Here is a 55,847-nt window from a genome sequence, read left to right as displayed (position 1 = left end):
GTCGAAGGCAGCGAGCTGCTGGCCCACCGCCTGCCAGCCGACCATGATCCGCGACCCTCGCAGTAACCGGCGAGTGTCGGCGAACGTATTGATGCCAGCGAACCGGTCCGCTTCGGGCACCCGGACGTTGTCCAACAACACGTCAGCGTTCTGGACGGTTCGCAGGGCAATCTTGTTCTCAATCCGCGTTCGGGTGACGCCAGGCAGCGTCGCGTCGAGGATAAAGCCCCTGACGCTGCCATCGGTGGTGTCCCTCGCCCACAGCAGCATGTAGTCGCAGAAGGTGCCGTTGCCGATCCAGCGTTTGGCGCCGTTCAGGACCCAGGAGTCGCCGTCGCGCGTTGCGGTCGTCGCGAGCCCCCCTGCCACATCAGAGCCGTGCAGCGGCTCGGTGAGGGCGAATGCCCCGGTGATCCGGAGGTCCATGGCGTCCTGCAACAGCCGGGCCTTCTGGTCTTCGGAACCGAATTCATGCAGCGCCTCCACGAAGAGGTCGTGGTGCACCATGAAGAACGTGGCGAGGGATGTGTCGGCGCGCGTCATCTCGGCGATCACCATGCCGCTGAACAGGTAACTGTATCCCTGCTGGACCGGGGTGCTCAGGTTTAGTGCAGCAAGCTTGGGGAGCACCTCGATGGGGAATTCCGCGCGGTTCCACCATTCCTCGGCCGACGGCGCCACCTCCTTATCGAGGAAGTCGCGGACGTCGTCGAGCTTCGCGCGTTCGGCGGCGTTGAGCAGGGATTCGAAGCCCATAAAATCGGCGGAAGGGAGAGGGCTCTCCATTGAGCTGTTCCTTTCTGGAGCTGCGGTGGCAGCTATTTCGGTGCCATGCGGATGGCACCGTCGAGGCGGATCGTTTCGCCGTTGAGCATCTGGTTCTGCACAATGTGGGCGACCAGGGCCGCGTACTCGGCGGGTTTGCCGAGCCGCGACGGGTGGGGAACCTGCGCGCCCAGGGAATCCTGCGCTTCCTGCGGCAGTCCCGCCATCATCGGGGTTTCGAAGATTCCGGGCGCGATGGTGACCACCCGGATCAGCGAGCGGGCGAGCTCCCGCGCGATGGGAAGTGTCATCGCGGCGACAGCACCCTTGGAGGCGGCGTACGCTGGCTGGCCGATCTGCCCGTCGAACGCTGCCACCGAGGCGGTGTTCACGATCACTCCTCGTTCGGGTGAACCGTTCGGCGGGGAGACCGGTTCAGTGGCGGCCATCGCTTCGGCGGTCAGCCGGATCACGTTGAACGTGCCGATCAGATTGATGTTGATGACCCTGGCGAACTGCTCCAGTGGGAGCACCCCGTCGCGTCCGAGGACCTTCCCGGGCGTGGCGATCCCCGCGCAGTTGACCACGGTGCGCAGCGGGCCCAGCCCCACGGCGGTGTCGACGGCGGCTTGCACCTGGGCAGGGTCGGTGACATCGGCGGGGGCGAATACGGCTCGGACGCCGAGTTCGGCGGCGAACCTGGCGCCGGCAGATTGCGGCAGGTCGACGAGGACCACCGTGGCGCCGTCGTCATGCAGTTTCCTCGCGGTAGCCTGGCCCAGGCCTGAGGCACCTCCGGTGATCAATGCCACAGTATTGGTGATGTCCATGGAGTCTCCTGGGGCGTCGGTGCCGTTGGGCGATCTGTCGGTGATGCGGGCGCAGGCGTAACCTGATGCCCAACAAACACTACTGTGACGCAGCCCATACTGCATCCGGCTGGCGTCAGGTATGGCAGATTGCTCAGTACGAGCCACGAGCTATCCGGTTAGGGTGGATTTATGCTCACTCCGGCGGAAGAACCCCAGCTCCGTGCGACGGGATTGCGGGCTGAGGCCGCCGCGGCGTCCGTCCGATCCCGCTTCGGCCACCACCTCTTCGGGCTACCGGGAACCCATCTGGGTGCCGTGTGGAGTCCCCGTGGGCGCCCGAGCTATGCCTGGCACTACTGGTGGCAAGCCCACTACCTCGATGCCCTGGTGGACGCGGCACTGCGGGAAGCGGCACAGTGGAAGGGCGAACGGCAGCCGGCCTCAGCGCCAACGGCCCGAGGTCTGCTGTGGGGAATTTTCCTGCGCAACGGCCTGCGCTGGACCAATTCCTACTATGACGACATGGCGTGGCTTGCTCTGGCGGTGGACCGACTGCGCCTCCTGGGGTGGGATGGTAGCCGGGCGCTTCCGGCCCTGGAACGCGCACTCCGGTCAGCGCACACGCCGGACGTGGGCGGCGGGCTGTACTGGAACACCGACCGCAACTTCAAGAACACCCCCGCCACCGGTCCGGCGGCCCTGCTCTTCGCCCGACGGGGCGATCCGGGCCGGGCGCAGGAGCTGGTGGACTGGTTGGCACACCGGCTCCGGGATCAGCAGACGGGCCTGTACCAGGATGGGATCCGATTGACGACCGGCGGCGAACTGCTGGTCCCTGCCGTCTACACCTACAACCAGGGTCCGGTCCTTGGCGCCCTCCTCGAGCTGGGTGGGCCCGCCAATCTGGCTGCCGCCGCTGACCTGATCACCGCCGTCGGGACACACCTGGCACCAAACGGGGTGCTGCTCACGCATGGGGGCGGCGACGGCGGCCTGTTCACCGGAATCCTGGTCCGCTACCTCGGCCTCGCAGCGCTGGATCCCTCGCTGCCGGTGATGGTTCGGCGGACCGCCGCAACCCTGGTGACGACGACGGCGGACTCGTTGTGGTCGGCGCGCACCGGGGTGCCCGCCCCGGTGGTTCGTGGCCGGCGTCGGGACCCCGGGGATGCGGTGCTGGCGTTCCCGGCGGGAACCGGGAACGACGCACTCACCGGTGGTATCGAACTGTCCACGCAGCTGCAGGCGTGGATGACCCTGGAGGCGGCTTACCGTGTGACGGCCGGCACGACGGGCGAGGCCGAGGTGCCGGGGTAGGCGAGCGCCCGGTGCCTGATGCCCAGCGATACCCGGTCGCCGCGGTTCGGCAGGTCGGGCGCGGCCATCCTGGCGCGGACCGTCACGCCGGTGGGCAGTTCAACGCTGACCAGGGCGTCGTGGCCGGCGTAGGACACTGAGGTGACTGTCGCTTCGGTTCCACCGCCCTGGACGTGAAGCCATTCCGGCCGGAGCATCAGGCACACCGGTGAGCCGTCCGTCGGTTCGCTGCCGTCGGCCATCTCGGCTTCCACCAGCCCCAGGCCGCACTGCACCAGACCGCCGGACCAGTAGCCGTCCACTTCCACTGTGTCACCGACGAACGCTGCAACCCACCGGCTGACCGGCCGCTCATAGACTTCGCGGGGGGTGCCCCACTGCAGGATCTGGCCCTCCCGCATGACCGCGACGTAGTCGGCCAGGGACAGCGCCTCCTCCTGGTCGTGGGTGACCAGGAGGCTGGTATTGCTTTGCCCACGCAGCAGGTCGGCGACCTCGCGGCGCAGCGTGGACCGTAGCTGAGGGTCGAGCGCGGCGAACGGCTCGTCGAGGAGCACCAGATCAGGCCGGGGCGCCAGGGAGCGGGCCAGCGCCACACGCTGGGCCTGCCCGCCGGACAACTGGGATGGAGCGCGATCCACCAGCTCTCCGAGGCCAACGAGTGCGGCGAGGTCGGCGATCCGTCGGGCCCGGTCCGGGGTGCGCTTCAGCCCAAACCCAATGTTGTCCCCTACTGATAAGTGGGGGAAAAGCGAGGCATCCTGGGGCACCCAACCAACCCCACGCTTTTCCGGGGCTAGCTGGACGGTGGGCGAGGACAGGAGATTTTCGCCGACGCTGATGGTGCCGCCGGTCGCGGGGAGGAGACCGGCGATGGCACGCAACAGGGTGGTTTTGCCGCAGCCGCTCGGGCCGAGCACCGCGGTGAGGGCGCCCCGGGGTATCTCCAGGTGGACGCCGTCGAGCACAGTCGTGTCGCCGTAGGCAACGCGCAGCCCCTCAATGACTACCCAGCTCACAGCTCCTCCTTCGCAACGCCCCGGAACCCGGAGAGCACCACCGCCGGGACGGCGGCGAGCAGCACCAGGGTTGCCGCGTAGGGTGCGGCAGCCCCAAACTCGAACACTGTGGTCCGTGACCATAACTCAGTGGCGAGGGTGGATGTGCCGGTGGGGCGCAGCAGCAGCGTCGCAGGTAATTCTTTCATGACGGAGATGGCAACCAGCAATGCGCTCACCCCGATACCGGGGAGCGCCAGCCGGGCGGTCACCCGCCACCACGACTGCAACGGAGACAACCCCAGCATCCGCGACACGTCGACCAGATCCCCCGGCACCGCCGCAATGCCACTGCGCATCGTACCGATAGCCTTCGGCATGAACAGGACTGCGTAGCCGAAAATGAGCACCACAACTGTCTGGTAGAGCGCCGGGACCGCGGCCAGCGCGAAGAACACCAGCGCCAGGCCCACCACAATGCCGGGCAGGGCATGACCCAGGAATCCTACTGCCTCGACAGCGGCGACCAGCCGACCCCGGTACCGCGCCGCCAGGACGGCGATGGGGAGAGCCAGCACCACGGCGGCGAACGCGCCGGCGACGGCTAGACCCAGGGTGGTTCCGATGGCTTCACCGAGGCGCGCGACGTCGATCTCCCGCAGCGTCTGGGCTTCCAGCAGTCGGCTGGTCAGCCCGCCGACTGGGACGACGACGCCCACCACCGGAGCGCTGAGCACCAAGGCGAGAACCACGGTGACCCACCGGCCGGCGGGGATCAGTGGCACCCGGCCGCGGCTGGCGCCCTGGCCGACCTGCCCACGGAACCGTTTCTCCCCGGCGACCACGGTCAGCGCCAGGGCCACCAGCATCAGGGCCAGCAGGGCGGCCTGGTTGCGGTCGAAGCTGGCACCATAGGCCGAGTTGATGCCCCAGGTCAGGGTTTCAAACCGCAACATCGCCACCAGCCCAAAGTCGGACAGCGTGTACAAGGCAACGAGGAGTGCGCCAGCCACCGCCGCCGGCCTGACTCGCGGCCACGTGGCGGCACGAAAGGCCCCCCACGGCCCGCGGCCCAGGGTACGGGCGACCGCTTCCAGGTCGCCCGACGCACCGCGGAGGGCCGCAACGACAGGCAGGGTCACGTAAGGGGTGCAGACCGCCGTCATGATCAGCCAGCTCGCAAAGAACCCATCCAGGGTCGGCAGCCAAACCAGCCAGCCATAGGCCGCCAGGTAGGACGGGACAGCGAGAGGCAGCGCCGCCATCAACAGCATCGCCCGGGGTGCGGGGATACGGACCCGGGTCAGCACCCATGCCGATGCGGTACCCAACACCAGGCAGGAACCGGTGACTGCCGCTGCCAGCAGCACCGAGTTCAGTGCCAACTGGAGGACCCTCGCCCGCAGGAGGGTATCGGCGAGTTCGGCGAACCCGGCGTCAGTGGTGCGGGCAACGAGGTAGACCAGCGGGATGGCCGCGGTCGAGGCGCACAGGATGGCCAGCACCACCAGCCATCCCGGGGCTTTGGCCCGGGGCGCACGCGTGGGACGCACCGGCGAGGTGCCGGCACGTCCCACGCGGACCATGCTCATCTGGGGTGTCACCTGCTCCGTAAGGTCAGATCAAGCCATGTTTGCTGAGCAGTTCCTGGGTCGCGTCCAGTGACTCGAGGTCGGACAGGTCCAGGTCCGGGTTGATCAGCGAATCCAGAGCCGGCAGGTCTTCGGGAGCGTCAATGCCTTCGGCGAGCGGGTACTCGAACGTCTCGTCGACGAAATACTGCTGCGCGTCGGCCGAGACAAGGAACTCGACGAACTCGAGGGCGTCGGCGTCCTGGGCGGCGCCGGACAGGATCCCTGCTCCGGTGACGTTGACGATAGACCCCGGATCTCCGGCCTCAGGGTAGGACAGCTGGGCGCGCATGTTCTCTTCGCCGATTTCGGCTGCCTGACCGAACCAGTAGTAGTGGTTGATCAGTCCGGTGTCGACGACTCCCTCATTCACAGCGGTCAGCACCGCCCCGTTGTTCTCGAAGATCTGCGGATCATTGGCTGCCAGCGCTGCCACCCACTCGTCGGCCGCTTCTTCACCCTTGAGCACGCGGTACGCGGTAATGAACGCCTGGAAGCTTGCATTCGAGGGGGCAACGCCCACCCGGCCAGCCCACTCGGAGGTGATCAACTCGTCCACCGTGACGGGCACTTCATCGGCGGCGAGTTCTTCGCCGTCGTACACAATGACGCGGGCGCGGCCGGTGACCCCAACCCAGCTGTCATCGGTGGAGGTAAATCCGGCGGGGACGCTCGCTGTGAGGTCTTCGGGGAGGGTGGTGAACAGGCCGGCACTGCTGAGGGCGCCGAGCGCTCCAGCGTCCTGGGACAGGAAGACCTGGGCGGGGGTCTGCTCGCCTTCTTCCAGCAACAGGGCACCTAGTTCAGCGGTGTTGCCGTAGCGGACGTCTACCGAGATACCGCTGGATTCCTCGAACATGTCGATGAGCGGCTGGATCAGCTCTTCATCCCGGCCGGAATAGAGGGTGAACGCGTCGTCGCTTTCGAGCTCGGCGGCGGGCGCTGAGCTTCCCTGCTGCGTGGGCTCCGTGGGCTCGGCTGTCGCACCGCAGCCCACGAGGGCGAGGAGGGCGGCGCCGGCAGTGAGGGCGGCAAATTTGTTGGTCATGGGTGGTGTCTCCGAGGGTGATCCGGTAATGCGGGTAAGGATTACCTTACACGGGGTTAAACCGAATTAGTCACACAAATATGACCTAATAGGGCCCGAGGCGGATCAGGGACGCCTGCGCTGGGGGTAGAACGTCTCCTGCCGGGCCAGCATCGCCACGAATTTTGTGATATTCCGCTCACGGGCGGCGTCGGTTTTGAGCTGGCCCAACCGGAAGATCAATGCATACCTGTTCTGGGAGGAGAGGACCTCGAACATGGCGTGCGCCGCTGGGTCCGCGGCCACCGCTGCAGCCAGGTCGGGGGGAACCTCGGCCGTCGCCGGTCCGGCGTAGGCCCGCTCCCACCGGCCGTCCGCTCTCGCGGCGGCGACGGCGTCGTGCCCTGCCTGCGTCATCCGGCCCTCGGCGGTCAACCGGTCAATGTAGCCAATGTTGCGCAGGGACCACATGCTGCGCGGCCCCCGCCGAGTGAACCGCTGGAAGGAGCTTCCGTCGTCCCGCCGTCGGGCCTGACCATCGATCCACCCCACGCACAGCGCCTCGTCCAACGCCGCCGGGTAGGTCAGCTCCGTGACCAACCCGCCCTTCTTGTGCAGGATCAGCCAGACCCCCGGGGAGGTGGAGTGGTTAGCGTCGAGCCAGTCCTTCCACGCCGGAGCATCGGGAACCAACAGTTCGGGCAGTTCGGCCTTCATGGGGCTACTGTAAACCCCTATGCTTCGCTGAGCTCCCCGACCCAGGAATCTGGAGGAAACCTCATGCTGCGGGTCCGCCCTACGGTGATCACCACCGACACCGAGCGAATGGCTTCCCTCCTCTGTGTCCTCGGTCTGCTGCAGGCCGAAGGGAATGCCGAGGAAACACTTTTCGACGCCGGCGGGGGCCGGCTCGCTGTCCACGGCGCTGGGGACGGGCTGGGACACATCGGATTCGAAGCGGGCGACCTGGCCGAATTTGCCCGCCGTACCCGGGAGAGCGGGACGGCAGCCGAACTGGTCCAGTCCGACGGCGGCACGGCTGGTTTCATCGCGACTGTCCTCGTCACAACTCCCGGGATCGCTTTTGCTGTCCACCAGGGTGAGCGGGCCGCGCGCGCCGGCGTCGACCCGGATCTCACTGTGGTGTGCGTGTGGCACACGCCGGATTCCGTGTCGGCGGCGAAGGTGCTGGGCGACATCGGCGCACGGCCGCGACCTGCTGCCCCTGACGGTCGGCTGGAATTCGAGGCCAAGAATGGCGGCCTGGTGTCGGTTCGCACCGGGGAACACCAAAGCGTCGAGGTGGGGTTCGAGTACACGGGTGACCTTCCCGGACTCCGCGACAGGGTGCTGAGGGCCGGATTCCCCGCAGTGTTAGGCGGAGCGGGCCGTTTCCTGAGCGTTTCGCTTCCGTCGGGTCAGCCGTTGACCGTTACTGGGCCTTCGGACGGGCCGAGTTGACTGTCCGGCACACCCGCAACGGCGCCCGCCTGGCACCCGTACGACGGTGAGCCCGGATTCAGCCAAGGGCCGAAGCGCAGCGCGCCGCCCGCCATCGGGGCCCCGTCTGCGATAGAACAAAGTATGAACGTTCGCACCCCTGACCCCAATCCCGGGTGGCTTTCGGAGGATGACCTCTATGAAGCCCGCCGCCGCCTCCCGATGGTCTACGTGGAGGCCATCCCGGTGCGCTGCGATTCGCTGGGGTATGTCACCGAGGTGGGCTTGTTGTTGCAGGCCAACGATCAGGGCGAGATGGTCAGGACATTCGTCTCCGGGCGCGTGATGTACCGCGAAACCATCCGCGCCGCGCTGGTCCGTCATCTGGAAAAGGACCTGGGTCCGTTTGCTCTCCCCCAATTGCCGCCCTGCCCGGTGCCGTTCACGGTCGCCGAGTACTTTCCCTCGCCGTCGGAAACCGGGATGACCGATGACCGGCAGCACGCGGTCGCCCTCGCCTACCTCATCCCCGTGACCGGCGAATGCCAGCCCCGCCAGGACGCCCTGGAGCTGTCCTGGATGACCCCTGACGAAGCGCTCAGCCCTGGCGTTCAGTCCGAATTCTCGGGTGGACGCGGTGGATTGCTCCGCCAGGCGCTGGCCTATGCTGGCTGGGGGCGCTAACCAGTGACCGAGAACCGGAAACCGTCACGGGTACGCAGGCTCAGCGCCGAAGCTGTCACCGCCGGTCACCACATCATCGGTCCGGCCGGCGCAGAGCCCACCGAGGTGGTGGAGATCGATATCGAAAATGACGATTTCGGTACCCCCGCTGTCGTCGTCGCCACCCTCGACTCCGGTGATGTTCTTCGGATCGCGACTGGTTCGCAGGTCCAGATTGCTGTCGACGACGACGAGGCGGCGGCTGGATCGATCCCCGCCCAGGATGGCACCCCTGAGGCTGTCATTGCCCACGCTGTGTCCCTGCACCCGGAAAGCATTCGGCTACAGGGAATTGCTGAACGGCTCTCGAACGGCGTGAACGTCAAATCGGGGAGCAATCTGCAGGACGTCCACGATCTTGCGTTGAGCCTGCTGGTTGACTTCGCCGACGCGGCCAACGCGCAACGGGTCTGCGACCTGCTCACCCCGCTGCCGTTTGACGGCAACTTTGGACGCTGGAAGTGGATCGAGGGGGTGCTGGCCCTGGCCTCCTACCTGGCTTACGACGACGGCGACGCCGCTCGCGCAGCTGCCTACTCGGCGTCGCTCCGCTCCGCGGACGACGCGGAAACCGATCCCCTGAAAGCCAAGCTCGCGGCAGCGGTCAGGCAGCGCCAGCTCAATGCCCCCAACCTCTACGACCCGGAGATCGGCCGGGCCGTAACTGCTGGCGACGCGGCGGCCGAGAAGGACTGGCGGGTGGTGCGGCTGACAGCGTTGCTCTACCTGCGCGCGCACGGCGGCTCCGAAACGCTGACTACTGAAGAATTGACCCGGCGGATCCACAACGAGCTCGTCGCGATCCGCGCCCGGTAGGGCTCGGGTAGGGCTCTGGAGTAGGAGCTGCTGCGGGAGTAGAGTGTCGCCATGGATCACTCGCCCGGCATCACCGGCTCGGCCGCAGCTGGTGCTCTGAACCCGCTGAGCGTTCACATCAATGCTGACGCGCGTCAGGTCTGGGTGATGCTCCGCGAACCGGCCAAGGTCGCACAGTGGCACGGGTGGGATTATGACGGTCTGGCTGAAGAGATCCGCCTGATCTATTTCTCCGTCGGCGTCGCAGAGGCGCCTAACCACCTTTCGCTGACGCTGGAGGACGGCGATACGTTCCTGGCGGTGCCCGGCCCGGATGGGACTGTCGTCACCGTTGAGCGCGGGCAGCCGGAACCGGGGTCCGAGCTGGCGGACTGGGACGAAGATATCACCGAGGGGTGGATCTCGTTCCTCCAGCAGCTGCGCTTCGCGCTTGAACGGCACCCCAACACCGACCGTCACACGGCATTCTTCGCTGGCACCCCCACCGATGGGCGGTCCATCGTGGACCGGCTGGGCGCCCAGGTGGTCGGTCAGCCCGGCGATTTCTACACGCTGACCATGCCGGGTGGCGAGGAACTGACGGGCAGGGTGTGGTTCCGCACCGAACGGCAACTTGGGCTGACCGTGGCCCAGTACGCCGAGCACGGCGACGGGCTGCTGATCCTGGCCGAGCAGCCCCTTACCGAAGGCGTGCGCGCTGAGCTGTCGTCGTTGGTCATTGCCTCGACCTACGCGTTGGGAGCCAGGGATCTGCACGCCGTCTGGGACAGCTGGGAGGGTGTGCGACGAGATTCCTATCCCGACGCCGACCCGCTGGTCACCTCAGCCCTGGACCGTGCGGGCAAACCGTCCTCCTAATTGCTGGCAAAATAGGCTGGTGCCAACTGATACGCAGCAATCTTCTTTCTCGTTCACCGTCGATCAGCGGCTGAGCGACCCCGCGGGCGGACCATCGCATGGGCGCACCGGCACCATCACCACACCACACGGTGAGATCCGCACACCGGCGTTCATCGCCGTCGGGACCAAAGCATCGGTGAAGGCGGTGCTCCCCGAGTCCATGAAGGACCTTGGTGCACAGGCACTCCTTGCCAACGCCTACCACCTGTATTTGCAGCCAGGACCCGAGATCCTCGACGAAGCCGGCGGGTTGGGCCGCTTCATGAACTGGGCTGGGCCCACGTTCACGGATTCGGGTGGTTTTCAGGTGATGAGTCTGGGTTCCGGGTTCAAGAAGGTCATCACCATGACCGTCGCCGACGCGGAGGGCGGGGGATCCGACCACCGGGTGGCCGCCGGCAAGGACCGGCTCGCCCACATTGACGACGATGGCGTCTGGTTCAAGTCCCACCTCAACGGGGACCGGCACCGGTTCACCCCTGAGATTTCGATGCAGGTACAGCATCAGCTGGGCGCTGACATCATGTTCGCGTTCGACGAGCTGACCACGCTGATGAACTCCCGCGGCTACCAGGAGGAGTCGCTGGAGCGCACCCGACTGTGGGCCGAGCGCTGCCTTGCCGAGCACGACCGGCTGACCGACGAACGGGTGGGGAAGCCGTACCAGGCGCTGTTCGGCGTCGTCCAGGGCGCCCAGTATGAGGACCTGCGACGGAAGGCTTCCCGAGACCTCGGCAACATGAATTTCGACGGTTTCGGGGTCGGCGGCGCGCTCGAGAAGGAAAACCTCGGGACCATTCTGGGCTGGTGCGCGGACGAGCTGCCCGAGAACAAACCGCGTCACCTTTTGGGTATCTCGGAGCCAGATGACCTCTTTACGGGCATCGAAAACGGCGCGGACACCTTTGACTGCGTCTCCCCCACCAGGGTCGCCCGCAACTCAGCGTTTTACACCCCGGACGGTCGGTGGAACTTGTCGAACGCCCGGTTTCGGAAGGACTTCACTCCCCTGGTGGACGGCTGCGACTGTTACACCTGCACCAACTACACCCGCGCCTACATCCACCACCTGTATAAGGCGAAGGAAATGGTCTCGGCCACGCTCATCTCGATCCACAATGAGCGCTTCATCGTGAAACTGGTCGACGACGCCCGCAACGCGATCGGCGACGGCGCCTTCTTCGACTTCAAGGCCGAAATCCTGGGCCGCTACTACGCCGCCAAGCCCTGACCCGCACCGCCGCCCGGCCATCCGCACCGCCACACCCAGAAGTGCCCGACCAGAAGTGCCGCCCGCAAAAAAGTGGCCGGCCCGCACGTTAGTGGTTGCGCAACAGCGACCCTGCACGTGGGCCACTTTTCCGGGCTAGGCGGGAGTCACGTGGGCCGGGTCGGATCCACGCAACCGGTCCATGTCGGCTCTCGACTCCTCCTCTACAGCCGCGAGGGTAGTCGAGTTGTCCACATAACGGTTTCGGCCCACCCCCTCGGGCTTGGATCAGCGCATGCTGGCTGCATGAATACCCAGTGCCCGTCCTGGCTGAACCTCTCGAAGACTCCCTGGACCACCGAGGAACTCGCCGACCGGAACGTCAACGATCGGCAGGTTGCCCGGCTCGTCCAGACGGGAGACCTCGTCCGGTTACGTCGCGGATGTTACGGGTCAGGCCAACTCTGGGAACAACAGTCACCCAAAACACGCGCGCTGCAGCGCATTTACGCACACCGCCACTCACTTCTACGGGCCAGTCAGTCAGGGCCGGTGTACAGCCATACATCGGCTGCCCGGGTCCACGGGCTGCACCTGTGGAACGTGGATGACTCGATCCACGTCACTCAAAGTTTTCCCACCTCACCCCACGGACATGGTCCAGACGTTCGAGCCTATTGCTCACCGTTGGTGCCCGAGGCCGTGTCCGTCAAGAAAGGGCTGCGCGTCACATCGCTGGAACGCACCGTGGTGGACTGCGCACGAATACTCCCCTACCGGCAGTCGCTGATCATCGCGGATAATGCCCTGTATCAAGGCGGAGACCGCCCCCTCATGCGGGACATAGCCCTGCAACTCACCGGCCACAAAGGCATCGCCAACGCGAGAAAGGTCCTCGCTCATGCCAGCGCCCTGGCCGAATCCCCCGGCGAAACCCTGACCCGGCACATCATCCGACGTCTACGGCTACCGATACCTGAGGAGCAGGTCGCCGTCCGGACCAGATATGGTGCCCACCGACTCGATTTTGCGTGGCGGGAGCTGCTGCTGGCCCTCGAATTTGACGGCAAGATCAAGTACTTTGCTTACGCGCCCACCGACGAGGTGCTCTTTCAGGAGCGTCGCCGGGAAAAGGCGCTAATGGAGGACGGCTGGCAGTTCGTCCGGCTCGAATGGTCGGATTTATTCAGAGAGTCAGAGTTGCGCGCCCGGCTCACCGCTGCTCTGCACCGGGCGGCCTTGCTCCACCGGAAAAGTGCCTGACCCGCAGACGAATGGCAGCCCCACCACTCGTCTGCGGCTCCGGCACTTTTCCGGCCCATAGGGCCACTTCCACGAAGGAATAGGCGGGCCATCTCCAGGAAGGAATAGGGGCAGGCGGCAGCTAGGAAGCCGCGTAACTCGGTTCGCGCTTCTTGATCGCTTTAATCACCAGTGCTGTGACCGGAACAAAGAACACCTCGATCAGGGTCTTGTAGAGAAATCCGAAGAGGAGGTAGTTCAGAAATCCACCGAATGTCGTAATACCAATAACAGACGCAGCGATGGCGCAGAAGATCAGGGTGTCGGCGAACTCGCCGACCACCGTTGATCCGAGCAGGCGTCCCACCAGACCTCGCTCACCCAGTCGGGCTTTCATCCGCACCAGCACCCACGCGTTGAGTGTCTGCCCCACGGCGAACGCCACAAGGGAAGCAAGCACGATCAACGGGACCGGGCCGAGAGCTCCCTCGAGGGCGGCCTGCTTTGACGTACCGAAATCGTCGTCGAACCCGGGGAGCGCGATGATAATCAGGTAACAGAGGGACGCGAACGCGGACAGCAGGAACGTCACAATGATCGCCAACCGGGCGGCTTTGAAGCCGTAGACCTCGCTGATCACATCGCCCAGAATGTAGGCGAGAGGGAAGAGGAAGAACCCGCCGTCGGTGATGATGCTGAAGTCCCCGGCAACCGGCCCGATCAGCACTCCCTTGGATGCTCCGATGTTCGACAGCAACACCACGACGGCGAGCGTCGCCAGCATGACGGCGAAGTAGGTGCTCCCGGAGGAGGCAAATTTGGCGCGGGTTCTTTCCTGCGGCTGAGTCAACGTCATCTCATTCATCGAAGTGGTTCGCGGACACTGTTCGGTCCGCTGTATTAGCACTGATGCCCGGCTGCCCCCGGGCAGCCTAATTCTCCCACGGCGGGAAGAGATGCCCTGAACTGGCCGCCCCGGAGGAAAGTGGGCAGACTATAGGAATGCCCCTACCTCATTCCGCCCCAGCCGTGACCCTGACCATCGCCGGATCCGAGGCAACCGGTGGCGCCGGCGCCCAGGCCGACCTCAGGACCTTCCAGGAGTTGGGTGTCTACGGCATCGCGACCCTGACCTGCATTGTGTCCTTCGATCCGAAGGACAACTGGAACCACCGCTTCGTGCCGGTTGACCCGCAGGTGATCGCCGATCAGTTGGAGGCTGCCCAGACGTGCTATCCGCTGGAGACAGTCAAGATTGGCATGCTCGGGACCCCCTCGACGATCAACACTGTGGCGGCAGCGTTGAAGAGTCAACGGTGGCGGAATGTCGTATTGGACCCGGTGTTGATCTGCAAGGGGCAGGAGCCGGGCGCCGCACTCGACACCGACCAGGCCCTGAAGGCCAGCATTCTTCCGCTGGCCACTGTGGTCACGCCCAACCACTTCGAAGCCGAATCGCTTTCCGGGATGACCATCAACACGATTGAGGATCTGCAGGAAGCCGCCCAGCGGATCCACGAGATCAGCGGGGCCGTCGTCGTCGCGAAGGGTGGTGTCCGAGTGGAAGGCGCGAACGCCGTTGACGTCTACTTCGATGGCACCACCCTTGAGCTGCTGTCCGCCCCGAAGGTCGGCGACGTGGCGGTCAGCGGGGCGGGGTGCACGCTCGCCGCCGCCATCGCGGCCGAACTGTCCAAAGGTGCCACGCCTCTGGAAGCCGCCCGAACTGCCAAGACATTCGTGACCGAGGGGATTCGACATAGGGTCTCGTCCCAGGCACCGTTCGACGCCGTCTGGCAGGGCGGCGCGGCCGGGATCCGAGCATGAGGATTGCGATTCTAGGCGACATCGGACAGCGGGTTTACCACGTCGGAGATGACGCGATGACCCATGCGGCCGTTGACGAACTCGCCGCCCGCGACATCAAGGACGTCGTCCTGCTCAGCCGGAATGTCACCGACACCGTCGGCCGGTTCGGGGTCGAAGCGGCGCCGACCATCGAATTCCCGTGGCCCTACGCCGCGTACCGGCACTACCTGAATGACATCCTTTCCTTCCTGGCCGGTAAGCCACACGGACTGGCCAATGATGATCAGGTACACCAGCTCATCGAGACCATCTCCGGCTGCGACGCCGTGCTGATCGCGGGCGGCGGCAACATGAACTCGGTGTATGGCTGGCTGCTGTACGAGCGTGCAGCGGTCGTCGAGATCGCCCGGCACCTCGGGAAGACGGTTGTCATCGCCGGCCAAACCGTCGGTCCGCTGCTGTACGAAGCGGACCGCGACGTCGCTGCACGGATGCTCTCGCTCGCCACCCTGGTGGGAGCGCGCGAGGCCAGCACGCTGAAGCTCGCGCGCGAGCTGACCGGAACCACCGTGGCGCCCAGCCTCGACGACGCATCGTTCCTCGCCACAAGCGCGACGCCCGGCGAGGGACAATCGCACCGAAACCCGCCAGCAGGCGCCTACCTTGTGGGAACCTTCGCCGGGGGGACGGGGGCCTGCCCGCGCAACGTCTTCGTCCGGGCGGTCGCCAAGGTGCTGGACGATGCGGCCGAACTCACCGGCCTGCCGGTGCTCCTCCTCCCCCACATGGCGGTGCAGGGGGAGGGCGGCGTCGATGAAACCATGCACGCCGAGATCGCGGCCGCGATGACCTCCGCCGTTGAGGCCAGGGAGATCGCGTCAGCGCGGGACACCGCGGTCTTGACCTCGAGAGCCGCAATGGTCGTCACGTCGCGCTACCACCCGGTGGTTTTCGCACTCGACGGCGCCGTGCCGACGGTGGCCCTGTCCCTCGATGAATATAGCGACGTGCGACTGCGTGGGGCACTCGCTCACTGGGGGCTGGCCGAGTTCGTCCTGGCGCTGCCGTCCCTGCTGGACGGCACCGTTCGGCTCGCCATCCACGAAGCCTGGCAACGACGCGCCGACATTATGCATCAGATGCAATCCCTCCGCCAGCAGAAACTGGCCGAATCAGCCGCCTGGTGGGACACTGTTGTGCGGGCCCTGCACGGTCACCCCGCCGACCTCCTCGTCCCACGCCTACACCAGGAGCTGGTACCCGAGGGCACGTGGGCTACCACCGCCGCTGCGGCGCGAGTGGTATTCCTGCCCATGTCGGCGGAAATCGCCCGCCTGCACAAGACCCGGGAACACCTTGACGGCGAAGCCACAGCAGCGCGCAACGAGCTGCAGGGCTGGTTCAACTCCTCCAGTTTCCGACTGGTCCGCATCCTCGCCTCACTCCGATCGCGGCTGCGACCGCGCAAAGCCGCCTAAGGACTCCTGTGACCACCGCTTCCCCCGCCTCAGTTGCCATCATCATGCGGTCCCGGAACCGCTCGCTCCTTTTGGACCGTGCCCTGCGGGATGTCCTCAACCAAACCGTGTCCGACTGGACTCTCGTCGTCGTCAACGACGGCGGCGACCGCGCCGAAGTGGACCCCGTCGTGGACCGGTACCGCGCGCAGCTCGGCGGGCGGGTTCAGGTTATCCACCACGACGCCGCGCTCGGGATGGAGGCGGCATCCAATGCCGGTATCCGCGCGACAGACTCGGAGTTTATTGCGATCCACGACGACGACGACGAATGGCACCCCGCCTTTCTCGAGCGGACCCTGGCCCACCTGGCGCAGCACGACGACGCCGGCGTGGCGGTACGCACCGAGATCGTCTACGAGCGGATTCTGGACGGAACGATCGAGGAAGTCGGCCGTGAGATCTTCCTGCCCGAGATGCGGTCAGTGACCCTCTTTGACACTTTGCGGCACAACCGCTGCGTTCCCATCTCGGTGCTCTATCGCCGGTCGATTCACGACCAGATCGGGTACTACGACGAATCTCTCTCCGTCGTGGGTGACTGGGAATTTCAGCTCCGGCTGCTGCGCCACCACACCCTGGGCTTCCTCGGCGCTGAACCCCTGGCCTTCTGGAATCAGCGCCGGGAGGCAACCGGAGATCTAGGGAACAGCGTGATCATCGATGATGCTGATCACAAACTGCTGGACCGGAAGGTGCGCGAGCAGCACCTCAAGGAATACGCGGGCCGGTCCGGTCTCGGGTCGCTCCTGTACCAGACTGCATATCAGCAGCGCGAGTTCGATCATTTGCACGAGCGGCAGAACTACTCGGAGGACCTCCTGCGGCAGATTCTCGATGCGAACCGTCAACTCTCCGAAAGGATGCGGGTACTGGAGGAGGCGATAAGCGACGCCAGCCTCGTCTCGCTGGCGCGTCGCCGGTACCGCCGGTTGAAAGACCGAGTGACTCGGCGCTAGAGCCGGGCGAAAGGATCGCGATTTCACACCCCGCGGCAGTCTTCAGGGAATTGCAAGGAAATTGCCTAACTTAACTAAGTTTTTTATGTGGTACCCGTTGACTTGTGACCCACTACACAGAAAAGTGGTACCGGTGGAGGGGGTCGGGTCTGCCGGCATCCACTGACGAAATACTGCTGGCGCAACTCGTTCACTCCAGGAATGTCACTCACATCTGTCATGGCCGTGTCAGCAGTACTTGCGGGGAGCTAACCAAGGATCCCGGCAAGTGGCCATGTCTGAGCCTCACTAAGGAGAAGTATGAGCAAGTCATACCACCGGAATACGGGGAAGGCTGTGTTGGCATCGCTAACTGGCCTTGTTCTGGCTTCCAGCATGTGGGCGCCTGCTTCAGCTCTGGAATCGCCGTCATCGGGCGAGCCCACTGCTGAGGGAATCGAGCTCCAGGCATTACCCGATCTCAAAGTCAGCGCGGATCTGAAGAACAGAAAGGGTTCGACTGCGGCCTACATCCAGTTCTCGGGCAAAGGCGCCTTCGAACAGACCCAGCCAGCAGAGGTTCTCAGCGGTCTCAAAGCGCCGTTGGACCGGACGGGCGACGTCCTGAACATCAGGTCCGGAATCGAGCAGCAGGCAGATTCTGTGGCCGACGAAGCGTCGGCCACGCAGCTCTACACCACGTCCAACACGCTCCCCGGTGTTGCCATTCAGGGCGACGCCGAGGCGATCAGGGCACTTGCTGCCCGCCCCGATGTCGTGAAGATCACCGGTATTGTGCCGAAGACCGTGACCAACAAGGGCGCGGATATCGACACTCGCGCTCTTGATGCCTGGACGGCCCGAGACCAGACTGGCGAGGGAGTCACCATCGCTGTCCTGGACACCGGACTCGATTACACCCATTCCGGCTTCGGCGGGCCCGGCACCATCGAGGCATTCGAGCAGGCGAAGGCCGATCTGGAACCCGATCCAGCCCTATTCGATGCCGCTAAGTACGTGGGCGGCTTCGACCTCGTTGGCGACGACTACAACGCGAACGACCCGGACAACGACACTCCCCAGCCGGACCTCAACCCCCTCGACTGCCAGAGCCACGGCTCTCATGTCGCAGGCACCGCCGCGGGCTACGGCGTCAACGACGACGGCACCACGTTCGACGGCGACTATTCCGACCTCGACGCCGACGGCGTCAACGCCATGCGGATCGGCCCCGGCTCGGCCCCCGACGCACAGCTGGTTGCGCTCCGCGTCTTCGGTTGCGAAGGCTCCAGTTCCGTCGTCGGCCAGGCGCTCGACTACGTGCTCGACCCCAACCGTGACGGCAACTTCGACGACCGCGCGCAGGTAGTCAACATGTCGCTTGGCTCCTCCTTCCCAGCGTATGACGACCCCGAAAACGACATCGTCAACGAGCTCACCACCCTTGGCGTCCTCTCAGTCGTTTCGTCAGGTAACGACGGCGACATTTACGACATCGGCGGCTCCCCCGGCAGCGCCAAGTCGGCGCTCACCGTCGCTGCTAGCGTCGGCTCCCAGGTCACCCTGGACCGGATTGATGTACTCGCACCAGAAGCGGGGCAGGCTGCTGGCCAGTACGCGCAAAACTTTAACTACGCCAACGCCACCCCCGACCAGCTCACGGGAACCGTCGTCAAAGCCCCCGCAGCCAATGCGTTCGGCTGCCAGCCCTTCGCTCCAAACACGTTCGACGGCAAATGGGTCTGGCTGCAGTGGGAGGAGAACGGCGAATTCCCTTGCGGATCGGGCGTGCGCTTCAACAACGTCGAAGCCGCAGGCGGAGAAGGTGTAGTCCTCGACTCGCCCCGGTCAGTCTTTGCCTCTGGAATCGGCGGCAACGCAACCATTCCCGGCGTCCAGCTAAACGCCGAGTTCTCCGAACAGTTGGAACCGGCAGCAGCGGCTGGCACCTTGGAAGTCCTTCTGGATTCTGAGTACCAGGCAACTGCCGGAGCTAGCTCCGGGGCACTGGACACGCTGGCTTCCTTCTCGTCCCGAGGAATTCATGGCTCGAACGGGGTGGTGAAGCCTGACGTCGCGGCCCCCGGTGTCTCAACCGGTTCGGTCCAGGTCGGCACAGGATCCGGCGCTTCGGTAAAGAGTGGCACATCGATGGCCGCCCCTCACACTGCCGGCATCGCAGCGCTGCTGGTTGGTGCCACCGACTTCAACCCGTACGAAATCAAGTCAATGATCATGAACACGGCAACAGCGGATCTACTGACCGCTGACGGAGTCGCCTACGCACCCAACCGGGTCGGTTCGGGTCGGGTGGACGCGGTCCAGGCCCTCGACACCCGGGTGCTGGCCTACGCAACCGAGGATCCATCACTGACCTCGGTAAACTTCGGTGTACTGGAACTCGGGACCGAGAAGACGGAGATCACCAAGCAGGTCACCGTCGAAAACAAGTCGGACGCCGTCCTGACCTACACGACCAGCTACCTCAAGGCATCCACCATGCCAGGTGTTGAGATCACGGTGTTCCCCGAGGTGGTCAATGTGCCTGCCAACGGAACCATCACGCTTGATGTCATCATGAGCATCGACGATCCTGCTGCGCTGGCGAAGACGATCGACCCCGCCGCTGAGGCAACCCAGCTCGGGGTGCCCCGCCAGTACCTCGCCGACGTGTCCGGACGGGTACAGCTGCTTGGAGCAGAGGGCCAGAAACTCCGTGTCCCCGTCTACTCGGCACCGAAGCCTACGTCCGAGATTTCGGCTGGCGCGAAGATCATGTTCGAGAACGCCTCGACTCTTGAGACTGCAATCGCCCTGGAGGGCCGTGGCCTGGCGCAGGGTGGGGAAGGCTCGCTGTATGAGTCAATTGTGTCCCCACTCGTGCTCGGCGCTGAAAGCCCCCGGGCCGACAAGCGTCCGCTGGAATCCCTGTACTCCTATGACCTGCGTTCAGTCGGCGCATCGTCAACGGTCCCCGCAGTGGTTGCAGCCGGTGGCGATCCAGAGGACGAGAAGGCCCCCGCTGTCTTCAACCTCGGCATCAGCACCTGGCAGAACTGGGGCCAGCTTGGCGGTAACAACGCCATCGAGGTCGAGTTCGACACGGACAACGACGGCACAGCCGACCACGTCGGATTCACCAGCCGCGCTGCTGACCTGGACCTGATCCTCTTCGAAGTCTACGAACTCAACGCTGACGGTTCGCTTGGTCCGGTCGACGCGGAAGGCAACGTCTCTGCACTCGCCGTCGTCTCCGCTAATGGCGTTGACGGCAGCGTTGACACCAACACCTTCGACACCAACGTCGTCACCTTCCCCATCCCGGTCGCAGCGCTTGGCCTCGATCTGGAAGCATCGGCACCCATCAAGTACCGCGTGGCAACCTACAGTTCCTTCAACGTTGACGAGGATGGCGAGAACGGTCCGGTGGATTCCACCGACTGGATCGACTTCAACGTCACGGAGCCTGAGCTGTGGTTTGCTGGCGCAACCCCCGACGCCTCCTTTGTTTCGGCCGACGGGGCATTGCTGGGCGTCAACCGCCAGGAGGGCGTCACCGCTGCCCGTGCGTTGTTCCTGCACCACCAGAACGCAACCGGGCTGAAGGACGAAATTGTGGGACTTCAGGTTGATCAGCTTCGCTTCCCGGATGTTGCGGGGAACGAGCACGAGGACGCAATCAACTGGCTCGCCGACCGAGGCCTGACCACCGGTTACCCGGATGGCACGTACCGCCCGCTCGCCTCGATCAACCGCGACGCGATGGCGGCGTTCCTCTACCGCCTGGCCGGCAAGCCTGCCTATGCCGAGCCGACGGTGTCGCCTTTCGATGACATCACCACGGACACCCAGTTCTACAAGGAAATGTCCTGGATGGCCGAGACTGGTTTGTCGACCGGATACGACGAGGGCAACGGGGCGGTCACCTACCGTCCGCTGGCTCCCGTCAACCGTGATGCAATGGCAGCATTCATGAATCGTTTCGCCGGGCTCTACTGCAACATCGGCGACGCGGCAGATTATCAGGCACCTCAGGTCAAACCGTTCCGGGATGTTCCGGTGAACGACCAGTTCCACCGGGAAATCTCCTGGATGGCCGAGAACAAGATCACCCGGGGCTTCCCTGATGGCGAGTACAAGAGCCTTCAGCCAGTCGCGCGTGACGCTATGGCTGCGTTCATCGAGCGCCTGGACGGCTACAACGAAAACAACGGCGGGTGCAACCCGTAACCACGGTTAGCATCAGCTAGACACCAAAAAGTGGTGGCCACCCGGCAACAGGTGGCCACCACTTTTTGCACTAGGAAAAGGTCCCCGGTCAGTCCGAGTGGGCCTCAAGGAAGCTGTACACCTCGGTCTCGTCCACCCCGGGGAACGCACCGGGCGGCATCGCGGCCAGCAGATGGGAGTGCGCCCGGGCGCTAGGCCAGGCGTGACCGGCCCAGTTCTCAGCCAACGACGACGGCGGGCGCCGACAGCACGCCTCATCCGGGCAGAAGGACTTCTCCCGCATGGCGGTGTCCCGGCCCCTGAACCATTTCACGTGCGCGTACGGCACCCCGATGCTCAGCGAGAATTCGCCGTTGGCCGACCGTTCGGTCCTGGCCGTGCACCAGTACGTGCCGCTGGGAGTGTCCGTGTACTGGTTGTACGCACGGAACTTGTCGGCTACCTCAAATACCACCCGTGACGTCCACCGTTTACAGGAGGGCTGTCCCTCAATGGCGCCGGTATGATCCTGGGGGAACGTGACGCCGTCATTCTCATAGGCCTTATAGATGATCCCGCTCTCGTGGGTCTTCTGAAAATGGGTGGGGATACCCAGGTGCTCGGTGGCGAGGTTGGTGAACCGGTGCGCCGCGGTCTCGTAGGACACGGCGAAGGCATCGCGGATGTCCTCGACGGCGATCTCCTTGGCCGCCTTGGACCGCTGCAGGAACTGCACAGCCGGTTTCTCCGGCAGCAACAACGCGGCGGCGAAGTAGTTGGTGGCCACCCGCTGCCGGAGGAACTCTCGATAGTTTTCGGGCGTCTGGTGGTCCAACACGTAGTGCCCCAGTGCCTGCAGCAACACCGAGCGCGGATCGTGATCGGTCCGCTGCGACTGCGTCAGGTAGATCCTGCGGTTCTTTAGATCAGTGACGGAGCGCGTTGAATGCGGCAGGTCGCCCACATGATGCAGGGTAAACCCCAGGTGCGTTGCAATGTCAGCGATCAGGTGTTGCGACATGGGCCCCGTGGTGTGACCCACCGAATCCAGGACCTTCTGCGCTTCGGCTTCGAGGTCGGGAAAGTAGTTGTTCTGGCGGCGCATCTCCCCCCGCAGCTCGGCGTTGGCCCGGCGGGCCTCCTCAGGAGTGGCTACCTGCTCGTTGAGCCGCCGCTCCAGCTCCCCCTGAAGCCCCACCAGCGATTCGAGGACCTCCATCGGTAGCCGTGCGGAGATGCGCACCTTCGGCAGACCGAGGGACCCGTACAGCGGGCCGCGCTGCGCCCGCTCCAGCTCAATCTCCAGAGCCGCCCTCCTGGAGGGCGGCTCCGCGCCCAGCAGCTGATCGATGCCCACCCCGAGCGCCGCCGCGAGCCCCTGCAGCATCCCCAGCTTCGGTTCCCGTTTGCCGTTCTCGATCAGCGACAACTGCGACGCAACAGTGCCGACGACGGCGCCGAGATCGTCGAGCGTCATCCCCTTCGCTTTCCTGAGGTGGCGGATCCGTCGGCCCAGGCTGATCGCGTCGAGGTCCCCCGGCCCTCCGGAACTTATCGTGGCAGACCCACTGGGCCCTGGCCGGTTCCAGGTGGCTGGTCTGATCGGCATGTTAGTCATTTGTTGAGGTTACGCGAAGAAGTGCGCTTCTTGCCAGTAGTTTCGTCTAGGCAAGGGGCTGGAATGGTAGAAAAGTTGGTTCTACGAAGCCGTCGAATACTTTATGAACTTGGAACCGCGGCTCAGGGAATTCAAAGGAGAACGCAATGACACAGGACCAGACCACCCCACCCGCCCACACAACATTGACTGGCCAGGGCGCCGAAGGATCCGCGGAGCGGGAACTCGAACTCGAGTGGTCGGCCAATCCCCGCTGGGATAACGTCAAGCGCGACTATTCGGCGGCCGACGTCGTCCGCCTCCGCGGCCGGGTCCAGGAGGAGCACACCCTGGCCAAGCGCGGCGCCGAGAAGCTCTGGACCCAGCTGACCGATCAGGCCCGAACGGGCGAGTACACCCACTCGCTTGGCGCGTTGACCGGCAACCAGGCGGTGCAGCAGGTCAAAGCCGGCCTGAAGGCCATCTACCTGTCCGGCTGGCAGGTCGCCGCCGATGCCAACAACTCGGGCCACACCTACCCCGACCAGTCCCTCTACCCCGCCAACTCGGTCCCGACTGTGGTGCGGCGCATCAACAACGCTTTGCTGCGTGCCGACCAGATCGACTTCGCCGAGGGAGTCCAGACGGTGGAGGACTACCTGGTGCCCATCATCGCCGACGCCGAGGCCGGCTTCGGTGGCCCGCTCAACGCCTACGAACTGATGAAGTCGATGATCCAGGCCGGCGCCGCGGGCGTTCACTGGGAAGATCAGCTCGCTTCCGAGAAGAAGTGCGGCCACCTCGGCGGCAAGGTGCTCATCCCCACTCAGCAGCACGTGCGGACCCTCAACGCCGCCCGGCTCGCGGCCGACGTCGCCGGCGCACCATCGGTGGTCGTGGCGCGGACCGATGCTGAGGCGGCAACGCTGATCACATCGGACGTTGACGAGCGGGACCAACCGTTCATCACCGGCGAGCGCACTCCCGAAGGCTTCTACACCGTGCGTAACGGGCTGGACGCCTGCATTGCGCGGGGCCGCGCCTACGCACCGTACGCGGACCTGTTGTGGATGGAGACCGGAACACCCGATCTTGATCTGGCGCGGAAGTTCGCTGAGGGCATCAAGTCGGAGTATCCGGACCAGATGCTCGCGTACAATTGCTCGCCGTCGTTCAACTGGAAGAAGCACCTCGATGACGCGACGATCGCCAGGTTCCAGCGTGAGCTCGGCGCCATGGGCTTCACCTTCCAGTTCATCACCCTGGCCGGCTTCCACGCCCTCAACTACTCGATGTTCGATCTTGCCGAAAGCTATGCACGCGACGGCATGAGCGCTTACGTCGAGCTGCAGGAACGAGAGTTCGCCGCCGAATCCCGCGGCTACACCGCAACCAAGCACCAGCGCGAGGTGGGAACCGGCTACTTCGACCAGGTCGCCACCGCTCTCAACCCCACGGGCAGCACCCTCGCACTGGCCGGCTCCACCGAGGCGCAGCAGTTCCACTAACCCCCACCACTTTTCCAGGAGGCACACCATGAACAACCTGATCACTCTCAACGGCGTTACCCTGACGGCGCCGGCCGTGCGCCGCCAGGACGAAATTCTCACCCCCGAGGCACTCGAATTTTTGCGGCGGCTGCATCAATCGACGGGGACCCGACGGCAGGAACTCCTGCAGTTGCGGCAGCAGTCCCGTGCCAGGATCTCCAACGGCACCGACCCGCGTTTCCTCCCGGAAACGAAACACATCAGGGACGATACCGGCTGGCGGGTGGCGCCGGTCGCTCCGGGACTGGAGGACCGCCGGGTGGAAATCACCGGGCCGGTGGACCGAAAGATGACCATCAACGCGCTCAACTCGGGCGCCAAGGTGTGGCTCGCTGACATGGAGGACTCCTCCACCCCGAGCTGGTCGAACGTCATCAATGGGCAGATCAACCTGCGCGATGCCCTCGCGGACCGGATCGACTTCACCTCCCCGGAGGGTAAGGAGTACCACCTGGGCGCGGACCGTCCGACCATCGTGGTCCGGCCCCGCGGCTGGCATCTGCCGGAAAAGCACCTGCTGATCAACAACACCCCGATTGCCGGCGGCCTGGTGGACTTCGGGCTGTATATCTTCCACAACGCCCGGACCCTGATCGAGCAGGGCCGTGGCCCGTACTTTTACCTACCGAAGATCGAAAACCACCTCGAAGCGCGGCTGTGGAATGACATTTTCGTCCAGGCCCAGCAGCTCCTCGGGCTCCCCCAGGGCACCATCCGCGCCACGGTTCTGATCGAGACCATCACCGCGGCCTTCGAGATGGAAGAGATCCTCTACGAGCTGCGCGAACACGCCGCTGGTTTGAACGCGGGCCGGTGGGACTACATCTTCTCCGTGATCAAGAACTTCAGGACCCGCGGACCCCGTTTCGTCCTTCCCGACCGGTCCATGGTGACCATGACCGCCCCGTTCATGCGGTCCTACACGGAGCAACTAGTGCGAATCTGCCACCGCCGGGGTGCCCATGCGATTGGCGGGATGGCGGCGAACATCCCGAACCGACGCGACGAGGCGGCTAACGCCGTCGCACTGGAGAAGGTGCGGGCTGACAAGACGCGCGAAGCGAACGACGGGTTCGACGGCTCCTGGGTGGCTCACCCGGACCTGGTTCCGGTGGCCATGGAGGTGTTTGATTCGGTGCTTGGTAGCGAACCGAACCAGCTCACCAGGCTGCGCGACGACGTCGTCCCCGACGATAAGGCGCTGCTGGACATCGCTGGCACCCCCGGGGTCATCACCGAGGGTGGCATCCGCGGCAATCTTGAGGTGGGTGTGAGGTACATCGAGTCGTGGCTGCGCGGCAATGGTGCTGCGGCGATCAATTCCCTGATGGAGGACGCGGCCACGGCCGAGATCTCCCGGTCGCAGATCTGGCAGTGGATCTACTCGGATGCGGTGACCGACGACGGCGAAGTGATCACCCACGGCTGGGTGGCCGAACTGCTGGAGGAGGAATTCGGGGGACTGGAGCGCTTCGAAGGCGACCGGTTTGACGACGCCCGCGCGATCTTCGAGGAGGTGGCACTCGGCGAGGAGTTCCCCACGTTCCTCACCGTCCCCGCCTACGCCCGCTACCTGCACGAGAGCAGGGAGCTCGCACCCGTCTAAACCGACATCTAGACGAATGTCTGGACGAACAGTGACGCGTCCGCATCCGGTTGGGTGCGGGCGCGTCTCTATTGAGTGGCGGGAATATGCCGAAGCCACCCCCGCGTTGTGCGAGGTATGCAGATTGAAATTTGGTCAGACGTCAAGTGTCCCTGGTGTTTCGTCGGCAAGCGCCGGTTCGAGAAAGCCCTGGCGGGGTTCGCCCACCGGGACCAGGTCACGGTGACCTGGAAGAGTTTCCAGCTCGATCCGGACCTACCAGACCACTACGACGGCACCGAGCAGCAGTACCTCGCGGAGCGCAAGGGCATCCCAGAGGACCAGGTCCGCCAGATGTGGGACAGCCTCTCCGCCTCAGCCGCGGGCGAGGGCCTGGATTTCCGGTTCGAGGACGTCGTGGTGGGTAATAGCTTTACGGCCCATCGGTTCCTGCACCTGGCCAAATCCCAGGGTCTCGGCGATGCGGCCAAGGAGGCCATCCTGTCCGCCCACTTTGAGCAGGGCAAGGACACTTCGGACACTGAGTTCCTGGTGGGCCTGGGTGCGGGCCTCGGCCTCACGGAGCAGGACGTGCGTGACACCCTGGGCACCGACCGATTCGCCGACGACGTCCGGCAGGATATCGCCGAAGCCCGCGCCCTCGGTATCAGCGGTGTCCCCTTCTTCGTCATCGACCGGAAGTACGGCATCTCCGGAGCCCAACCCACGGACCTGTTCGCCGAGGCGCTGGACACCGCGTGGAAGGAAGCGAACCCCCTCACGCTCGTTAGTCCTGCGGGGTCAACTGCGGGTTCCGACGGCGAAACGTGCGGCCCGGACGGCTGTAACTAGGGCGCCGCCGGAGTGGCTTCGGGAGGCCCGGACGCCGACTCGGGCTCGGCGGACGCCGTCGCCGGGTCGGTGCAGATCAGCCCGGCCGGCGTCGTATCCAGGTCTTCCTCGGCGATGAGAGTCTCGAACCCTGATCCGACGACGACGTCGACGGTCGCGTCGGTGCGCTCGTCCTCAACGAAAGTCGTCCCGGGGATCTGACGTTGCAGGGTAAAAGCGTTCGCGTATCCGGTGGGCCCGGACACGACGATCGCGGTCATGCCTACCCGGTTCACCGTGCGATTGGCCACTTCGCCGACGACAAAGGCGCGGCCCTGCAGGCTCTCGCCGACGGTTCCTGCCAACCCATCGATGGTGGTGCTGTTATAGAGGTTAACGGTGACCGCCGAGGGTGACTGCACCTCGAATGGTCCCGCGGGGCAGGTGTAGGTCGGTGCGAGGTCAGGTTCCAGGGCCGCAATCCGGATATCCCCACGGTTGATGCCGATGGCCACGAAAACCGCTGTCGCCACCAACGCGACCAGTACCACCAGGACCACCCCGTGCCTGAGCCGCCGCATGTAGATATGCGGTCGCTCAACGTCCCCGGTATCGGCGAACACGTTGTCCAGATCGTTTTCAGTGACGATCCGGTGACCGTGCCACTCGATCGGATTCTTCTTGGACTTCTTGGTTTCGTGCCGGTGCGGCGACTGGTCAGTCATCGATCACCAGCACGCGCGCATGCAGAATAGTCCGTTGGTGCAAGGCGGTTCGAACGGCACGGTGTAACCCGTCTTCGAGGTACAGCGTCTTGTTCCACTGGACTACATGTGGGAACAGATCGCCGAAAAAGGTGGAGTCCTCGGCTAGCAGCGCCTCAAGGTCCAGGGTGGTTTTGGTGGTCACCAAGTCGTCCAGGCGCACCTGACGAGGTGCGACGCTGGCCCAGTCCTTCGGGGTCACATGACCATGGTCAGGGTAGGGGCGTCCGGCGCTTACGGCTTTGAAGATCACCAATACAGACTAGAGAACATCAACGGTCAATGGAACATGAGCCGCGCCCAACGGGGTTTAGTGGCCGAAAGGTTACGTTCCGGCCGGTCAGGTCGCGATGATCGGTATGGTCCGTGCCGCGAGCACTTCGCCAGTAATCCAGTCTTCCCATTCGACCTTCAATTCGTACCGGCCGGCCGTCGGAGGCAGCAGCATGACGTCGTACCGTTCGGCTGCTCCGAAACCCAGCAGGCTAGTGAGCAGCGGATAGCCTGCCGCCGCGCAGGTCGGAGAAGGCACCCCCGGCACTGAGGTGTCCCTGAAGGGCCGCCCGTCATGGGCAATGACCTCGGCGATCCGGGCGGGGTGCCCTGCCTCATCGGTGAAGTACATCCGATTGGGCAGGTAGTTGGCGTTGACGATCCTCAGTAGGGTGGGTTTGCGCGCGCCTGGCACTACGTTGGCTGAGATGGACGACAGGCTCCAGACGCTGCCGTCGGTGTTACCCCGGTCCGCCAGATTGCCTCCCAGCAGATAGAAGTTCTTGGGCTCAAACCGGTTAAGTCCCACGTCTTCGCCGGACAGTCCGGCGGCATGGTTCATTTCATGCCAGCGTGGGTCCAGCGAATACGGAACCAGTAGGCATTCGGTCGCGATGTCGTACTCGGGCCCATCGACGAAGGGTCTGCGTGCACCGGGCGTCACCGGGTAGCTGGGATGCACCACCGGGTCCACCACCAGGGCACCGAACATCCCCATCTGGGCATGCAGGACGGTGTTGACGTGACAATGATAGAAGTAGGTGCCCGCCGCCCCGTAGTTGGGGTCCCCAGGCCTACCCGGCTCGGCCTGCCACTGGTAGGTGTAACTGCCTCCGATTTCGAAAGAGGAGTGTCCGACGCCGTCGTTGCGTGGATCCGGTTCCATGCCGTGCCAATGAATGGTGTGGGCACCCTTGGCCGGGGTGAACGTCGCATGAAAGATCTCGCCTTCGGTGGGCCGCAGCGTCGGTCCCGGCAGGCTCCGCCCGGAATCCTCCGATTCGAAACTCCACACCTCAAATTTCTTTCCATCATCAAACACCAGGTCGCGGGAAAAGAACTCCATCACCACCGACCGCTGGGGCGTCTGCAGGAACTCAGTGACAGGGTTCTCAAGGTCCAGCTGTTCTGAGCTGAAGTCCACCTGGCTGCGGAAGCGGTGACTCGGGGCGCCGTCGTCATCGGGAGCGGGCGACGGGGTGGGCGACGGCGGTGGAACCGGAGTGGGCGACGGGGTGGGCGACGGCGGTGGAGCCGGGGTTGTCGCCGTCGCACTCGGCGTCGGCTTGGGGGTCGCCGTCCGTGTGGCGGTCGCTGTTGGCTTGGGTGTCGCCGTCCGTGAGGCGGTCGGCTTCGGCGTGGGCTTCGGTGTCGTCGGCTTGGGCGCCGGTTTGGCGCTCGACGTTGGCTTCGACGTCGGCTTGGGGGTGGGTTTGGCGCTGGCCTTGGGTGTCGGCTTGGGCGCCGGTTTGGCACTCGACGTCGGCTTCGGCGTGGGTGAAAGCGTGGACTTGGCGCTCGGCTTCGGGGTCGGCTCGGTGCGCCTAAACCAGGGGAACCGGCGCTCTGTGCCTGCGGGTACCTTGACGTTGCTCACAATGCCGCTCCTGTGATCGGTGCTTTCAGAGTCCAGTGTGCAACCAGCCCGCCAGGGTACAACCCGCCGGCAGCCGTCTGCGATGGTTCAGCGTGGCAGTGCATGGGATACTCCCAGTCTGTAGTCCGCGCTGCCCAGACCTGGTTGACGGCGTCTGGTGGCCGTTTGATCGGGATGATGCAGTCCTTGCGGTCCATGGGTTCAAGTTCAATGACGTCCTCCCACTGTTGAACCACCACATGCCCGTCGGGGTCCACGAAACCGTCGCTGCGCGGCCAGTTGTAGTTATTGCGTCCTACAGTCCACAGGTGGTTGCCGTGGAAATGCATCTGGTGGAATACGATGCCGGGATTGACCATGCGTACCAGTTGCCCTCCGCGTAGCGTCCCCAGCTCGGTGCCCTCGCCGAACTGCCGGACGTCCAGCTGCCGGGGATAGCCCGAGATCAGCGTCTCTTCCTCGGTGGCGAGATTCAGGTCGTCGTCGGTGGTGATTCCCAGGGATTCGTAGCCGCTGCGTCCGTTGAGGAGGAAGTATCGCGGTACCGCCTTGGTCCGGCGTGGGTCAACAGTTCCGCCGGAGGCCTCAATCCCGGCCCAGACCGAGTCAACGTCGTGACAGATCCAGAGCCACTGGCGTTCGAACGACGCCATGTCCTCCCCGATGGCCCACCGATGCTCCGGATCGATCACCAGCAGCACGCCGAACAAACCCAACACCCGCTCGACCGGGGCGTTGGTCGGGTCCGCGTAGATATACGTCCCGGGTGCTGGCGTATCGAGTTCCAGTAGCGCGCTTCCCCCGGGTTGAATTGTCCCGGTGCCCACGTCGCTGCCGCCCGGGCCGGCCCCGTGCAAAGTGAATTGATGCTGTTTGGACAACCGGTTGTGAACCCGGATCCGGATCCGGGCCCCCACTTCCGCGATGATGGTCCGCTGCGGGTAATAGCTCGCCCAGTAGTTTCGACGGATAAAGTACTGCCCCGGATTGGCGGGGTCCGGCCCGAAGGGCTGGGGCGTTCCATGCGGGGGAAGTGGCGCTCCCAGAGGATAGCTCCGACTTTCCACCAGTTGACCAGCTGCAGTGAACACCTTCGGGGCAATGGCAAGGCTGGGGCGGAAATCGTCAACATCAGTTGGACGGTCTCCAAATCCGCGGTGGTACACCAACGAGTCATCGACCATTTTGAGGTAACCCTCATTGATGTAGAGGTCGAGCACGCCGGGGATCGGGCTGACGGCGAGGGGCCGCGTCGTCGCCACTCTGTTAACCCGTGCGGCCTGGGCGGGCTGCGCGTTAAGGAGGGCTGCCGCGCCCACGCCGGCGGCGGCCCCGTACCGGAGGAAGTCCCAACGGCCCAGCTGGCCTGTCACCTCCAGATCGGTGGGTTCTCCGGCGATATCGACGCCATTCTTCGCGATTCCCTGGTTGTCAGTCATGATCCACCGCCAGCGAGCCTGGCCGGTTGAGCACCGGCGGCAACTCCAGGGCCAGCGGAGGGCTGCCACCCCACGGGTCGGTGAACTCGGCGGAGAGTCTCGTCGCATCGGCGGGTACCAGGAAGTTGATCCACAGGGAGGTTGTCGAGTCGGCCGGGAGCGGGCCGGTGAGCGCTTCAGCGTCCCGGTTCGTCACGGTAGGTCCGTCCGCACCGATCTGCAGGCGCAGCTGGCCCGGGGCGAAGAGTACGGGCTGGTCGGAGTCGTTGCGGACCTCCAGTCGAAGGGCAAGGTGTTCCCCCCAGGTGCTGTTGGCCGGTTGAGCCGTGCTGCCGACCGCACTGTGACCACCGTGGGTGATCCCGGGGAGTTTCTGTGCGTCGGAGCCGCCCGGACCGTTCGCTGGCAGGAATCTCAGCTGCCGCTCGGCCTCGGTCAGCCGGACGGTGCCGAAGGAAGTTTTCACTCCGGGCGGGCTGGCAGAGGTAGCGGCTGCCAGCAGGCCGCCCGCTGCTGCCGTGCCAGCCACCGTGACACCGACCAGTACACCAAAGACGCGGCGCGTCAGGCCGGTCCGGTCGTCGGATGTGATGTTTACGTCAACCGCTTTAGCGACGTCGACCGTAGCCCGCTCGACGTCGCCCATTAGTATGGTCATCGGCCCTGTCCGCTCATTCGGTGGGGATCTAAATGGCTGTTGCGTGTCATCCACTAATTCTGATTTCGACACCTTGTAGAAACCATGGAGAATTGACCTATGCCCGAGACCGATACCCATCTGAGTACGGGCCTTCTGCTGGACGTCGACGGGCCGGTTGCGAGCCCCGTGTCGCGGACCGTTCGGAAGGAAATCATCGACGACCTCCTGACGCTCGCCGCCGCGGGGTGGCCGGTCATCTTCAACACCGGACGGTCCGATTCGTTTATCCGCAGTGAGGTCATGGACCCGATGCTCGCAGCAGGGATTCCGGAGGGGGTGGTGTTCCACGCCATTTGCGAGAAAGGCGGAGTCTGGTTCAGCTTTGACCGCTCAGGGGCCGGGGAACTGCACGTCGATCAGTCGCTCGCGCTGCCGAAGGAGTTCGGGGCGGGGATTCGCGACCTCGTGGCGGAGAAATACTCGGCCCACATGTTTTTTGACGAAACCAAGTACGCGATGGTCTCGGTGGAACAGCACATCGACGTTGATAACACCGACTATCTGGCGGAGCAGGCCGGATTCGACGCCGATGCGCTGGCCCTGATGCGTTCCTTCGGGATGGGAGTGTGCCGGTTGGCCCACCATGCCCCGGACAGCGACGACAATATCGACTTCAGGATCGACCCGACCATCATCTCCACCGACATCGAGTCGGTCCGCCTGGGCAAGGACCTTGGTGCCGAGCGGGCCTTAGCACTGCTCAGCACCATTCCGTCCCGCTGGCGGACCGTTGGGGATTCACGCACCGACTACGCAATGGCTGATTACCTGCATGCGCACGGGTACGACGTCGCTCATGTCGACGTCCGGCCCGCGGACGGCGTCCCGGCGACCCCGTACCCGGTGCTCACCGAGGGTGTTCTGACCAACGACGACGCCGGGGCTGCTTTTCTCGCCGCCTGCGTCCTGTCGCTGGATGACGGTCGGGGGCGACCTAGCAGCTAGGCCGCCTTGCCGATGGCGTCCTCGATGGCCGCGACAACCTCGTCCGACTCGGGTTCGACGGTCGGGGCGAAGCGCGCCACCACTGAGCCCTGATCGTTGATCAGGAACTTCTCGAAGTTCCACTTCACCAGTCCGGGCAAGATCCCCTTCTTGAATTTGGTCAACTCCGAGTAGAGCGGGTGCTGGTTCTTGCCGCGCACGTCGGCCTTCTTGGTCAGGGGGAACGTCACATCGTAGGTGGCGGAGCAGAACGACTGAATGTCCTCATCGGTGCCGGGCTCCTGGCTCATGAACTGGTTGCAGGGCACACCAACCACCACGAATCCCTGATCGCGATACTTTTGGTATAGGTTCTCCAGCCCGCCATACTGCGGGGTGTACCCGCACTTCGACGCAACATTCACCACCATCACCGTTTTGCCTTTGAAGTCCCCGAACGATTTCTCGGTGCCGTCGTTCATGGTCAGAGGAATAGAGTGCAAATTCGTTGGTGGCATGGTTGCTCCCGGTAGGTGACTGCTTAGCATTCGTACGGTAGCAGCCCACGGATGGGCCTGAGTAATAATGAGAGGGTGGCCTCCCTCATCAGCACCTGGCGAACACAGCTCCGCAAAACCTTCACCGGCAACGCGGAGGTCCCTCCGGCCTGGGCGGAGAAACTAGACGAGGGCGACGACGTCGGCTACTTCCCGCCGTCGTCAGCGGCCTGGGCAGTCCACGGGTCCATGACCCCCCTGGTCGGCGGGATCCGCGCGCTCCTCCTGCAGGCCCTGCACCCGGGGGCGATGGCGGGTGTCCACGACTTCTCGCGCTACCGCGAAGACCCCCTCGGGCGCCTGGCGGGCACCATCCAGTGGATCTTCACCGTCACCTATGGGTCCGCCGAGGCGGCCAAGGGCGGCTCTGCCTGGGTGCAGCGGCTGCACCAGCGGGTCTCGGGGACGTATACGGACAGCCAGGGCGCCACGCAGCCCTACTCGGCGGCCTCCCCCGATTTGCTGCGTTGGGTGCATCTGGCTTTCACCGACGCGTTCCTCGCCTCACATCTTGCGTACGGGCCCAAAATCCCCGGCGGCGCCGACAACTACGTCAATGAGTGGGCGCAGGCCGGGCGGCTCATGGGGGTCACCGATCCGCCCGAATCCGCAGCGGAGCTCGCCGCCCAACTGGCAGCGTTCGACGACGAACTGGTGTGCGGCCCGCAGGTCACCGAAGCCCTCCGGTACATCAAACGCCCGCCGCTACCTGCGTCACAGCGGTTGGGGTACCAGGTGCTGTTCGCCGGGGCGGTGGCCACTCTGGAACCCCGGCACCGTGAACTGCTCGGGTTGCGCGTCCCGTCGCTGGGGCCCATCCCGCTGCCGGTGCGCTCTGCCACCCGGGTGGTAATGCTCATCGTCCGGCTGGGTCTGGGGCCAGAGGGTCCCAGCGAGGCTGCTGCGCTCCGTCGGCTCGCCCGACTGCGCGGGGACGCCAGCACAGGGTCCCAGTGATCGAGCTCGGTCGGTGGGACTGTCTAGACAGTCCCACCGATCGTTGCCGATCACTGGGAAGTTCGGCGGACGATAAAGAAAAAAGCGGCCCTGACCGGCGTATTGCCGGGTCAGAGCCGCTTCTTATTGCGCGGAGGATGGGGGATTTGAACCCCCGAGGGCGTTAACCCAACACGCGTTCCAGGCGTGCGCCATAGGCCGCTAGGCGAATCCTCCTAGTTTGGAGCAGATACCAGACTACCCAACGGGCAACGATCTAACGAATCGCAGTCGGGCGACCCTGCCCCACACCGCCGGGAGCAATGGTCACCCGATGCACCGCCAACCGATCCCCGGCCAGCAATTGAGCCCTCGGACCGGCCGACGACCTGGTTCGAAGCCGACCGCCGGATTCCTGTAGACTCTTCTCCGGCCCCTCATGTGGTGTCACCCTGTGAACTCCCCCAGGACCGGAAGGTAGCAAGGGTAAGCGGGCTCTGGCAGGTGCATGGGGGGTCTTCTCATTCCCTGGACATTCCCTGACGCTTCAGGAGCACCGATGAACAGCCCTGGCGCCGGACGCTTTGCACCCAGCCCATCCGGGGAGCTGCATTTGGGAAATCTCCGTACCGCAATTCTCGCCTGGCTCTTCGCACGCAGCACCGCACGGACGTTTCTCCTGCGGATCGAGGATCTGGACCGCGCCCGGGCCGGAGCCGAGGACGCGCAGCTTGCCGAGCTGGTCGCCATCGGGCTCGATTGGGATGCGACGCCGGTTCGCCAAAGCGAGCGCCTTACCCTGTACCAGGACGCCGTCGAGTCCTTGCGGCATGCCGGCCTCCTGTACGAGTGCTTCTGCACCCGCCGGGACATCGCCGAAGCCGCAACAGCGCCGCACAGCCTACCCGGCTCCTACCCGGGCACCTGCCGCAACCTCACACCGTCAACGGTCCCCCCGCAACCTGAACGTCCGCCGGCGCTCCGGCTGCGGTCGGGGGTCACCACCTGGACTGTCCACGATCACCTGCACGGCGTGTACACCGGCCCGGTGGATGACTTTGTCATTGTCCGCAGCGACGGAGTGCCCGCCTACAACCTGGCCGTAGTGGTCGACGACGACGCCCAGAGGGTGGACCAGGTGGTCCGCGGGGATGACCTCCTCAGCTCCGCGCCACGGCAGGCTTATCTCGCCACGCTCCTGGGAATCACCCCGCCTCAGTACGCGCACGTTCCCCTGGCCTTAAACCCGGTGGGGCAGCGGCTCGCCAAACGGGACGGCGCCGTCACCCTGGAATCCCTCGCCGAAAAAGGGTGGAGCAGCGACCGGGTGAGGGACCTGATTCTTCGCTCGGCAGGGCTCCCGGCGGGTACGCTGGCAGAAGCGCTGGGGGCCTTTGATCCCGCACGGTTGCCGCGCGAAGCCTGGACTGTCGAGCCCGGCAGCCTGTCCTGATGCCACCGCTGCACTACGTCACCACCAACCGATAGGGTTCTTCTGTGAGCACAGCCCTTTACCGCCGATATCGTCCCGAAGCATTCGCGGATGTCATCGGCCAGGAGCACGTCACTGAGCCCCTCATGGCTGCCATTGAGAAGGGCCGAGTCAACCACGCCTACCTGTTCTCCGGGCCTCGCGGCTGCGGCAAGACGACATCGGCGCGCATCCTCGCGCGCTGCCTGAACTGTGCCCAGGGCCCCACGCCGGTTCCCTGCGGCGTCTGCGACAGCTGTGTAGAACTGGCCCGCGGTGGGTCGGGCAGCCTCGACGTGATTGAAATTGACGCTGCGAGCCATGGCGGCGTCGACGACGCCCGGGACCTGAGGGAACGCGCCACCTTCGCACCCGTCCGCGACCGGTACAAAATTTTCATCATCGATGAGGCCCACATGGTCACGTCGGCGGGTTTCAACGCGCTCCTGAAGATCGTTGAAGAGCCACCCGAACACATCAAGTTCATCTTCGCCACCACCGAACCGGACAAGGTGATCGGCACCATCCGGTCCCGCACCCACCACTACCCGTTCCGGCTGGTCCCGCCCGAGCCGTTGATGGCCTATCTTGATCTTCTCTGCCACCAGGAGGGCATCCCGGTGGCGCCCGGTGTGCTGTCCCTCGTGATCCGGGCCGGCGGCGGCTCGGTGCGTGATTCCCTCTCGGTGCTCGACCAGCTCATGGCAGGGGCAGGGCCTGATGGGCTCGACTACGAGCTAGCCGTGTCCCTCCTCGGGTACACGCACGCATCACTGCTCGACGACGTCGTCGACGCCTTCGCAGCGGGCGACGCCGGCACGGTGTTCAGCGCCGTCGACCGGGTGATCCAGACAGGCCATGACCCCCGCAGATTCGTTGAGGATCTGCTGGAGCGGTTCCGTGACCTCATCATCGTCAATGCCGTCCCGGACAGTGCCGCGGCGATTCTTCGCGGCACCCCCGATGACCAGTTGAACCGCATGCGCGCCCAGGCGAACCAGCTGGGACGCGGCGAGCTATCCCGTGCGGCTGACATCACCAATACGGCCCTGACCGAAATGACTGGCGCCACCTCCCCCCGCCTGCACCTCGAACTACTGTGCGCCCGCATTCTGTTGCCGGCCGCCGACGAAACCGAACGGGGAACCCTGGCACGCGTCGACAGGATTGAGCGCCGGCTGCAATACGCCGGATCCGCAACCGTTGCCGACCAGCCCGCCGGACCGGCCGCCCTGGCGCAGGAGCCCGCTCCTGTCGCCAGCACACCAGGTGGCCCCCAGACAACGCCGCCCACCGCGAGACCTACGCCGGAGAAGGCGACATCCAGCGATTCGGCGTGGCCGGATGAAACCGCCCCGGCGGAGAACTCGCCGCCTGGGTCAACACCAACCCCGGGTGCCTCAGCGCCGGACGACGGGGCGTCCGCTACACCAGCTCCGACCGCGTCAGAGCCGGGCTCCTCGGCGCTGGAAAGCTCGACTACACCAGCTCGGGCTCCTGCCACTTCACCTCCCGCCGAACCGGAATCTTCCCAACAGGAACCAGCATCGGCTCCGGCCGTGTCCGGCGCTCCGCCGGTGGAGATGATCCGCCGCGCGTGGCCGGAGATTATGGACGAACTGGCCCGGATCAAACGGACCACCTGGCTCAACGTCAATCCCGACGCCAAACCGCGGACCATGAACGGAAACCAGTTGGTGCTCGCCTTCGCGACGCAGGGGAACGCCATCGCGTTCCAACGCGGCACCCACATCGACAATGTGAAGCAGGCGATCCACGCGATCCTTGCCTTGAACGTCACCATCGAAGTTCTCCACGACGGAGCAGCGTCAGCGGGTGAGCCAAACCCAAAAGTACCCACTAGTCGGCAGGCGCCGACGGAGCCTCCCAGCAGCTCGACGCCCGAAACACGACAGCGCAGCCAGGCACTCCCGGCCATGACGCCTTCGCGCGAGGCGCTTACCGGCCCTCGCCAACCTGCACCTGCGGCTGCAACCGCGGCTGCGGCTGCGGCACCGTCCTCCGATCCCACACCGTCCGCAGGCACCCCCGCGGAAGTCGCCCCGACGGACCAGCCACCCTCGCAGCCAGCACCGTTGAACGCCGCACCGGCAGCATCATCCACCCCCTCCTCGACAACCTCTGCGCCGTCGTCACCCTCTGCGCCAGCGATTTCCCCGCCACCCGGTGCGGCCACAGCCACCCCCTCTCGCGCGGCTGAACAGCCAAGCGGGGCGACGCCAGCCCGCTGGAATACCGGCCCAAGCACCGGCGCAGACCAGGGCGACCACCCCCGGCAATCCCCCGCCGCACCAACTGCTCCCGCGAGTCGGGCGCAGCGAAGCAAGGTAGCAGTCTCGGAGCCAGACGATTCGTGGGCTTCTGTCGAGCCGCCCTCCGACGAATACGATCTGGGTCCAGAAAGCGATGCCTGGCAAACGCCTCAACCCACAAGCCCGGCCGAACAGACATTGTCCACCCGCCGTCCCTCGCTGTCCGACCCGCAACAGGGCACGGCACCGGTGCAGGCCGGGGCACCAGCCCGGGAAGGGACCCAGGAACGTCCGACGGCAGAAACGGCGAGCCCACAGCACCAGCAACCTCCACGGGACCCCGCGCCCGAACAGCCCTCTCCTCCACCCGCGGTCGCCACCCCACCAGCGAAGCCGCTCAGCCGGTACCAGCGTCTCCTCGACGAAGCAGAGCGGAAGCGGCTTGAGGAGGAAGCGGCTAATCCGAGGAAAGGCGCCGTAGACTTGGTCTACGTCGAGGACGAGCCTAGCGCCGATGATGAAACCATCGAGGAGTCAGGGCTGGTTGGACGCTCAGCCATCGAACGCATCCTCAACGGAAAACTCATCGAGGAACGCGGCGTCGACAGCCAGTAGCGCTCCGACGCATGAATTCAGCAACCAGAAGAAGGTCCAGTGTACGAAGGCGCAGTCCAGGAGCTCATCGACGAACTGGGCCGGCTTCCGGGGGTCGGGCCGAAATCGGCTCAACGGCTTGCCTTCTACATTCTCGAGGGCGACGGTGAGGACATTAAGCGTCTCGTCAACGCCATCGTCACGGTGAAGGAACGGGTCAAGTTCTGCGCGGTGTGCGGCAACGTTGCCGAGCAGGAAACCTGCGGAATCTGCCGCGATCCGCGCCGCGATCCGACAGCGATCTGCGTGGTGGAAGAGTCAAAGGACGTCATCGCCGTCGAGCGCACCCGATCCTTCAGAGGCCGCTACCATGTGCTTGGCGGCGCCATCAACCCTATCGCGGGCATCGGTCCTGATCAGCTCCGGATCCGCGAACTCCTCAGCAGGCTCTCTGACGATCAGATCGAAGAGATTATCATCGCCACCGACCCCAACCTTGAGGGCGAGGCGACCGCCACCTACCTGGCGCGAATGCTCAAAACTATCGGGATCAAGGTGACCCGCCTGGCCTCCGGCCTGCCGGTGGGAGGCGACCTCGAATATGCTGACGAAGTGACCCTCGGACGCGCCTTCGAGGGGCGCCGCACCGTTTCCTAGCCGGTCCCGGGCAGCCGACCGATGGTCGCTGGCCCACGAACGCCGATCCGGTGGTCAACCTGGAGATCGGTGTGCAACATTCCGCTCACCGATCTCCAGGTTGACCCGTCCGGTCCACTTTGCTCACCCGGGTCAGGCGATCCGCGTCCCCTGCGCCAACCGCCGGACGGGGGTCTCGAGTTTGCGGCGTCCAAGCCACAGCAGGGTCCCGGCCAGCGCCGACTGCAGCACCAAACCCAGGGGCCACATCGGGAACCCACCCTCGGGCAGGTCCCGTCCAAAACCTTGCGCTTCCTCGCAGGTCGTCTCGTAGTCGGGGCCAGCCTGGAGGAAACGGACTCCCTGGCTGATGCCCTCCATCACGCCAGGCTGGATAGACGCATCGGGGCTCATCGGCGTCGCCGCCTGCCCAAAGTCACCACCGCGGGAGTAGGGAACCGAGTCGGCCACGATGACAAACGGGTTGGCGGCCAGCAGCCACGCCGTCCGCTCCGTGTGGTGCACGGTCTGAATCTCGGTCTGGGTGACACATTCCATCTCCACCGACGCTGGAATCTCCGTCGAGAAGTCAGTGCCGGGCGGATAGTCCACGAACGAGTAGGACACCTCCACGTTGTCCTCTTCGACCAGTGCGTAGCTCAGCCCGAACGTGATCAGAGTCCCAATGCCCAGCAGGGCCACCACCATGTAGGTGGTCACAATGGAGAACAGAGGTCGGTTGGCCAGAGCCGAAATTCCGATGCCGATCGCCGACACCAAGCCCAACTCGATGCTGAGCATCAGTAGTGAGACAAACGCCTCGGCGGGATTCACCCCTCCCAACGCAAGCGCCCAGAAGATGAACGGTGTGCTGACCAGCAGAAAGGCCAGCGACGCCACCCACGAGGCAAACCATTTACCCCACAGGATCTGACCGGGAGTCAGCAGGGTGATCTGCAAAATGGCAAGAGTGCCGGCGGCGCGGTCGCCGTTGACCGCGTTGGCGGAGAGCCCCGGCGCGACGAGAAGCCCAAAGAACAAAACGAAGCCCACCACAAGGTCGAACAGGATGGCCCCGGTTCCGAAGGCCGACGCCGTCGTCACTGACGCCAGCAGGAACACCAGGCCGATGACGAAGAACCAGACGACCAGCATGATGTACCAGGCCTTGGCTCGGAGCCGCTGCCGCATTTCCAGGCCGAAGACTGCTTTCACCCCACCCCAATAGGTCAAGACCAGGTCGGAGGCGGCACCGGTGGAACCAGGCTGTTCGGTGGTAGAGATACTCATTGTCTGTCCGTATCGAGGCTCATATAGGTTTCTTCGAGGGCGCCGCCGGCAGGCGCGAAGGCGGTGATGGCGACGTCAGCCAGGACCAGGGTGCGCAGAAGCCACGCCGCCTGGTCGGTGCTGCTGACCAGCACCTGATACTCGGTGCGACGGGAATCCCCACGCACCTCGAACTCGACGCCGTGACTGGCCAGCGCGTCGGCCAGCGGCTGCAGAGGATCTGCCTGGATGTAGTAGCGGCGGATCTGGGTGCCGGCTTCGTCGAGGGTCTGATTCTTGACCGACTCACCCCTGTTGATGAACACGGCCCGGTCGGCGATCTCGTCGAGTTCGGAGAGTACATGACTGGACACCACAATGGTCTTCCCCTGGTCCGCCAGGGAGCGGAGTGTGGCGCGAAGTTCCACCCGGGACCCGGGGTCTAGTCCGGACGCCGGCTCATCCAGGAGGAGCACGGTCGGGTCGTGGATCAGTGCGCGGGCCAAGCTCAGCCGCTGCTGCTGCCCGCGGGACAAAACCCGCGCGGGTTTATCGGCGAATTCCTCAAGCCGGACGGCCGCAAGCAACCCTGCAGCGCGGTCGCGGCGCTGGTCGACCGGCATCCCATAGAGCGAACCCATGGTGGTGAGGATCTCGGTGGCGGTGAGCGATTCCCAGACCCCCAAAGTGTCCGGCATCCACCCGACCCTGCGCCGGACTGCGGCTGCGTCCTGCATCGGGTCCACACCGCCCACGGTGAGCGTCCCACTGTCGGGCGCCAGCAGCGAGGCGAGGATCAGCAGCAGAGTGGTCTTACCCGAGCCGTTGGGCCCAATCAACGCTGTCACCTCCCCAGGCGGCGCCGCAAAGTCGATGTGCCTGATGGCCGCAACGGAGCCGAAACTCCTTGCAATCCCCCTGGCAACGATTCCCCCATACTCGTTGTTCATAGTTGAACACTATGCGACTTGCGTCACGTTCAGGGGATCTTGGGCGGAACAATCGGACGCATAATTGGCTGACGCAAATCCCGCAGGGCTAAACTTGGACCGTCAACCGCAGCGCCAACGATGTCGCACAGCATCACCCACCTTTCCGTCAGCGAGCGTGCGCATGAGCTTGATCGTCCAGAAGTTTGGTGGCTCCTCAGTTGGGGACGCCGCCGGGATCAAGCGCGTCGCGCAGCGGATCGTGCAGACTCAGCGCTCCGGCCACCAGGTAGTTGTCGTCGTGTCGGCGATGGGCGACAGCACCGACGAGCTGCTTGATCTTGCCGCACAGGTGTCCAACGACGTCGTCGCCAACCCCCGTGAGATGGACATGCTTTTGAGCGCTGGCGAGCGCATTTCGATGGCGCTGCTCGCCATGGGGATCCAGGGGCTTGGCGCCTCGGCACAGTCCTTCACCGGCAGCCAGGCTGGCATGATCACCGACGCCATTCACGGCCGCGCCCGCATCATTTCCGTGTCGCCGCACCGGATCAAAACCGCTATTGACCGCGGCGACGTCGCAATCGTCGCTGGCTTCCAGGGGATGAGCCGCGAGAGTAACGACATCACCACGCTGGGTCGGGGCGGGTCTGATACCACTGCGGTGGCGTTGGCCGCCGCGTTAGATGCGGATGTGTGCGAGATCTATACCGACGTCGACGGCATCTACAGCGCTGACCCGCGAGTGGTACCGAGCGCCCGGAAGATCGACGAGATCTCCAGTGAGGAAATGCTTGAGATGGCGGCGTCGGGCGCGAAGATCCTGCATCTGCGCAGCGTCGAGTATGCCCGACGGTTCGGCGTCCGCCTGCACGTTCGCTCTTCGTTCAGCGAGCGGGAGGGTACCTGGGTACTGCCCAGCCCCGATGACCACATCAAAATTCAAGAGGGAGATCCCATGGAACAACCCATCATCTCGGGCGTCGCCCATGACCGTTCGGAAGCGAAGGTCACCGTGGTGGGAGTACCCGACATTCCCGGCAAGGCCGCAGAAATCTTCGGGATTGTTGCTGGAGCGCACTCCAACATCGACATGATTGTGCAGAACGTTTCCACGCATGGATCCGGGCGGACCGACATATCTTTCACGTTGCCGATCGTTGAAGGCTCCGAAGCGCTGGCTGCTCTGAAAGCCGCCCAGGACCGGGTGGGCTACGAGAGCGTCGACTACAACGAGAAGATCGGTAAGCTGTCCCTGATCGGCGCGGGAATGCGGTCGAACCCCGGGGTGTCCTACCGGTTCTTCAAGGCCCTCTCCGACGCCGGGGTGAATATCGACATGATCTCGACGTCCGAAATCCGGATCTCGGTGGTGACCGATGCGGAACTGTTGGACCGAGCCGTCCAGGCCGTCCACGCGGCATTCGACCTGGACGGTGAAACGGTGGCCACCGTGCACGCTGGCACCGGTCGCTAATCTTCGGTATGCAGAGCCTTTTTGCCTGACCAGTCGTCGTACTTCATCGGTGCCTCCGGCGCCCGGGTCGGCGGGTGCTCCTTCCGTACTGCGTAGTGGTGCCCCGTCGAATCCTCCTCCACCTCGAAGCCGTCGAGATCGGTCTTCGACGCCTTCTCAAACTCGTCGTCCCGGTGTACGACGGGGAGGGTGGGATCACTCCGCTCTGCCGGGCCCAGGAAAACTCTGGCGGGGTTCTTTAGCCACTTCCGTGGCGACCCCCTGGTGGGATTTCTCATTCGAACCGCCTTCTTCTTCGCGCGATACGCTTGCGGCCAATTTTACCGCCGCGGGACGGAAAAGGCGCCTCTTAAAGTGAACTTAGTCGGCAACTCGTCCAGCCTGTTCAGGCGACCGGCTGGCGGAGAATGGTCTCCGGTAGCACCATCGATTCCACCGGGGCCCGCGCTGCAGGAGTCGATCTTCTTCGTGATATCCATTCTCACTGTCGCGTGCTGGTTCGAGGTGGTCAGCGGGTCGGCTAGTTCCTGGGCACAATGTAGGTGCTGCCGTCCGGGCGCTTCACCGTTTCCCACTGCGCGGCGTCGGCTTCACGGTCCTTGAGCAGCGCCTCGTTTTCCCGGGTCATGGGGTGATCCAGTGAACTGCTCTGGGCCGGCCCGAACACTGCGCGAGCCCGACCCGTGGCCTTCATGAACCGCTGCACAAAACTGGGCTTCCTCGCCATGGTGTTCCTTCCGGACTGCTGGTCGATCAACGTTTCCTCCCTCCATCATCCTCCCTGCCTGACCGGTCCACGGCTTCGACCGGTGGTAATCGCGGTGAGACACTGGAAGGGTGAGCAGCCTATCGATCAGTGCGACGACGTCGGCCCGGCCTGGTGCCCTGACCGTGCTGCGACCGGAGCAGTGGCTCGCCGCCGCCGCGTTCCACCAAGCGCGGGTCGAGCCCTTCGCGCGTCCCTACCTGGAACGGCGTTCCGCCGGGTTGAAGCACCCCGTCGAGGACTTCCTGTTCACCTACTACACGATGAAACCGGGCCAGCTGTCGCGCTGGCACCCGGGAGCCGGCGTCGTGCTCACCGGCTCGGAAGCCGCCGAACGGACCACCTGGAAGCACTACCGGACGCTCACAATAGCCGAGCGGACGGAGTTGGCGCTGGAGAACGACGTCGACGCCGTCACCGCCGACGTCGACGGGTTCCGCCGCGACCGGGCGGAGGCACTGCACTTCGCCGCAATCATTGTCCGCCGCACGCAGGCCCGGCGGGCTCAGCTGGGCTGTTTCGGCCTGCACGAGTGGGCGATGGCGTACCGGTCGCAGGTCAATGGAGTGCGCCATGAGTACCTCAAACTCCGGCTCGGGGCTGAGGGAACCGACCAACTGGTCGAAGACAGCAAGATCAGTTGCACCCACTTCGACGCCTTCCGGTTCTACACCCCTCAGGCGGTACCCCTGAACGCGCTGCAGCCCACCCGGGAAACGCAGCGCGACCTCGAACAACCCGGGTGCCTGCATGCCAACATGGACCTGTACAAGTGGGCGTACAAGCTCGCCCCCTTGCTCTCCAGCGACCTGGTGATGGACTGCTTTGACCTGGCGTGGCGGATCCGGGCGATGGACATGCGGGCCTCGCCCTATGACCTCGGAGCCTGGGGCTATGCCCCGATCCGCATCGAAACCCCCGGAGGCCGCGCCGAGTACGCCCGTCTGCAACGTGGGTTCTCCGAGGAGTCCCAGCAACTTCGGCAACGATTGAGTACCGCTTTGGATGACGTGGAACTGACGGAGAGTGGGCCAGCGTTAATCTAGTGACCGTCCCTTCGCGCCACCGGGCAACCGGCCAAACAGCAGCCGGGGCGCAGTCCGTCGGCAGGAGAAGGAGAGATGCCATGATCCGCGAAGACCCTTCCCGCCGCCCGTCGACGCCGCTGGGTGTTCTGGCCGGTGCCAGCATGATCCTGCTGGTGCTCTCCGGCTGTGGTGCGGGCAGCGGTGGTACACCGCCGGGATCAGCGACCGCCGACCCGACTACCCAGGCGCCGACAACAGCTCCCGAGCCGTCGGCGAGCGCAGGCCCCGCCGCTGACTCCCAGCTCACCATCGTTGTCACCATTGGCGACGACGCCGAACGGGTCACCTACGAACTGGAATGTACAGCGGGTGCACCCGTGGGGGAATCAAAGTTGCCGGATCCCGCTGCGGCGTGCCAGGCGCTCAGCTCGCACGGTGACCTGATCGTGGCCAAGCCGGACCCCGGCACGATGTGCACCCAGCAATACGGCGGCCCGGAGACCGCCGTCGTGAAAGGCACTGTCGGCGGAGAACAGGTCACCGCCAGCTTCTCCCGGGAGAACGGCTGCGAAATTGCCCGGTGGGCCATGTTTGAGCCGCTGCTAGGAACACCGGGCGGCACGGGCACCCTGTAGCCGGCGCCTCGCTGAACACCGTTCCCCGCCGACCCAGATGACGGGTGGAGGGTGATCCCCGTTAGACTGGGACGGCAAGCTCGCGGAGCGCTGGATTCACCATTTCTTCTCAGCGTGAGACGGCACCTCCGAAGCCACTGCATTTAACGCACCTTGAGCCCAGGAGTAACCGGATGCCCCGGATAATTGTTGACGTCATGCCTAAACCCGAGATCCTTGACCCGCAGGGCAAGGCCATTGCCGGGGCGTTGCCGCGGCTGGGGTTTACCGGCTTCTCCGGGGTCCGCCAAGGAAAACGTTTCGAACTCACCGTTGACGGCGAGGTGACCGAGGAGTTGCTGGCGCAGGCACGCTCGGCCGCGGCCACCCTGCTGTCCAACCCGGTCATCGAAGACGTCACGCGCGTTGAGGTGCTCACCGACGGCCCCGGCGAGGCCGTGAAGTGACTCAGATGCTCGCAGCGGAGACCTCGCCGGAGCTGGGTTCGGTTCGAGTTGGGATTGTTACCTTCCCGGGTTCACTTGACGACCGCGACGCCGCCCGCGCGGTGCGCCTCGCCGGTGGCACCGCCGTCCCCCTCTGGCATGGCGACCACGACCTGCAGAACGTTGACGCCGTCGTTATCCCCGGCGGTTTCTCCTACGGTGACTATCTGCGGGCCGGGGCCATCTCCCGCTTCGCCCCCCTGATGGAGCAGATCACCGCCGCCGCCTCCGGTGGCGAAAGCGCGCTGCCGGTGCTCGGGATCTGCAACGGATTCCAGGTTCTCACCGAGGCGCACCTGCTGCCCGGCTCCATGATTAAGAACAACCATTTACATTTCCTCTGCCGTGACCAGCGTCTGCGCGTCGAGAGCTCCTCCACCGCGTGGACCGGTTCCTACGCTGCGGGCGACGAAATCGTTGTCCCCCTGAAGAATCAGGACGGGCAGTTCGTTGCGGACGAGCGGACCCTCGATGTGCTGGAGGGTGAGGGCCGGGTGGTGTTCCGCTACGTGGGCGGCAACCCGAACGGATCCCGCCGCGACATTGCCGGGATTTCCAACGCGGCCGGGAACGTGGTGGGCCTGATGCCCCATCCGGAGCACGCTGTCGAGGCCGGCTTCGGTCCCGACTCCTCAGCGACCGGGGCGGTCGGCGTCCGTGGCGGCACCGACGGTCTGGGAATATTCACCTCTGTACTCAAGAAGCTGGTTAAGTAAGTGACCCTCAATAGCTCCGCCGCGCCCGCCGAGGCCCGCAAATTCAACATCGACACCGTCGCCCACGCTGCCGAGACTCCCGACGTCGGACTCCCGTGGGCCGCGCTCGGCCTGAAGGAAAACGAGTTCGACCGTGTGGTGGAGATCCTCGGCCGCCGCCCCACCGCCGCTGAGTTGGCCATGTACTCGGTGATGTGGAGCGAGCACTGCTCCTACAAATCCTCGAAGGTGCACCTGGCGCAGTTCGGCGACAAGGTCACCGACGCCATGAAGGAGCACCTTCTGGTGGGTATCGGCGAGAACGCCGGCGTCGTCGACATCGGTGACGGCTGGGCCGTCACGTTCAAGGTGGAATCCCATAACCACCCCTCCTTCGTGGAGCCCTACCAGGGTGCAGCGACCGGCGTCGGCGGCATTGTGCGTGACATCATCTCGATGGGCGCCCGTCCGGTCGCGATCATGGATCCGCTGCGGTTCGGTGCCATCGACCACCCCGACACCCCACGTCTGGTGCACGGCATCGTGTCCGGCATCGGCGGGTACGGCAACTCCCTCGGCCTGCCGAACATTGGCGGTGAAGTGGTGTTCGACTCCGTCTACCAGGGCAACCCGCTGGTCAATGCACTGGCTGTCGGCGTCCTGCGGCACGAGGACATCCGTCTGGCGAATGCCTCGGGCGTGGGCAACAAGGTGGTGCTCTTCGGCGCCCGCACCGGCGGCGACGGTATCGGCGGTGCCTCGGTGCTGGCCTCCGAATCCTTTGACGCCGACAAGCCGTCGAAGCGCCCAGCCGTGCAGGTGGGCGACCCGTTCGCCGAGAAGGTGCTCATCGAGTGCTGCCTCGAACTGTTCAAGGCCTCGGTCGTCGAGGGCATTCAGGATCTCGGTGCCGCCGGCATCTCCTGTGCCACTTCCGAGTTGGCGTCGAACGGCGACGGCGGCATGCACGTTGAGCTGACCGACGTCCTGCTGCGCGATCCGTCGTTGACCCCCGGCGAAATCCTGATGTCCGAGTCGCAGGAACGCATGATGGCCGTGGTCACCCCCGCCAACGCCGCCGCGTTCGAAGCCATCATGGAGAAGTGGAATGTCGAGTTCTCCTGGCTGGGCGAGGTCACCGATACCGGCCGGCTCATCATCGAGTGGGCTGGCGAGAAGATTGTCGACGTCGATCCCCGCACTGTCGCCCACGACGGGCCCGTCTACCACCGTCCGTTCCACCGGCCGTCCTGGCAGGACGCACTGCAGGAGGACACGTTCGATGGCGACCGACCGGCCTCCGCGGACGGCGACGCCCTGCGCGCCGCGGTGCTGGAACTGATGGCGTCCCCCAACATGTGCTCCAAGGACTGGATCACCAACCAGTACGACAGGTTTGTGCAGGGCAACACGGCGCTGGCCATGCCCGACGACGCCGGTGTGGTCCGCGTCGACGAGGAGACCGGCCTCGGCGTCGCCATCTCCACCGACGCCAACGGCCGCTACTCCTACCTCAACCCCTACGAGGGCGCGCGCCTGGCGTTGGCCGGGGCGTACCGCAACGTCGCCACCACGGGCGCCAAGCCGCTGGCCGTCACGGACTGCCTGAACTTCGGCTCCCCAGAGGACCCCGAAGTGATGTGGCAGTTCGCCGAGACCGTGCGCGGCCTGGCGGATGCCTGCCAGGAGCTCGGGGTCCCGGTGACCGGCGGCAACGTCTCGCTGTACAACCAGACCGGGGGCGTCGCCATCCATCCGACCCCGGTGGTGGGTGTGCTGGGCGTTTTCGACGATGTCGCCCGCCGCACCCCGTCGGGCTGGCGCGACGACGGCCAGGCCATCTACCTGCTCGGCACCACCCGGGATGAGCTGGACGGCTCCGAGTGGGCCAACCTGCGCGGCCACCTCGGCGGGCAGCCACCGGTGGCGGACCTGACGGCGGAAAAGACCCTCGCCGCCATCCTGATCAACTCCTCCCGTGACGGCATGATCGACGCCGCCCACGACCTGTCCGAGGGTGGGCTCGCTGCTGCACTCTCCGAGGCTGCCCTGCGGTTTGGCGTCGGCGCGCGGATCGGCATCGATGAGCTCTGCGAGCGCGACGGCGTCGACCCGTTCACCGCGCTGTTCTCCGAGTCCCAGGGGCGCGCCGTCGTCAGCGTCGCACGCTCCGAAGAGGTGCGGTTCAACGACATGTGTACAGCACGTAACTACCCGCACCTGCGCATCGGTGTGGTCGACGTCGAAAGCGGCACCCTCGACGTCCAGGGGCACTTCACCCTGCCGCTGCCCGAGCTGCGCGCGGCCCACGACTCAACCCTGCCCGCCCACTTCGCCTAACAGCTGGTCCGGTTCACTTTGCGGGTGCCGCTGTTGAGCACCCGTTGACCGTGCAGGTCTCCCCACCTTGTCGTCTGGGTCGCCCAGAAACCCTGCGTGTTGCACTGCGACACGCAGGGTAAGGGCCAGAAGGTGGGGAAACCTGCACCCGCCCGGCACCTTGGGTGGAGAAACTAACGGGCCAGCCGTTGCGCGGCGGCGATATACCGACGGGTGACGAGCTCCTGGCAGAACCGGGCCACCGGTGCGCCCAGGACGAAGAACCAGTTGGCGTGCCGGCTGAAGGCAAACACCTCGAAATAGACCGCCCCGTCCGGAGCCAGCGCGGCGATGAAGGCTTCTTCGCCGCGTTCCGGGTGTCCAGGTAAGGTGCCGTATCCGAACCCGGCGCGCTGCGCACCGCCGTCGTCGGCCGGTTCCTCGGCCCACACCACACGGCAAGGTGCCGGCAGGCGCAACCGGCCGACGCCGAAGCCGGGAACCACCTCGCGACCGACGACGGCGCGCCCTTGGTCTGCGGGCACACTGAGACCGGCACCGCGGTGCAGTTGCCAGGACAGGATGCCATCCGCCAGGCGGGCATACGCGGCGTGCCCCGCGCCTACCCTGACCCGCCGGCTGACCGTCCGGAAGCCGTCCGGGGATTCGCCGCGCTGACTCAATCCAACTGGTTCATAGGTGAAACTAGGTGTCGTCATCTGCTGCCCATCTGCTCCAGCCGAGCATTACGCGGTCCCTCATGGGCAGGGATGCCACCAGGAGGTCATAGGAATCCTCAATCATGTCGCGGATCATCGGATCCGGGAGACGGCCGGTGCACGACACACCATTCCAGTGAGTTTTGTTCAGGTGGTAGGCGCCCACAATTTCCGGGTGCGCGGCGCGCAGTTGCTCCGCCAGTTGAGGTTCACACTTCAGGCTCACCGACAACTGCGGGTCCGACAGATCGGATAACGCGAACATTTTCGCGGTACCCGCGGGAGCCATCACCTTGAACACCGACGCTGCAGGGCCGAAAGGGAAGTCCTCGAAAGTGCCCGGCAGCGCCAGGCACAGCTCCCGCAGGTCAACCGGATCCATAGGGTGAGCGTACCGCTAACTAGTGGCAGGATGGGAGGACACCAACCGCAGGAGCGCACCATGAGCGAGGCAAAACGCCAGGCCGATAAGGCAGTGGATGTCGCCGAGGATGTCTCGGAGTCCAAGGCACTAGAGATTGCGGCCCGGGCTGGCTACATCGCCGCCGGCCTGCTCCACCTGCTGATCGGCGTGATCGCGCTCCGCGTGGCGATGGGCGGGTCCGGTAGCGCCGACCAGGGCGGCGCAATCAGCGCGCTGGGCGACGGCCCCGGCGGGGCGCTACTCCTGTGGGGATGCGCCATTGGCTCGATCGCCCTGGCCCTGTTCCTGCTCAGCGAAGTGTTCTTCGGCGCCCGCGGCCTGAAAGATTCCGACAAGCTCAAGTTCCGCGCGAAAAACGGCGCCAAAGCGGTCACCTATGGTGTCATCGGCGGCAGCTTCGCCACGTACGCCGCGGGTGGCGGCAAAGACAGCAGCGAAAGCACCCAGAACTTGAGCGCCTCCCTCATGTCCAACCCCGCCGGCTCGGTCCTGCTGATGGCTGTTGGCGCCGCGGTGATGATCGTCGGCGGTTACTTTGTGTACAGCGGCGCCACCAAACATTTCACCAAGAACCTGTCCGGGCTACCAGGCAACGGCGCGGGCACCGCGGTGATCCGGCTTGGCATGGTTGGCTACATCGCCAAGGGTGTTGCCCTGCTGGTGCTGGGCCTGCTGTTCATTGTCGCGACGGTGAAGAACAATCCCGAAGAATCCACCGGCCTGGACGGCGCCCTGAAGTCCCTGCAGGACCAGCCGTATGGCGCGTGGATCCTCGGCGTCGTCGCCCTGGGCCTGATCGCCTACGGTGTGTTCCTAGTGATCCGCTCCAAATACCAGAGAATGTAGCTGACGTTACAGCCCCAGACCCGGAGCCTCCATCGCCGGGCAGGTATCCATCACGACGGCGAGGCCCGCCGCCGTCGCGCGAGCCGCTGCCGCCTCGTCGATGACCCCAAGCTGCAGCCAGACGGCCTTCGCGCCCACCGCAATGGCCTGGTCCACCACCGCCCCCACCTTCGAGGAGTTCACAAAGCAGTCGACGACGTCGACGGTCCCCGGGATATCGGCCAACCGCTGATACCCGGTCTGCCCGTGTACCGAATCACCCTTGAGGCTCACCGGGATGACCTCCATCCCCAGGTGGTCGATCAGGAACCGGGAGACGCCGAGCGCTGCCCGCCGGGGGTTATTGGATAGTCCCACCACCGCCCAGCGCGCCGGCGTCGTGAGCAGGGAGCGGATCAACTCGGGATCGTTGCGGTGTGCCATGGTGCCTCTCACTTGTATCCGATCAGTTGCCAGTCGGAACAGTTACCTGCGTGGGGTGCTTTCCCCGGAAAGTTCTGCGGTAGCTGGCCGGGCTGATGCCAAGGGCCCGATTGAAATGGTGCCGCAGCAGGACAGCCTGTCCGAAGCCTGAATTGGTCGCTACAGCGTCAATGCTGAGCTCCGTTTCCTCGAGGAGCACCTGCGCACGTAACAGTCGTTGGGTGTTGACCCAGGCGGCCGGGGTGGCTCCCGTCTCAGCCCGGAATCTCCGGGCGAACGTGCGCTCGGACATGTGCATCCGGGCAGCGAGGGCGCTGACGGGCTGGTCCTCTTCCAGATGGTCGCCCAACCAGACCAGAAGATGCTCCATTGTGTCCCCGTTGACAGTCGGGAACGGCCGGTCGATGTACTGCGCCTGCCCTCCGTCCCGGTGAGGTGGAACCACCATTCCCCGGGCTATTGCATTGGCAACTTTGCTACCCAGCTCGGTCCGCACCAGATGGAGACAGGCGTCGATTCCTGCCGCGGAACCTGCACTGGTAATGATGTTGCCGTCCTGGACGTAAAGCACATCCTCGTCGACCGTAACTTCCGGATAGTCATCGGCCAGCCGCAGAGAATACTTCCAATGGGTTGCGGCCCGCCGCCCGTCGAGCAGTCCCGCCTCCGCCAAGACGAATGCCCCGCTGCAGACGGAAAGGATCCAGGCGCCCCGCTCGTTTGCCTGCCGCAAGGCATCGATGACGGGCTGGGGTAGCGTCCGCCCGCCGTCGTAGGGGCACACAACTACGAGGTCGGCTGTGGCAACGGGCGACAGATCGTTGTCAACTTCAATGGCAAAACCCAGACTGGTTGGCACCAAGCCTGGCCTGTCAGCGCAGATCCGAAGGTCGAAGGGAGGCACCCCGTAGGCGGTACGGTCTGATCCGAAGACCTCGCACACCACACCGAATTCGAAGGGCGCCATGCCCGGGAGGACTACCACCGCAACACTTTTCAGCACGAGACCAGTATGGCAGGAATTTGTTGAACATGGTCATTTCCGCCACTGTTTTTCGATTCTGGGCGAGCGGATCATCAAGGGTATGGAACTGATGACAGCCTTCGCATTGATCGCAATATTTACTGCCGCGGTGCAGGTATTCAGGGCCATCGTTCGGGACGGTTCCGGGCAGGCTCCGCCCGTCCGGTCCCGTGACCCCTGGACCGCCGAGCATCTTCCCAGCATTGGATACCGCCACACCCTGGAGCCCGGAGATAACTGATTGTTACGCCCACACTTGCACATCACCGGCGTACAGGGGTTTAGTAGGGCTTGACCATCCCGAGCGGCCGAGAGACCTGGATCGATGAAGCCGCAGCAACCCTGGCCATCCGGCTGCCCACAGTTAACCGGTGACAGTAGGGTGCTACCGCCAGGACCGATGGAGTTGACTCTATGAGCGTTCTGGCATCACCACACCCGCGAACTTCCCTGGCCACCAAGCAGGCACTCGACATCACCTTTATCGGCCTGGGGCGCAGCTTCGGCCCCGCCTCCGACCGCCGCGCCGTCCTGCGGGACATCAACTTCGAGGTTCAGGCCGGCGAGGTACTTGCCATTCTGGGGCCCAGCGGCTGCGGCAAGTCCACCCTGTTACGGGCGGTCGCCGGACTCGACGCACTCAACGCCGGATCGGTACTCATCGACGGTCTTGAAGTCCACGGTATCGACGAACGCTGCGCCGTCGCCTTCCAGGAGCCACGGCTGCTGCCCTGGCACACCCTGCAGGCCAATGTGGCGATCGGACTACCCAAAGCTTCCAGCGCCAGCGAAGGCAAAGCGAAAGTGGCCGAACTGCTGCACTTGGTCGAACTGGATTCGTTCGCCAAGCACCGGCCGCGGGAAGTCTCCGGCGGAATGGCGCAGCGGGCTTCCCTGGCGCGCGCGCTGGCCCGCAACCCGGGCGTCCTCCTCCTCGACGAACCGTTCGGTGCGCTGGACGCCCTCACCCGGATCAAGATGCAGGACCTCCTGCTCGATATTCACCGCGCCCAGCCCACCACTGTGCTGCTCGTGACCCACGACGTCGACGAAGCACTGCAACTCGCGGACCGCATCATCGTCCTTGGCGCCGACGGTGACCGCCCCGGCGCGACAATTGCCGAAGTGTTGACCGTGCCCGGTCACCGCCCCCGCAACCGCAACTCGGCGGATCTGGGCCGAATGCGCAGCTCGTTGCTGGCTTCCCTCGGAGTCACCGGCCACTAGGCCGCGTCCTCCTCTTCTCCGCTCTGCCCACGGGCGCCACTACCTCACCGCTTCGCAGTCTCTCCGTACCCAGCGCCGCACTTGCACCACCTCACTTCTGCTCGTCTCACACAACCCGTCTCGGACGACTGTCCCACTCGAAGGATCCTCATGAACCGCAAACCAACACCTGTCCCCCGCCGTTCCGTCCTGGCCGTCGTGTCCCTGGCCGCCGTCGCCTCGCTCACGCTGACGGGCTGCATGGCTGGTGAGGACGCCGAATTTGCGGGGCCCGTCGGTGGTGAGCTGAATATCGACTTCGCCACCTACAACCCGCTGAGCCTGATCATCAAGGAACAGGGGTGGCTTGAGGACGAGCTGGCTGCCGAGAAGATCACCGTCAACTGGATCCAGTCCGCCGGCTCGAACAAAGCCAATGAGGCGTTGCGTGCCGGAGCTATCGACGTCGGTTCGACCGCCGGTTCGGCAGCACTTCTGGCCCGATCCAACGGGTCGCCGATCAAGGCGATCGACATTTACTCCCAGCCGGAATGGGCTGCTCTGGTGACCAACGCGGATTCCGACATCAAGGAGATCGAGGATCTGCGCGGCAAGTCGATCGCCGCAACGAAGGGGACTGACCCCTACTTCTTCCTCCTGCAGGCCCTTGAGGCCGGCGGGATCGATCCCTCCGAGGTGACGGTCCAGAACCTGCAGCACGCCGACGGGCGGGCAGCCCTCGCCAACGGGTCGGTCGACGCTTGGTCCGGGCTCGACCCGATCATGGCCTCAGCCGAGCAGGACGGAGCCACCCTGTTCTTCAGGGACATCGACTTCAACACCTACGGCTTTCTCAACGCCACCGAAGACTTCCTGGCGGAGAGCCCCGAGGTGGCCCAGACCGTGGTGAACGCCTACGAGAAGGCCCGCGAATGGGCGACGGAAAACCCTGAGGAAACGGCCGAGATTCTCGCTGAGGTGGCGGGAATCGACGTCGAGATCGCCAACGCGGTCATCATCGACCGCACCAACCTCAACGTCGACCCGGCCCCAGGCGAGGCGCAGCGGGCCGTGTTGGAGAAGATTGGACCGGTGTTCGTCGAATCCGGTGACGTCTCCAGCCAGGAGCAGGTCGATGAAGCACTGGACACCCTCTTTGATGACTCCCTGGTGCGTAACGCGGACCCCGCAGCGATTGAGGCCTCCTCATGACCCACGGCGGGAATCCCTATCTCACCGGGAACAGCGTTACGGGAGTGGTCAGGCCCGAGGGGCTTGCACCCTTGGCAGCCCCAGGCTCCACCCTCACAACGGCAGGCGCCGCCCAGCCGCAGCCCGAACGGGGTGGGCCGGCCCAGGGATGGTCCCAGGCCGGTCCGCTGCGGCTCGGCTGGGTGCGCCTGCTCCTCGGACTGATCCTGCCCACGCTGATCGTCACCGTGTGGCAGCTGAATTCGGTGACCGGCCTGTTCAGCGCCGTCCAGGTGCCGCCACCCGCGACAGTGTTCAACGCCGCCGTCGAGCTGATACAGCGCGGCGAACTGTTGACCCATGTTGGCATCTCCACCCAACGGGTGCTGCTGGGCTTCACCTTCGGCGCCGCGTTGGGCTTGGCGATCGGCTCCCTGGTGGGACTGTCGCGGATCGCCGATGCCCTCCTCGCACCGACCATCGGCGCGCTGCGGGCCGTTCCGTCGCTGGCCTGGGTGCCGCTGCTGATCCTCTGGATGAAGATCGGTGAGGATTCGAAGATCACGTTGATCCTCATCGGGGCTTTCTTCCCGGTCTTCACCACTGTGTATCTGGCGTTACGCCATGTGGACCGGAACCTGGTGGAGGCCGGCCGGGCGTTCGGGCTCAACGGGTTCAAGCTGCTGACCACGGTGCAGCTACCTGCCGTGATTCCCTCGGTCTTCTCCGGACTGCGGCTGGGCCTCGCCCAGGCGTGGCTGTTCTTGGTCGCTGCGGAACTGATCGCCTCTTCCCTGGGGCTGGGATATCTGCTCAGCGACTCGCAAAACAATGGACGGGTGGACAGGATTTTCCTAGCGATCATCCTGCTGGCTGTCATCGGCAAAACCACCGACGCGCTCCTAGGGATTGCCGAAAAATGGGCGGTGCGACGATGGGCGTGACCTTGCAGGAAACCGACCCGTTGACCGAGACCGGCCGGCTGGCGTTCTGGGAGCGGCAGGCGCGCCGGCTGGACTGGGCCACCGAGTGGTCGACCGTGCACACCTTCGATCCGGCCCGCCCCGCCCCGGGCGGGGCGGAGGAAGACCTCACCGTGCCGGTGATCGAGTGGTTCGTTGGTGGCCGTCTCAACGTGGCACACAACTGCGTGGACCGCCACGTCAACGCCGGGCGGGGTGACAAGGTTGCCCTGCACTTTGAAGGCGAGCCCGGCGACCGGCGCACAGTTACCTACGCTGATCTGCAGGACGAGGTGTCCCGCGCCGCCAACGCCCTGCTTGACCTCGGGATCGGCCAGGGCGACCGGGTGGTCATCTACCTGCCCGTG

General features: G+C 65.0%; 54 protein-coding genes, 1 tRNA gene and 1 other RNA gene (2 of these 56 running past the window's edge). 33 read left to right on the top strand and 23 right to left on the bottom strand.

What is annotated here, in order from left to right; genetic code table 11:
* Positions 1-786: the 5' portion of an acyl-CoA dehydrogenase family protein gene (locus ACX80O_RS03215; RefSeq protein WP_459332511.1), read on the bottom strand. 378 nt of this gene lie to the left of the window's left edge; 786 of the gene's 1,164 nt are visible here — the first part of the coding sequence; its start codon is at positions 784-786; the stop codon falls past the left edge of the window.
* Positions 787-818: 32 nt separating this feature from the next.
* Positions 819-1,595 carry a 3-hydroxyacyl-CoA dehydrogenase gene (locus tag ACX80O_RS03210; RefSeq protein WP_459332510.1) on the bottom strand — a complete coding sequence of 259 codons (777 nt, stop codon included), beginning with the start codon at positions 1,593-1,595 and terminating at the stop codon, positions 819-821.
* Positions 1,596-1,766: 171 nt separating this feature from the next.
* Between ACX80O_RS03210 and ACX80O_RS03205 the strand changes: the two genes are divergently transcribed.
* Positions 1,767-2,894, top strand: a complete 1,128-nt coding sequence (locus ACX80O_RS03205) for a glycoside hydrolase family 76 protein (RefSeq protein WP_459332509.1) — start codon at positions 1,767-1,769, stop codon at positions 2,892-2,894.
* On the opposite strand, the gene ACX80O_RS03200 is transcribed toward ACX80O_RS03205, so the two are convergent.
* The 4 genes from ACX80O_RS03200 to ACX80O_RS03185 all read right to left on the bottom strand — a co-directional run bounded on the left by ACX80O_RS03200 (position 2,846) and on the right by ACX80O_RS03185 (position 7,267).
* On the bottom strand, positions 2,846-3,913 hold the full coding sequence (locus tag ACX80O_RS03200; protein ID WP_459332508.1) for an ABC transporter ATP-binding protein: 1,068 nt from the start codon (positions 3,911-3,913) through the stop codon (positions 2,846-2,848). The genes ACX80O_RS03205 and ACX80O_RS03200 overlap by 49 nt on opposite strands.
* Entirely contained in the window at positions 3,910-5,484 is a 1,575-nt protein-coding gene (locus ACX80O_RS03195) for an ABC transporter permease (protein ID WP_459332507.1), read from the bottom strand. The genes ACX80O_RS03200 and ACX80O_RS03195 overlap by 4 nt, the downstream gene beginning before the upstream one ends.
* A 25-nt stretch (positions 5,485-5,509) precedes the next feature.
* Complete coding sequence (locus tag ACX80O_RS03190) at positions 5,510-6,571, bottom strand: iron ABC transporter substrate-binding protein (protein WP_459332506.1); 1,062 nt, start codon at positions 6,569-6,571, stop codon at positions 5,510-5,512.
* A 105-nt stretch (positions 6,572-6,676) separates the two neighbouring features.
* Positions 6,677-7,267: a YdeI/OmpD-associated family protein gene (locus ACX80O_RS03185; protein ID WP_459305848.1), complete on the bottom strand. Its 591-nt coding sequence runs from the start codon at positions 7,265-7,267 to the stop codon at positions 6,677-6,679.
* Between the two features lie 63 nt (positions 7,268-7,330).
* On the opposite strand from ACX80O_RS03185, the gene ACX80O_RS03180 reads away from it, so the two are divergent.
* The 6 genes from ACX80O_RS03180 to ACX80O_RS03155 all read left to right on the top strand — a co-directional run bounded on the left by ACX80O_RS03180 (position 7,331) and on the right by ACX80O_RS03155 (position 12,902).
* Entirely contained in the window at positions 7,331-8,011 is a 681-nt protein-coding gene (locus ACX80O_RS03180; protein ID WP_459332505.1) for a VOC family protein, read from the top strand.
* Positions 8,012-8,134: 123 nt separating this feature from the next.
* Complete coding sequence (locus tag ACX80O_RS03175) at positions 8,135-8,674, top strand: NUDIX hydrolase family protein (RefSeq protein ID WP_196839393.1); 540 nt, start codon at positions 8,135-8,137, stop codon at positions 8,672-8,674.
* Positions 8,675-8,677: 3 nt separating this feature from the next.
* A complete protein-coding gene (locus tag ACX80O_RS03170; protein WP_459305851.1) occupies positions 8,678-9,529 on the top strand; it encodes a DUF6707 family protein in 852 nt (283 codons plus the stop codon).
* A 51-nt stretch (positions 9,530-9,580) separates the two neighbouring features.
* Complete coding sequence (locus tag ACX80O_RS03165) at positions 9,581-10,387, top strand: SRPBCC family protein (protein WP_459305853.1); 807 nt, start codon at positions 9,581-9,583, stop codon at positions 10,385-10,387.
* A gap of 19 nt (positions 10,388-10,406) precedes the next feature.
* Entirely contained in the window at positions 10,407-11,660 is a 1,254-nt protein-coding gene (gene tgt / locus ACX80O_RS03160) for a tRNA guanosine(34) transglycosylase Tgt (protein ID WP_459305855.1), read from the top strand.
* Between the two features lie 285 nt (positions 11,661-11,945).
* On the top strand, positions 11,946-12,902 hold the full coding sequence (locus tag ACX80O_RS03155; RefSeq protein ID WP_459332504.1) for a type IV toxin-antitoxin system AbiEi family antitoxin domain-containing protein: 957 nt from the start codon (positions 11,946-11,948) through the stop codon (positions 12,900-12,902).
* A 121-nt stretch (positions 12,903-13,023) separates the two neighbouring features.
* Here the strand turns inward: ACX80O_RS03155 and ACX80O_RS03150 are convergent, their stop codons facing one another.
* Positions 13,024-13,737: a queuosine precursor transporter gene (locus ACX80O_RS03150; protein WP_459305857.1), complete on the bottom strand. Its 714-nt coding sequence runs from the start codon at positions 13,735-13,737 to the stop codon at positions 13,024-13,026.
* Between the two features lie 146 nt (positions 13,738-13,883).
* Between ACX80O_RS03150 and thiD the strand changes: the two genes are divergently transcribed.
* The 4 genes from thiD to ACX80O_RS03130 all read left to right on the top strand — a co-directional run bounded on the left by thiD (position 13,884) and on the right by ACX80O_RS03130 (position 21,375).
* The gene (gene thiD, locus ACX80O_RS03145; RefSeq protein WP_459305859.1) at positions 13,884-14,708 is read left to right on the top strand and encodes a bifunctional hydroxymethylpyrimidine kinase/phosphomethylpyrimidine kinase; all 825 of its coding nucleotides are present in this window, start codon (positions 13,884-13,886) and stop codon (positions 14,706-14,708) included.
* A complete protein-coding gene (locus tag ACX80O_RS03140) occupies positions 14,705-16,168 on the top strand; it encodes a polysaccharide pyruvyl transferase family protein (RefSeq protein WP_459305860.1) in 1,464 nt (487 codons plus the stop codon). The genes thiD and ACX80O_RS03140 overlap by 4 nt, the downstream gene beginning before the upstream one ends.
* An 8-nt stretch (positions 16,169-16,176) precedes the next feature.
* Positions 16,177-17,166 carry a glycosyltransferase family 2 protein gene (locus tag ACX80O_RS03135; protein WP_459305862.1) on the top strand — a complete coding sequence of 330 codons (990 nt, stop codon included), beginning with the start codon at positions 16,177-16,179 and terminating at the stop codon, positions 17,164-17,166.
* A 300-nt stretch (positions 17,167-17,466) separates the two neighbouring features.
* Positions 17,467-21,375, top strand: a complete 3,909-nt coding sequence (locus ACX80O_RS03130) for a S8 family serine peptidase (RefSeq protein WP_459332503.1) — start codon at positions 17,467-17,469, stop codon at positions 21,373-21,375.
* 88 nt (positions 21,376-21,463) lie between these two features.
* Here the strand turns inward: ACX80O_RS03130 and ACX80O_RS03125 are convergent, their stop codons facing one another.
* Positions 21,464-22,972 (bottom strand): helix-turn-helix domain-containing protein, encoded by a 1,509-nt coding sequence (locus ACX80O_RS03125; protein WP_459305864.1) that lies wholly within the window; start codon positions 22,970-22,972, stop codon positions 21,464-21,466.
* Positions 22,973-23,118: 146 nt separating this feature from the next.
* On the opposite strand from ACX80O_RS03125, the gene aceA reads away from it, so the two are divergent.
* From aceA to ACX80O_RS03110, 3 genes are all read left to right on the top strand, one after another.
* A complete protein-coding gene (gene aceA, locus ACX80O_RS03120) occupies positions 23,119-24,459 on the top strand; it encodes an isocitrate lyase (RefSeq protein ID WP_459332502.1) in 1,341 nt (446 codons plus the stop codon).
* 28 nt (positions 24,460-24,487) lie between these two features.
* The gene (gene aceB, locus ACX80O_RS03115; protein ID WP_459332501.1) at positions 24,488-26,107 is read left to right on the top strand and encodes a malate synthase A; all 1,620 of its coding nucleotides are present in this window, start codon (positions 24,488-24,490) and stop codon (positions 26,105-26,107) included.
* 117 nt (positions 26,108-26,224) lie between these two features.
* Positions 26,225-26,938: a DsbA family oxidoreductase gene (locus ACX80O_RS03110; RefSeq protein ID WP_459332500.1), complete on the top strand. Its 714-nt coding sequence runs from the start codon at positions 26,225-26,227 to the stop codon at positions 26,936-26,938.
* On the opposite strand, the gene ACX80O_RS03105 is transcribed toward ACX80O_RS03110, so the two are convergent.
* The 3 genes from ACX80O_RS03105 to ACX80O_RS03095 all read right to left on the bottom strand — a co-directional run bounded on the left by ACX80O_RS03105 (position 26,935) and on the right by ACX80O_RS03095 (position 29,098).
* Positions 26,935-27,642 (bottom strand): LytR C-terminal domain-containing protein, encoded by a 708-nt coding sequence (locus tag ACX80O_RS03105; protein WP_459332499.1) that lies wholly within the window; start codon positions 27,640-27,642, stop codon positions 26,935-26,937. The genes ACX80O_RS03110 and ACX80O_RS03105 overlap by 4 nt on opposite strands.
* Positions 27,635-27,934 (bottom strand): type II toxin-antitoxin system VapB family antitoxin, encoded by a 300-nt coding sequence (locus tag ACX80O_RS03100; protein WP_459305871.1) that lies wholly within the window; start codon positions 27,932-27,934, stop codon positions 27,635-27,637. Before ACX80O_RS03100 ends, ACX80O_RS03105 begins: the two co-directional genes overlap by 8 nt.
* An 87-nt stretch (positions 27,935-28,021) precedes the next feature.
* Positions 28,022-29,098 carry a multicopper oxidase domain-containing protein gene (locus ACX80O_RS03095; protein ID WP_459332498.1) on the bottom strand — a complete coding sequence of 359 codons (1,077 nt, stop codon included), beginning with the start codon at positions 29,096-29,098 and terminating at the stop codon, positions 28,022-28,024.
* A gap of 79 nt (positions 29,099-29,177) precedes the next feature.
* Between ACX80O_RS03095 and ACX80O_RS03090 the strand changes: the two genes are divergently transcribed.
* Positions 29,178-29,567, top strand: coding sequence for a hypothetical protein (locus ACX80O_RS03090; RefSeq protein WP_459332497.1), 390 nt, complete (start codon positions 29,178-29,180; stop codon positions 29,565-29,567).
* On the opposite strand, the gene ACX80O_RS03085 is transcribed toward ACX80O_RS03090, so the two are convergent.
* Complete coding sequence (locus ACX80O_RS03085; RefSeq protein ID WP_459332496.1) at positions 29,548-30,990, bottom strand: multicopper oxidase domain-containing protein; 1,443 nt, start codon at positions 30,988-30,990, stop codon at positions 29,548-29,550. The genes ACX80O_RS03090 and ACX80O_RS03085 overlap by 20 nt on opposite strands.
* A complete protein-coding gene (locus ACX80O_RS03080) occupies positions 30,983-31,648 on the bottom strand; it encodes a hypothetical protein (protein ID WP_459305878.1) in 666 nt (221 codons plus the stop codon). Before ACX80O_RS03080 ends, ACX80O_RS03085 begins: the two co-directional genes overlap by 8 nt.
* A 99-nt stretch (positions 31,649-31,747) precedes the next feature.
* On the opposite strand from ACX80O_RS03080, the gene ACX80O_RS03075 reads away from it, so the two are divergent.
* Positions 31,748-32,635, top strand: coding sequence for a hypothetical protein (locus ACX80O_RS03075; RefSeq protein ID WP_459305880.1), 888 nt, complete (start codon positions 31,748-31,750; stop codon positions 32,633-32,635).
* On the opposite strand, the gene ACX80O_RS03070 is transcribed toward ACX80O_RS03075, so the two are convergent.
* Positions 32,632-33,132, bottom strand: coding sequence for a glutathione peroxidase (locus ACX80O_RS03070; RefSeq protein ID WP_459332495.1), 501 nt, complete (start codon positions 33,130-33,132; stop codon positions 32,632-32,634). The genes ACX80O_RS03075 and ACX80O_RS03070 overlap by 4 nt on opposite strands.
* A gap of 75 nt (positions 33,133-33,207) precedes the next feature.
* Here ACX80O_RS03070 and ACX80O_RS03065 point away from each other — a divergent pair, with 75 nt between their 5' ends.
* Complete coding sequence (locus ACX80O_RS03065; RefSeq protein WP_459305884.1) at positions 33,208-34,128, top strand: oxygenase MpaB family protein; 921 nt, start codon at positions 33,208-33,210, stop codon at positions 34,126-34,128.
* Positions 34,129-34,259: 131 nt separating this feature from the next.
* Here the strand turns inward: ACX80O_RS03065 and ACX80O_RS03060 are convergent.
* Positions 34,260-34,344: transfer RNA gene (locus ACX80O_RS03060), tRNA-Ser, on the bottom strand.
* A gap of 191 nt (positions 34,345-34,535) precedes the next feature.
* On the opposite strand from ACX80O_RS03060, the gene ffs reads away from it, so the two are divergent.
* The 4 genes from ffs (at position 34,536) to recR (ending at position 39,102) form a co-directional block, all read left to right on the top strand.
* Positions 34,536-34,631, top strand: an RNA gene (gene ffs / locus ACX80O_RS03055) — signal recognition particle sRNA small type.
* Between the two features lie 35 nt (positions 34,632-34,666).
* Positions 34,667-35,560 carry a tRNA glutamyl-Q(34) synthetase GluQRS gene (gluQRS, locus tag ACX80O_RS03050; RefSeq protein WP_459332494.1) on the top strand — a complete coding sequence of 298 codons (894 nt, stop codon included), beginning with the start codon at positions 34,667-34,669 and terminating at the stop codon, positions 35,558-35,560.
* A 95-nt stretch (positions 35,561-35,655) separates the two neighbouring features.
* The gene (locus ACX80O_RS03045; RefSeq protein WP_459332576.1) at positions 35,656-38,466 is read left to right on the top strand and encodes a DNA polymerase III subunit gamma and tau; all 2,811 of its coding nucleotides are present in this window, start codon (positions 35,656-35,658) and stop codon (positions 38,464-38,466) included.
* 39 nt (positions 38,467-38,505) lie between these two features.
* Positions 38,506-39,102 carry a recombination mediator RecR gene (gene recR, locus ACX80O_RS03040; RefSeq protein ID WP_459305888.1) on the top strand — a complete coding sequence of 199 codons (597 nt, stop codon included), beginning with the start codon at positions 38,506-38,508 and terminating at the stop codon, positions 39,100-39,102.
* 132 nt (positions 39,103-39,234) lie between these two features.
* Here the strand turns inward: recR and ACX80O_RS03035 are convergent, their stop codons facing one another.
* Positions 39,235-40,371, bottom strand: a complete 1,137-nt coding sequence (locus ACX80O_RS03035) for an ABC transporter permease (RefSeq protein WP_459332493.1) — start codon at positions 40,369-40,371, stop codon at positions 39,235-39,237.
* A complete protein-coding gene (locus ACX80O_RS03030) occupies positions 40,368-41,300 on the bottom strand; it encodes an ABC transporter ATP-binding protein (protein WP_459332492.1) in 933 nt (310 codons plus the stop codon). The genes ACX80O_RS03035 and ACX80O_RS03030 overlap by 4 nt, the downstream gene beginning before the upstream one ends.
* Positions 41,301-41,463: 163 nt before the next feature.
* Here ACX80O_RS03030 and ACX80O_RS03025 point away from each other — a divergent pair, with 163 nt between their 5' ends.
* Positions 41,464-42,756, top strand: coding sequence for an aspartate kinase (locus ACX80O_RS03025; protein ID WP_459305894.1), 1,293 nt, complete (start codon positions 41,464-41,466; stop codon positions 42,754-42,756).
* Here ACX80O_RS03025 and ACX80O_RS03020 read toward each other — a convergent pair.
* Together ACX80O_RS03020 and ACX80O_RS03015 are read right to left on the bottom strand one after the other, a co-directional pair.
* Positions 42,753-43,034, bottom strand: coding sequence for a hypothetical protein (locus ACX80O_RS03020; protein ID WP_459305896.1), 282 nt, complete (start codon positions 43,032-43,034; stop codon positions 42,753-42,755). The two genes, ACX80O_RS03025 and ACX80O_RS03020, sit on opposite strands and share 4 nt — an antisense overlap.
* A 242-nt stretch (positions 43,035-43,276) precedes the next feature.
* Positions 43,277-43,483 (bottom strand): hypothetical protein, encoded by a 207-nt coding sequence (locus tag ACX80O_RS03015; RefSeq protein ID WP_459305898.1) that lies wholly within the window; start codon positions 43,481-43,483, stop codon positions 43,277-43,279.
* 110 nt (positions 43,484-43,593) lie between these two features.
* On the opposite strand from ACX80O_RS03015, the gene ACX80O_RS03010 reads away from it, so the two are divergent.
* The 5 genes from ACX80O_RS03010 (at position 43,594) to purL (ending at position 48,705) form a co-directional block, all read left to right on the top strand.
* Entirely contained in the window at positions 43,594-44,568 is a 975-nt protein-coding gene (locus tag ACX80O_RS03010; protein WP_459332491.1) for a 3-methyladenine DNA glycosylase, read from the top strand.
* A gap of 80 nt (positions 44,569-44,648) precedes the next feature.
* Positions 44,649-45,185 (top strand): SSI family serine proteinase inhibitor, encoded by a 537-nt coding sequence (locus ACX80O_RS03005; RefSeq protein WP_459305902.1) that lies wholly within the window; start codon positions 44,649-44,651, stop codon positions 45,183-45,185.
* 173 nt (positions 45,186-45,358) lie between these two features.
* Positions 45,359-45,631, top strand: a complete 273-nt coding sequence (purS, locus tag ACX80O_RS03000) for a phosphoribosylformylglycinamidine synthase subunit PurS (RefSeq protein WP_459305904.1) — start codon at positions 45,359-45,361, stop codon at positions 45,629-45,631.
* Between the two features lie 5 nt (positions 45,632-45,636).
* Entirely contained in the window at positions 45,637-46,386 is a 750-nt protein-coding gene (purQ, locus tag ACX80O_RS02995; protein ID WP_459332575.1) for a phosphoribosylformylglycinamidine synthase subunit PurQ, read from the top strand.
* Positions 46,387-48,705, top strand: a complete 2,319-nt coding sequence (purL, locus tag ACX80O_RS02990; protein ID WP_459332490.1) for a phosphoribosylformylglycinamidine synthase subunit PurL — start codon at positions 46,387-46,389, stop codon at positions 48,703-48,705.
* A 173-nt stretch (positions 48,706-48,878) separates the two neighbouring features.
* Here purL and ACX80O_RS02985 read toward each other — a convergent pair whose 3' ends face one another.
* Complete coding sequence (locus tag ACX80O_RS02985) at positions 48,879-49,403, bottom strand: DUF1990 domain-containing protein (protein WP_459332489.1); 525 nt, start codon at positions 49,401-49,403, stop codon at positions 48,879-48,881.
* The gene (locus ACX80O_RS02980; RefSeq protein ID WP_459332488.1) at positions 49,390-49,785 is read right to left on the bottom strand and encodes an MmcQ/YjbR family DNA-binding protein; all 396 of its coding nucleotides are present in this window, start codon (positions 49,783-49,785) and stop codon (positions 49,390-49,392) included. The genes ACX80O_RS02985 and ACX80O_RS02980 overlap by 14 nt, the downstream gene beginning before the upstream one ends.
* Before the next feature lie 60 nt (positions 49,786-49,845).
* On the opposite strand from ACX80O_RS02980, the gene ACX80O_RS02975 reads away from it, so the two are divergent.
* Entirely contained in the window at positions 49,846-50,673 is an 828-nt protein-coding gene (locus tag ACX80O_RS02975; protein WP_459332487.1) for a DUF1206 domain-containing protein, read from the top strand.
* A 6-nt stretch (positions 50,674-50,679) separates the two neighbouring features.
* Here the strand turns inward: ACX80O_RS02975 and ACX80O_RS02970 are convergent, their stop codons facing one another.
* The gene (locus tag ACX80O_RS02970; RefSeq protein ID WP_459305914.1) at positions 50,680-51,096 is read right to left on the bottom strand and encodes a CoA-binding protein; all 417 of its coding nucleotides are present in this window, start codon (positions 51,094-51,096) and stop codon (positions 50,680-50,682) included.
* 22 nt (positions 51,097-51,118) lie between these two features.
* Positions 51,119-52,099 (bottom strand): GlxA family transcriptional regulator, encoded by a 981-nt coding sequence (locus tag ACX80O_RS02965; protein WP_459332486.1) that lies wholly within the window; start codon positions 52,097-52,099, stop codon positions 51,119-51,121.
* Between the two features lie 82 nt (positions 52,100-52,181).
* On the opposite strand from ACX80O_RS02965, the gene ACX80O_RS02960 reads away from it, so the two are divergent.
* The 5 genes from ACX80O_RS02960 to acs all read left to right on the top strand — a co-directional run.
* Positions 52,182-52,361, top strand: coding sequence for a hypothetical protein (locus tag ACX80O_RS02960; protein ID WP_459332485.1), 180 nt, complete (start codon positions 52,182-52,184; stop codon positions 52,359-52,361).
* Positions 52,362-52,534: 173 nt separating this feature from the next.
* Positions 52,535-53,347, top strand: a complete 813-nt coding sequence (locus tag ACX80O_RS02955; RefSeq protein ID WP_459332484.1) for an ABC transporter ATP-binding protein — start codon at positions 52,535-52,537, stop codon at positions 53,345-53,347.
* A gap of 150 nt (positions 53,348-53,497) precedes the next feature.
* Complete coding sequence (locus tag ACX80O_RS02950) at positions 53,498-54,538, top strand: aliphatic sulfonate ABC transporter substrate-binding protein (protein ID WP_459332483.1); 1,041 nt, start codon at positions 53,498-53,500, stop codon at positions 54,536-54,538.
* Positions 54,535-55,461 carry an ABC transporter permease gene (locus tag ACX80O_RS02945; RefSeq protein WP_459332482.1) on the top strand — a complete coding sequence of 309 codons (927 nt, stop codon included), beginning with the start codon at positions 54,535-54,537 and terminating at the stop codon, positions 55,459-55,461. Before ACX80O_RS02950 ends, ACX80O_RS02945 begins: the two co-directional genes overlap by 4 nt.
* A protein-coding gene (gene acs, locus ACX80O_RS02940; RefSeq protein ID WP_459332481.1) for an acetate--CoA ligase crosses the window boundary here: on the top strand, positions 55,437-55,847 show its beginning. 1,551 nt of this gene lie beyond the right edge of the window; the window shows 411 of its 1,962 coding nt (coding positions 1-411); the start codon lies at positions 55,437-55,439; its stop codon lies off the right edge, out of view. The genes ACX80O_RS02945 and acs overlap by 25 nt, the downstream gene beginning before the upstream one ends.

Source organism: Arthrobacter glycogeni (assembly GCF_054511155.1).
The sequence above is the reverse complement of the archived record's forward strand: the minus strand, read 5'-3'. Positions and strand labels throughout refer to the sequence as shown.

What these genes read in the sequence shown, in the direction of transcription:
- ACX80O_RS03210 (WP_459332510.1), bottom strand. Translation starts at nt 1,595, where the DNA reads ATGGACATCACCAATACTGTGGCATTGATCACCGGAGGTGCCTCAGGC.
- ACX80O_RS03205 (WP_459332509.1), top strand. Translation starts at nt 1,767, where the DNA reads ATGCTCACTCCGGCGGAAGAACCCCAGCTCCGTGCGACGGGATTGCGG.
- ACX80O_RS03195 (WP_459332507.1), bottom strand. Translation starts at nt 5,484, where the DNA reads ATGAGCATGGTCCGCGTGGGACGTGCCGGCACCTCGCCGGTGCGTCCC.
- ACX80O_RS03190 (WP_459332506.1), bottom strand. Translation starts at nt 6,571, where the DNA reads ATGACCAACAAATTTGCCGCCCTCACTGCCGGCGCCGCCCTCCTCGCC.
- ACX80O_RS03185 (WP_459305848.1), bottom strand. Translation starts at nt 7,267, where the DNA reads ATGAAGGCCGAACTGCCCGAACTGTTGGTTCCCGATGCTCCGGCGTGG.
- ACX80O_RS03180 (WP_459332505.1), top strand. Translation starts at nt 7,331, where the DNA reads ATGCTGCGGGTCCGCCCTACGGTGATCACCACCGACACCGAGCGAATG.
- ACX80O_RS03175 (WP_196839393.1), top strand. Translation starts at nt 8,135, where the DNA reads ATGAACGTTCGCACCCCTGACCCCAATCCCGGGTGGCTTTCGGAGGAT.
- ACX80O_RS03165 (WP_459305853.1), top strand. Translation starts at nt 9,581, where the DNA reads ATGGATCACTCGCCCGGCATCACCGGCTCGGCCGCAGCTGGTGCTCTG.
- ACX80O_RS03155 (WP_459332504.1), top strand. Translation starts at nt 11,946, where the DNA reads ATGAATACCCAGTGCCCGTCCTGGCTGAACCTCTCGAAGACTCCCTGG.
- ACX80O_RS03150 (WP_459305857.1), bottom strand. Translation starts at nt 13,737, where the DNA reads ATGACGTTGACTCAGCCGCAGGAAAGAACCCGCGCCAAATTTGCCTCC.
- thiD (WP_459305859.1), top strand. Translation starts at nt 13,884, where the DNA reads ATGCCCCTACCTCATTCCGCCCCAGCCGTGACCCTGACCATCGCCGGA.
- ACX80O_RS03140 (WP_459305860.1), top strand. Translation starts at nt 14,705, where the DNA reads ATGAGGATTGCGATTCTAGGCGACATCGGACAGCGGGTTTACCACGTC.
- ACX80O_RS03130 (WP_459332503.1), top strand. Translation starts at nt 17,467, where the DNA reads ATGAGCAAGTCATACCACCGGAATACGGGGAAGGCTGTGTTGGCATCG.
- ACX80O_RS03125 (WP_459305864.1), bottom strand. Translation starts at nt 22,972, where the DNA reads ATGACTAACATGCCGATCAGACCAGCCACCTGGAACCGGCCAGGGCCC.
- aceA (WP_459332502.1), top strand. Translation starts at nt 23,119, where the DNA reads ATGACACAGGACCAGACCACCCCACCCGCCCACACAACATTGACTGGC.
- aceB (WP_459332501.1), top strand. Translation starts at nt 24,488, where the DNA reads ATGAACAACCTGATCACTCTCAACGGCGTTACCCTGACGGCGCCGGCC.
- ACX80O_RS03110 (WP_459332500.1), top strand. Translation starts at nt 26,225, where the DNA reads ATGCAGATTGAAATTTGGTCAGACGTCAAGTGTCCCTGGTGTTTCGTC.
- ACX80O_RS03105 (WP_459332499.1), bottom strand. Translation starts at nt 27,642, where the DNA reads ATGACTGACCAGTCGCCGCACCGGCACGAAACCAAGAAGTCCAAGAAG.
- ACX80O_RS03085 (WP_459332496.1), bottom strand. Translation starts at nt 30,990, where the DNA reads ATGACTGACAACCAGGGAATCGCGAAGAATGGCGTCGATATCGCCGGA.
- ACX80O_RS03080 (WP_459305878.1), bottom strand. Translation starts at nt 31,648, where the DNA reads ATGACCATACTAATGGGCGACGTCGAGCGGGCTACGGTCGACGTCGCT.
- ACX80O_RS03075 (WP_459305880.1), top strand. Translation starts at nt 31,748, where the DNA reads ATGCCCGAGACCGATACCCATCTGAGTACGGGCCTTCTGCTGGACGTC.
- ACX80O_RS03070 (WP_459332495.1), bottom strand. Translation starts at nt 33,132, where the DNA reads ATGCCACCAACGAATTTGCACTCTATTCCTCTGACCATGAACGACGGC.
- gluQRS (WP_459332494.1), top strand. Translation starts at nt 34,667, where the DNA reads ATGAACAGCCCTGGCGCCGGACGCTTTGCACCCAGCCCATCCGGGGAG.
- ACX80O_RS03035 (WP_459332493.1), bottom strand. Translation starts at nt 40,371, where the DNA reads ATGAGTATCTCTACCACCGAACAGCCTGGTTCCACCGGTGCCGCCTCC.
- ACX80O_RS03030 (WP_459332492.1), bottom strand. Translation starts at nt 41,300, where the DNA reads ATGAACAACGAGTATGGGGGAATCGTTGCCAGGGGGATTGCAAGGAGT.
- ACX80O_RS03025 (WP_459305894.1), top strand. Translation starts at nt 41,464, where the DNA reads ATGAGCTTGATCGTCCAGAAGTTTGGTGGCTCCTCAGTTGGGGACGCC.
- ACX80O_RS03020 (WP_459305896.1), bottom strand. Translation starts at nt 43,034, where the DNA reads ATGAGAAATCCCACCAGGGGGTCGCCACGGAAGTGGCTAAAGAACCCC.
- ACX80O_RS03015 (WP_459305898.1), bottom strand. Translation starts at nt 43,483, where the DNA reads ATGGCGAGGAAGCCCAGTTTTGTGCAGCGGTTCATGAAGGCCACGGGT.
- ACX80O_RS03005 (WP_459305902.1), top strand. Translation starts at nt 44,649, where the DNA reads ATGATCCGCGAAGACCCTTCCCGCCGCCCGTCGACGCCGCTGGGTGTT.
- purS (WP_459305904.1), top strand. Translation starts at nt 45,359, where the DNA reads ATGCCCCGGATAATTGTTGACGTCATGCCTAAACCCGAGATCCTTGAC.
- purQ (WP_459332575.1), top strand. Translation starts at nt 45,637, where the DNA reads ATGCTCGCAGCGGAGACCTCGCCGGAGCTGGGTTCGGTTCGAGTTGGG.
- ACX80O_RS02985 (WP_459332489.1), bottom strand. Translation starts at nt 49,403, where the DNA reads ATGACGACACCTAGTTTCACCTATGAACCAGTTGGATTGAGTCAGCGC.
- ACX80O_RS02980 (WP_459332488.1), bottom strand. Translation starts at nt 49,785, where the DNA reads ATGGATCCGGTTGACCTGCGGGAGCTGTGCCTGGCGCTGCCGGGCACT.
- ACX80O_RS02975 (WP_459332487.1), top strand. Translation starts at nt 49,846, where the DNA reads ATGAGCGAGGCAAAACGCCAGGCCGATAAGGCAGTGGATGTCGCCGAG.
- ACX80O_RS02970 (WP_459305914.1), bottom strand. Translation starts at nt 51,096, where the DNA reads ATGGCACACCGCAACGATCCCGAGTTGATCCGCTCCCTGCTCACGACG.
- ACX80O_RS02960 (WP_459332485.1), top strand. Translation starts at nt 52,182, where the DNA reads ATGGAACTGATGACAGCCTTCGCATTGATCGCAATATTTACTGCCGCG.
- ACX80O_RS02955 (WP_459332484.1), top strand. Translation starts at nt 52,535, where the DNA reads ATGAGCGTTCTGGCATCACCACACCCGCGAACTTCCCTGGCCACCAAG.
- ACX80O_RS02950 (WP_459332483.1), top strand. Translation starts at nt 53,498, where the DNA reads ATGAACCGCAAACCAACACCTGTCCCCCGCCGTTCCGTCCTGGCCGTC.
- ACX80O_RS02945 (WP_459332482.1), top strand. Translation starts at nt 54,535, where the DNA reads ATGACCCACGGCGGGAATCCCTATCTCACCGGGAACAGCGTTACGGGA.